The sequence below is a fragment of the Nocardia sp. NPDC059154 genome (assembly GCF_042755705.1).
GTDB lineage: Bacteria > Actinomycetota > Actinomycetes > Mycobacteriales > Mycobacteriaceae > Nocardia.
Genome location: NZ_JBHZCS010000001.1, coordinates 296,511 through 353,430, shown reverse-complemented (window position 1 = coordinate 353,430; position 56,920 = coordinate 296,511). Strand labels below are relative to the sequence as shown.

The 56,920-nt window shown below is 69.3% G+C and carries 55 protein-coding genes (2 of these 55 only partly in view); 27 read left to right on the top strand and 28 right to left on the bottom strand.

The features are described 5' to 3' along the window. The 3 genes from ACFXN1_RS01365 to ACFXN1_RS01355 all read left to right on the top strand — a co-directional run. Positions 1-96 carry the 3' portion of an alpha/beta hydrolase gene (locus ACFXN1_RS01365; protein ID WP_379435635.1) on the top strand. The gene continues 957 nt to the left of window position 1, outside the view, so only the last 96 of its 1,053 coding nucleotides appear in the window; its start codon lies beyond the left edge, outside the window; its stop codon occupies positions 94-96. Between the two features lie 202 nt (positions 97-298). Beyond that, positions 299-1,051, top strand: coding sequence for a hypothetical protein (locus ACFXN1_RS01360; RefSeq protein WP_379394770.1), 753 nt, complete (start codon positions 299-301; stop codon positions 1,049-1,051). 178 nt (positions 1,052-1,229) lie between these two features. Next, entirely contained in the window at positions 1,230-2,867 is a 1,638-nt protein-coding gene (locus tag ACFXN1_RS01355) for a DNA polymerase Y family protein (RefSeq protein ID WP_379463463.1), read from the top strand. A 55-nt stretch (positions 2,868-2,922) separates the two neighbouring features. On the opposite strand, the gene ACFXN1_RS01350 is transcribed toward ACFXN1_RS01355, so the two are convergent. Beyond that, the gene (locus ACFXN1_RS01350) at positions 2,923-4,500 is read right to left on the bottom strand and encodes an ArnT family glycosyltransferase (protein ID WP_379394766.1); all 1,578 of its coding nucleotides are present in this window, start codon (positions 4,498-4,500) and stop codon (positions 2,923-2,925) included. Between the two features lie 242 nt (positions 4,501-4,742). Here ACFXN1_RS01350 and ACFXN1_RS01345 point away from each other — a divergent pair, with 242 nt between their 5' ends. The 4 genes from ACFXN1_RS01345 to ACFXN1_RS01330 all read left to right on the top strand — a co-directional run bounded on the left by ACFXN1_RS01345 (position 4,743) and on the right by ACFXN1_RS01330 (position 8,613). Beyond that, positions 4,743-5,507 carry an alpha/beta fold hydrolase gene (locus tag ACFXN1_RS01345; RefSeq protein WP_379435637.1) on the top strand — a complete coding sequence of 255 codons (765 nt, stop codon included), beginning with the start codon at positions 4,743-4,745 and terminating at the stop codon, positions 5,505-5,507. A gap of 24 nt (positions 5,508-5,531) precedes the next feature. Beyond that, positions 5,532-6,092, top strand: a complete 561-nt coding sequence (locus ACFXN1_RS01340) for a YdeI family protein (protein ID WP_379435639.1) — start codon at positions 5,532-5,534, stop codon at positions 6,090-6,092. Next, the gene (locus tag ACFXN1_RS01335) at positions 6,089-7,087 is read left to right on the top strand and encodes a sucrase ferredoxin (protein ID WP_379394760.1); all 999 of its coding nucleotides are present in this window, start codon (positions 6,089-6,091) and stop codon (positions 7,085-7,087) included. Before ACFXN1_RS01340 ends, ACFXN1_RS01335 begins: the two co-directional genes overlap by 4 nt. Before the next feature lie 395 nt (positions 7,088-7,482). Then, positions 7,483-8,613, top strand: a complete 1,131-nt coding sequence (locus ACFXN1_RS01330) for a serine/threonine-protein kinase (RefSeq protein WP_379435641.1) — start codon at positions 7,483-7,485, stop codon at positions 8,611-8,613. A gap of 141 nt (positions 8,614-8,754) precedes the next feature. On the opposite strand, the gene ACFXN1_RS01325 is transcribed toward ACFXN1_RS01330, so the two are convergent. Together ACFXN1_RS01325 and ACFXN1_RS01320 are read right to left on the bottom strand one after the other, a co-directional pair. Beyond that, complete coding sequence (locus ACFXN1_RS01325) at positions 8,755-9,396, bottom strand: response regulator (protein ID WP_379435642.1); 642 nt, start codon at positions 9,394-9,396, stop codon at positions 8,755-8,757. Positions 9,397-9,457: 61 nt separating this feature from the next. Then, on the bottom strand, positions 9,458-10,756 hold the full coding sequence (locus tag ACFXN1_RS01320) for a PspC domain-containing protein (RefSeq protein ID WP_379394756.1): 1,299 nt from the start codon (positions 10,754-10,756) through the stop codon (positions 9,458-9,460). 351 nt (positions 10,757-11,107) lie between these two features. Between ACFXN1_RS01320 and ACFXN1_RS01315 the strand changes: the two genes are divergently transcribed. From ACFXN1_RS01315 to ACFXN1_RS01300, 4 genes are all read left to right on the top strand, one after another. Continuing rightward, positions 11,108-11,752, top strand: a complete 645-nt coding sequence (locus tag ACFXN1_RS01315) for an MspA family porin (protein WP_379435643.1) — start codon at positions 11,108-11,110, stop codon at positions 11,750-11,752. A gap of 80 nt (positions 11,753-11,832) precedes the next feature. Continuing rightward, the gene (locus ACFXN1_RS01310) at positions 11,833-15,855 is read left to right on the top strand and encodes an NACHT and WD repeat domain-containing protein (protein WP_379435645.1); all 4,023 of its coding nucleotides are present in this window, start codon (positions 11,833-11,835) and stop codon (positions 15,853-15,855) included. A gap of 64 nt (positions 15,856-15,919) precedes the next feature. Next, a complete protein-coding gene (locus ACFXN1_RS01305; RefSeq protein WP_379435646.1) occupies positions 15,920-16,333 on the top strand; it encodes a nitroreductase/quinone reductase family protein in 414 nt (137 codons plus the stop codon). A 120-nt stretch (positions 16,334-16,453) separates the two neighbouring features. Then, positions 16,454-16,837 carry a VOC family protein gene (locus tag ACFXN1_RS01300; RefSeq protein WP_379381825.1) on the top strand — a complete coding sequence of 128 codons (384 nt, stop codon included), beginning with the start codon at positions 16,454-16,456 and terminating at the stop codon, positions 16,835-16,837. Between the two features lie 60 nt (positions 16,838-16,897). Here ACFXN1_RS01300 and ACFXN1_RS01295 read toward each other — a convergent pair whose 3' ends face one another. Continuing rightward, entirely contained in the window at positions 16,898-17,110 is a 213-nt protein-coding gene (locus ACFXN1_RS01295) for a DUF397 domain-containing protein (RefSeq protein ID WP_379435648.1), read from the bottom strand. Beyond that, a complete protein-coding gene (locus tag ACFXN1_RS01290; RefSeq protein WP_379435649.1) occupies positions 17,107-18,000 on the bottom strand; it encodes a helix-turn-helix domain-containing protein in 894 nt (297 codons plus the stop codon). The genes ACFXN1_RS01295 and ACFXN1_RS01290 overlap by 4 nt, the downstream gene beginning before the upstream one ends. A gap of 415 nt (positions 18,001-18,415) precedes the next feature. Here ACFXN1_RS01290 and ACFXN1_RS01285 point away from each other — a divergent pair, with 415 nt between their 5' ends. Further along, positions 18,416-18,610, top strand: coding sequence for a hypothetical protein (locus ACFXN1_RS01285; protein ID WP_379435651.1), 195 nt, complete (start codon positions 18,416-18,418; stop codon positions 18,608-18,610). Between the two features lie 375 nt (positions 18,611-18,985). Here ACFXN1_RS01285 and ACFXN1_RS01280 read toward each other — a convergent pair whose 3' ends face one another. The 4 genes from ACFXN1_RS01280 to ACFXN1_RS01265 are packed head-to-tail and all read right to left on the bottom strand — an operon-like array spanning position 18,986 to position 22,285. Further along, on the bottom strand, positions 18,986-19,729 hold the full coding sequence (locus ACFXN1_RS01280) for an SDR family oxidoreductase (protein ID WP_379435652.1): 744 nt from the start codon (positions 19,727-19,729) through the stop codon (positions 18,986-18,988). Between the two features lie 17 nt (positions 19,730-19,746). After that, a complete protein-coding gene (locus tag ACFXN1_RS01275) occupies positions 19,747-20,157 on the bottom strand; it encodes a DUF3224 domain-containing protein (protein ID WP_379394741.1) in 411 nt (136 codons plus the stop codon). Between the two features lie 31 nt (positions 20,158-20,188). Further along, positions 20,189-21,682: a UbiD family decarboxylase gene (locus ACFXN1_RS01270; protein ID WP_379435654.1), complete on the bottom strand. Its 1,494-nt coding sequence runs from the start codon at positions 21,680-21,682 to the stop codon at positions 20,189-20,191. Positions 21,683-21,703: 21 nt separating this feature from the next. Beyond that, positions 21,704-22,285 carry a UbiX family flavin prenyltransferase gene (locus ACFXN1_RS01265; RefSeq protein WP_379435655.1) on the bottom strand — a complete coding sequence of 194 codons (582 nt, stop codon included), beginning with the start codon at positions 22,283-22,285 and terminating at the stop codon, positions 21,704-21,706. A 168-nt stretch (positions 22,286-22,453) separates the two neighbouring features. On the opposite strand from ACFXN1_RS01265, the gene ACFXN1_RS01260 reads away from it, so the two are divergent. The 4 genes from ACFXN1_RS01260 (at position 22,454) to ACFXN1_RS01245 (ending at position 26,459) form a co-directional block, all read left to right on the top strand. Then, a complete protein-coding gene (locus ACFXN1_RS01260; protein ID WP_379463462.1) occupies positions 22,454-23,461 on the top strand; it encodes an AraC family transcriptional regulator ligand-binding domain-containing protein in 1,008 nt (335 codons plus the stop codon). 211 nt (positions 23,462-23,672) lie between these two features. Beyond that, on the top strand, positions 23,673-24,266 hold the full coding sequence (locus tag ACFXN1_RS01255) for an MspA family porin (RefSeq protein WP_379435657.1): 594 nt from the start codon (positions 23,673-23,675) through the stop codon (positions 24,264-24,266). A gap of 116 nt (positions 24,267-24,382) precedes the next feature. Continuing rightward, positions 24,383-26,260, top strand: coding sequence for a PspC domain-containing protein (locus tag ACFXN1_RS01250; RefSeq protein WP_379435658.1), 1,878 nt, complete (start codon positions 24,383-24,385; stop codon positions 26,258-26,260). Continuing rightward, positions 26,253-26,459, top strand: coding sequence for a hypothetical protein (locus ACFXN1_RS01245; protein ID WP_379394729.1), 207 nt, complete (start codon positions 26,253-26,255; stop codon positions 26,457-26,459). The genes ACFXN1_RS01250 and ACFXN1_RS01245 overlap by 8 nt, the downstream gene beginning before the upstream one ends. A 123-nt stretch (positions 26,460-26,582) precedes the next feature. On the opposite strand, the gene guaA is transcribed toward ACFXN1_RS01245, so the two are convergent. Further along, the gene (gene guaA / locus ACFXN1_RS01240) at positions 26,583-28,148 is read right to left on the bottom strand and encodes a glutamine-hydrolyzing GMP synthase (RefSeq protein ID WP_354830306.1); all 1,566 of its coding nucleotides are present in this window, start codon (positions 28,146-28,148) and stop codon (positions 26,583-26,585) included. A 449-nt stretch (positions 28,149-28,597) separates the two neighbouring features. Between guaA and ACFXN1_RS01235 the strand changes: the two genes are divergently transcribed. Then, on the top strand, positions 28,598-29,416 hold the full coding sequence (locus tag ACFXN1_RS01235) for an alpha/beta fold hydrolase (protein ID WP_379394727.1): 819 nt from the start codon (positions 28,598-28,600) through the stop codon (positions 29,414-29,416). Between the two features lie 188 nt (positions 29,417-29,604). Here ACFXN1_RS01235 and ACFXN1_RS01230 read toward each other — a convergent pair whose 3' ends face one another. Both ACFXN1_RS01230 and guaB read right to left on the bottom strand, forming a co-directional pair. Continuing rightward, a complete protein-coding gene (locus ACFXN1_RS01230; protein WP_379394725.1) occupies positions 29,605-30,738 on the bottom strand; it encodes a GuaB3 family IMP dehydrogenase-related protein in 1,134 nt (377 codons plus the stop codon). Between the two features lie 172 nt (positions 30,739-30,910). After that, a complete protein-coding gene (gene guaB / locus ACFXN1_RS01225) occupies positions 30,911-32,455 on the bottom strand; it encodes an IMP dehydrogenase (protein WP_379381801.1) in 1,545 nt (514 codons plus the stop codon). A gap of 389 nt (positions 32,456-32,844) precedes the next feature. On the opposite strand from guaB, the gene ACFXN1_RS01220 reads away from it, so the two are divergent. Next, a complete protein-coding gene (locus ACFXN1_RS01220; protein WP_029923780.1) occupies positions 32,845-33,258 on the top strand; it encodes a DUF5319 domain-containing protein in 414 nt (137 codons plus the stop codon). Between the two features lie 121 nt (positions 33,259-33,379). Here ACFXN1_RS01220 and ACFXN1_RS01215 read toward each other — a convergent pair whose 3' ends face one another. From ACFXN1_RS01215 to ACFXN1_RS01205, 3 genes are all read right to left on the bottom strand, one after another. Further along, the gene (locus ACFXN1_RS01215; protein WP_379435659.1) at positions 33,380-34,561 is read right to left on the bottom strand and encodes an anti-sigma-D factor RsdA; all 1,182 of its coding nucleotides are present in this window, start codon (positions 34,559-34,561) and stop codon (positions 33,380-33,382) included. Then, positions 34,554-35,135 (bottom strand): sigma-70 family RNA polymerase sigma factor, encoded by a 582-nt coding sequence (locus ACFXN1_RS01210; RefSeq protein WP_213557917.1) that lies wholly within the window; start codon positions 35,133-35,135, stop codon positions 34,554-34,556. Before ACFXN1_RS01210 ends, ACFXN1_RS01215 begins: the two co-directional genes overlap by 8 nt. A 161-nt stretch (positions 35,136-35,296) precedes the next feature. Then, on the bottom strand, positions 35,297-36,241 hold the full coding sequence (locus tag ACFXN1_RS01205; RefSeq protein WP_379435661.1) for a hypothetical protein: 945 nt from the start codon (positions 36,239-36,241) through the stop codon (positions 35,297-35,299). 610 nt (positions 36,242-36,851) lie between these two features. Between ACFXN1_RS01205 and ACFXN1_RS01200 the strand changes: the two genes are divergently transcribed. From ACFXN1_RS01200 to ACFXN1_RS01180, 5 genes are all read left to right on the top strand, one after another. After that, entirely contained in the window at positions 36,852-37,145 is a 294-nt protein-coding gene (locus ACFXN1_RS01200) for a WhiB family transcriptional regulator (protein WP_040855647.1), read from the top strand. A 399-nt stretch (positions 37,146-37,544) separates the two neighbouring features. Then, positions 37,545-38,108, top strand: a complete 564-nt coding sequence (locus ACFXN1_RS01195; RefSeq protein ID WP_379394719.1) for a sigma-70 family RNA polymerase sigma factor — start codon at positions 37,545-37,547, stop codon at positions 38,106-38,108. A 1-nt stretch (position 38,109) separates the two neighbouring features. Beyond that, positions 38,110-38,424, top strand: coding sequence for a hypothetical protein (locus tag ACFXN1_RS01190; protein ID WP_379394717.1), 315 nt, complete (start codon positions 38,110-38,112; stop codon positions 38,422-38,424). A gap of 123 nt (positions 38,425-38,547) precedes the next feature. Beyond that, entirely contained in the window at positions 38,548-38,787 is a 240-nt protein-coding gene (locus ACFXN1_RS01185; RefSeq protein WP_379435662.1) for a hypothetical protein, read from the top strand. Positions 38,788-38,935: 148 nt separating this feature from the next. Continuing rightward, a complete protein-coding gene (locus ACFXN1_RS01180; RefSeq protein WP_379435664.1) occupies positions 38,936-39,139 on the top strand; it encodes a hypothetical protein in 204 nt (67 codons plus the stop codon). Positions 39,140-39,154: 15 nt separating this feature from the next. Here ACFXN1_RS01180 and groL read toward each other — a convergent pair whose 3' ends face one another. Together groL and groES are read right to left on the bottom strand one after the other, a co-directional pair. Beyond that, positions 39,155-40,762: a chaperonin GroEL gene (groL, locus tag ACFXN1_RS01175; RefSeq protein ID WP_379394712.1), complete on the bottom strand. Its 1,608-nt coding sequence runs from the start codon at positions 40,760-40,762 to the stop codon at positions 39,155-39,157. A gap of 141 nt (positions 40,763-40,903) precedes the next feature. Then, positions 40,904-41,206 (bottom strand): co-chaperone GroES, encoded by a 303-nt coding sequence (gene groES, locus ACFXN1_RS01170; RefSeq protein ID WP_040855536.1) that lies wholly within the window; start codon positions 41,204-41,206, stop codon positions 40,904-40,906. Positions 41,207-41,842: 636 nt separating this feature from the next. Here groES and ACFXN1_RS01165 point away from each other — a divergent pair. Beyond that, the gene (locus tag ACFXN1_RS01165) at positions 41,843-43,303 is read left to right on the top strand and encodes an Hsp70 family protein (RefSeq protein ID WP_379435665.1); all 1,461 of its coding nucleotides are present in this window, start codon (positions 41,843-41,845) and stop codon (positions 43,301-43,303) included. Between the two features lie 142 nt (positions 43,304-43,445). Here the strand turns inward: ACFXN1_RS01165 and tsaD are convergent, their stop codons facing one another. The 6 genes from tsaD to dapA all read right to left on the bottom strand — a co-directional run bounded on the left by tsaD (position 43,446) and on the right by dapA (position 48,295). Beyond that, positions 43,446-44,477, bottom strand: coding sequence for a tRNA (adenosine(37)-N6)-threonylcarbamoyltransferase complex transferase subunit TsaD (gene tsaD, locus ACFXN1_RS01160; RefSeq protein WP_379435667.1), 1,032 nt, complete (start codon positions 44,475-44,477; stop codon positions 43,446-43,448). Beyond that, on the bottom strand, positions 44,474-44,983 hold the full coding sequence (rimI, locus tag ACFXN1_RS01155; protein WP_379394706.1) for a ribosomal protein S18-alanine N-acetyltransferase: 510 nt from the start codon (positions 44,981-44,983) through the stop codon (positions 44,474-44,476). Before rimI ends, tsaD begins: the two co-directional genes overlap by 4 nt. Further along, the gene (gene tsaB, locus ACFXN1_RS01150) at positions 44,980-45,690 is read right to left on the bottom strand and encodes a tRNA (adenosine(37)-N6)-threonylcarbamoyltransferase complex dimerization subunit type 1 TsaB (protein ID WP_379394704.1); all 711 of its coding nucleotides are present in this window, start codon (positions 45,688-45,690) and stop codon (positions 44,980-44,982) included. The genes rimI and tsaB overlap by 4 nt, the downstream gene beginning before the upstream one ends. Before the next feature lie 94 nt (positions 45,691-45,784). Beyond that, positions 45,785-46,216 (bottom strand): tRNA (adenosine(37)-N6)-threonylcarbamoyltransferase complex ATPase subunit type 1 TsaE, encoded by a 432-nt coding sequence (gene tsaE, locus ACFXN1_RS01145; protein WP_354831590.1) that lies wholly within the window; start codon positions 46,214-46,216, stop codon positions 45,785-45,787. An 11-nt stretch (positions 46,217-46,227) separates the two neighbouring features. Next, positions 46,228-47,364, bottom strand: a complete 1,137-nt coding sequence (gene alr, locus ACFXN1_RS01140; RefSeq protein WP_379435668.1) for an alanine racemase — start codon at positions 47,362-47,364, stop codon at positions 46,228-46,230. Between the two features lie 37 nt (positions 47,365-47,401). After that, on the bottom strand, positions 47,402-48,295 hold the full coding sequence (gene dapA, locus ACFXN1_RS01135; RefSeq protein WP_379435670.1) for a 4-hydroxy-tetrahydrodipicolinate synthase: 894 nt from the start codon (positions 48,293-48,295) through the stop codon (positions 47,402-47,404). 70 nt (positions 48,296-48,365) lie between these two features. On the opposite strand from dapA, the gene ACFXN1_RS01130 reads away from it, so the two are divergent. Next, a complete protein-coding gene (locus tag ACFXN1_RS01130) occupies positions 48,366-49,241 on the top strand; it encodes a LysR substrate-binding domain-containing protein (protein ID WP_379435671.1) in 876 nt (291 codons plus the stop codon). A gap of 64 nt (positions 49,242-49,305) precedes the next feature. Here the strand turns inward: ACFXN1_RS01130 and ACFXN1_RS01125 are convergent, their stop codons facing one another. Continuing rightward, positions 49,306-50,853 carry an NAD(P)H-hydrate dehydratase gene (locus ACFXN1_RS01125; RefSeq protein ID WP_379435673.1) on the bottom strand — a complete coding sequence of 516 codons (1,548 nt, stop codon included), beginning with the start codon at positions 50,851-50,853 and terminating at the stop codon, positions 49,306-49,308. Between the two features lie 117 nt (positions 50,854-50,970). Between ACFXN1_RS01125 and ACFXN1_RS01120 the strand changes: the two genes are divergently transcribed. Beyond that, positions 50,971-51,396, top strand: coding sequence for a plastocyanin/azurin family copper-binding protein (locus tag ACFXN1_RS01120; protein ID WP_379435674.1), 426 nt, complete (start codon positions 50,971-50,973; stop codon positions 51,394-51,396). 4 nt (positions 51,397-51,400) lie between these two features. Here the strand turns inward: ACFXN1_RS01120 and glmS are convergent, their stop codons facing one another. Then, positions 51,401-53,269 carry a glutamine--fructose-6-phosphate transaminase (isomerizing) gene (glmS, locus tag ACFXN1_RS01115; RefSeq protein ID WP_379394694.1) on the bottom strand — a complete coding sequence of 623 codons (1,869 nt, stop codon included), beginning with the start codon at positions 53,267-53,269 and terminating at the stop codon, positions 51,401-51,403. Positions 53,270-53,370: 101 nt separating this feature from the next. Between glmS and ACFXN1_RS01110 the strand changes: the two genes are divergently transcribed. Beyond that, complete coding sequence (locus ACFXN1_RS01110) at positions 53,371-54,234, top strand: dienelactone hydrolase family protein (protein ID WP_364605397.1); 864 nt, start codon at positions 53,371-53,373, stop codon at positions 54,232-54,234. Between the two features lie 255 nt (positions 54,235-54,489). Here the strand turns inward: ACFXN1_RS01110 and ACFXN1_RS01105 are convergent, their stop codons facing one another. The 3 genes in view from ACFXN1_RS01105 to ACFXN1_RS01095 are tightly spaced (at most 46 nt apart) and all read right to left on the bottom strand, a layout consistent with a single transcriptional unit that may run on beyond the window. Then, on the bottom strand, positions 54,490-56,406 hold the full coding sequence (locus ACFXN1_RS01105; protein WP_379435676.1) for a hypothetical protein: 1,917 nt from the start codon (positions 56,404-56,406) through the stop codon (positions 54,490-54,492). Next, positions 56,403-56,723 carry a hypothetical protein gene (locus ACFXN1_RS01100; RefSeq protein WP_379435677.1) on the bottom strand — a complete coding sequence of 107 codons (321 nt, stop codon included), beginning with the start codon at positions 56,721-56,723 and terminating at the stop codon, positions 56,403-56,405. The genes ACFXN1_RS01105 and ACFXN1_RS01100 overlap by 4 nt, the downstream gene beginning before the upstream one ends. Before the next feature lie 46 nt (positions 56,724-56,769). Further along, positions 56,770-56,920, bottom strand: partial view of a DUF6802 family protein gene (locus tag ACFXN1_RS01095; RefSeq protein WP_364605403.1) — the 3' end only. Its footprint extends 161 nt past the window's final position; 151 of the gene's 312 nt are visible here — the last part of the coding sequence; the start codon falls outside the window, past its right edge — the gene reads right to left on this strand; its stop codon occupies positions 56,770-56,772.

Genomic DNA, 56,920 nt, shown 5'->3' with positions numbered 1-56,920 from the left:
GTTCATCTCATTCCCGGCACCGGCCACGTCGCCGCCTCCAAGCTTCCCGAGGTCCTCCCCCTCATAACCACCTGGCTCCGCAACCACCTCGTGTGAAGCCAGCCGTCGCGGCAGCACTCCCGGCGCTCGGGAAGCGTGACGGATACGGCGCTTGATCGCACGCCTCTTGACGCGTCCTGGGATTCGAGTTCTACTGTGCATTGATCGAACAAACTTTCGATTATGTTAGGTAGCTAGCTCGGTGCTGGCTTGCGTTGCCGAGGGCTGGGTCCCGTCGACTGGGAGAGGTGGTCAATAGATGGGTGCGGCTGCGGAGGCCAGGCGGGCGCAGTTGGCCGAGTTGCGGCGGCGGATGGCCGCCGTGCCCGCGCGCGGGGCCGAGGTGGCGGCCCATGTGCCCGTGTCCGAGGAGCCGCGGCGGGAGTCCTTGCCGGTGCCGGGGGCGCTCGAAAACCTTTTACCCGATGGCGGATTGGCCAAGGGGTCGGTGGTCGTCTACAACGGCGCAGGGTCGCTGATCTCGGGGCTGCTGGCCGCGGTGACGGGCTCCGGGGGGCATGCCGCGGTGGTCGGGTTGCCGCGGCTGGGGTTGCTGGCCGCCGCGGAGATGGGGGCCCGGCTCGACCGGCTGGCGGTGGTCTCCGATCCCGGACCGGACCCGCTCGAAGTTGCCTCCGTATTGCTGGATGGCCTGGACCTGGTGGTGCTCGGGCTGAACGGTCTCGCCGTCCCCATGTCCCGCGCCCGCATCCTCGCCGCCCGCGCCCGCAGCAAGAACTCCACCCTGATGGTGACCAACGGCTCCTGGTCCGGTTCCGCCCTGCACATCGACACCCGGGTCGCCGGATACAGCGGCCTGGGCCGCGGCTGCGGCCGCCTGCGCACCGTCCGCCTCGACGTCTCCGTCCGCGGCCGCTCCGCCCAACCCCGCTCCGGCCACCTGGCCCTCAGCCCCGCCGACGGTCGCGTCGAATGGGTCGCCACCCCCGGCCCCGCCCGGCCCGCCGCCGCTCCCGAACCACTGCGCCCGGCGCGTCATGCCGCGTCCTGACCGATCGCCGACCGCCGCCCCGACCGCCTCCGGCCAGGCGATAGCGCCTGCGGCGCAGCGGATTTCCTGTGCCCTCCGGGTGCACCCGCGTGTGGGCGGGCGTCATGTCGCGGCCTGACCGCCGCGATTGTCGTCCGGCTGCCGACCGCTACGGTAGCGCCGCGAGAGCAGGCCGGTCGTGAAGGCGCGGCGGGTGCTCGTGGTGTGGTGCCCGGATTGGCCCGCGGTGGCGGCGGCTGCCGAGGCGGGCGCGGAGGCCACTCGCGCGGTGGCGGTGTTCGCGGCCAATCGGGTGGCGGCCTGTACGGCGGTGGCACGGGCGGAAGGGATCCGCCGGGGCCTGCGGAAGCGGGAGGCTCAGGGTCGCTGCCCGGATCTGCTGGTGGCACAGGATGATCCGGATCGCGACGCCCGTCTGTTCGAACCCGTGGTGGCGGCCGTGGACGCGACCGTGCCGGGCGTCGAGGTGCTGCGCCCGGGCATGCTGGCGCTCTCGGCGCGCGGCGCGGCGCGGTTCTTCGGCTCCGAGCAGGCCGCCGCCGAGCGCCTGGTGGACGCCGTGGCGGCGGTCGGCGTGGAATGCCAGATCGGCACTGCCGGCGAGCTGTCCACCGCGGTCTTCGCCGCCCGCAGCGCCACCCTGCTCCCGCCCGGCCGGGGCGCGGAATTCCTTGCGCCCATGCCGGTTTCGGAGCTGGCGGTGGAACCGGTGCTGGCCGCGCCGCAGCGCGTCGAACTGGTGGATCTGCTGCACCGGCTGGGCCTGCGCCGCATCGGCGACTTCGCGGCCCTCACCCCCGCCGAGGTGGCGTCGCGGTTCGGCGCGGACGCGATCATCGCGCACCGCTGCGCCCGCGCGGTCCCGGAGCGCCCGCCCGCCGCCCGCCTGCCCGCCGCCGACCTGACCGTGGAGCACCGCTGCGATCCCCCGATCGAACGCGTCGACATGGCCGCCTTCGCGGGCCGCCTGCTCGCCACCGAGCTGCACACCAAGCTCTCCGCCGCCGCCGTGGCCTGCACCCGTCTGGTCATCCACGCCGAAACCGAAGCGGGCGAGGAGTTCTCCCGCATCTGGCGCTGTGCCGAACCGCTCACCCCGGACAGCACCGCCGACCGCATCCGCTGGCAGCTCGACGGCTGGCTCACCCGCCGTGCCCTCGATCGCGGCCGGACCCGCGCCGCGGCTCCCGGTTCGCCGGAGGCACACGACGACCGGGATGCCGGCCCGAACGCGGCCGTCACCCTCCTGCGCCTGGAACCCGTCGAGGTGGTGTCGGCCGGCGCCCTGCAACTCGGCCTGTGGGGTGGGGTCGGCGAGGACGAGGAGCGGGCGCGCCGCGCGCTGATCCGGGTGCAGAGTCTGCTGGGCGGTGACGCCGTGCGCATGGGTGTGCTCAGCGGCGGCCGCGGCCCGGGGGAGCGCATCACCATGGTCACCCTCGGTGACGAGCCGGTGCCCGCGACCGATCCGGCCCAGCCCTGGCCCGGCCGGCTTCCCGAGCCCGCTCCGGCGCTGGTGCTCACCCATCATCCGGAGGTGCGCCTGGAGGCTGCCGACGGTTCCCCGATCTGGGTCACCGAGCGCGGCCTGTTCACCGCCGATCCCGCCCACCTGCACTGGGGCAGCAGCTCCTGGCGGCTGACCGGCTGGGCCGGACCCTGGCCGGTCGACGATCGCTGGTGGACACACCGTTTCGAGCACGGCTTCGCCGCCCGCGCCCAGGTGCAGCTGGACGCCGAGGACGCCACCCGCCTGCGCGCGCTGCTCCTGCTCGGCTACAACAGCGCCTGGCATGTGGAGGGGCTCTACGAGTAGGCGCCGCTCAAATGCCCAGCGGCGGTGCCGCTCAAATGCCCTGCGGCGGTGCCGCTCAAATGCCCAGCGGCAGGCGCAGATCCATCATGGTGGGCCAGAGCTCGGTCCAGGGATGCACGGGTTCGCGGCAGACCGCGATGGTGATATCCGTGTTCACGCCGGGGAATCCGTTCGGAATGTTCAGGTGCGCACGAACCGTCACCTCGCCGAACTGCCGCCGCAGGGTGGGTTCGGCGCTGTCGAGGCCGACGTAGAGGATGGCGTCGGTGTCCGACGGCGGCGGGCCGAAGTAGCCGAAGCCGCGGTTGGGGCTGTAGACGGGCGGCAGGTCGTAGTCGCGCCCGAAGTTCTGGATCGCGGCCGCCTGCCAATAGTTCTGGGCGATGATCGCTTTCGGGCGTTCCGCCTCCGGGAGCTGCCGGTAGGCATCGGCGACCTTCGCGGTCAGATCGGACCATCCCGAGGAGCCGAAAATGCTGGTCCGCATGGCGAAGTCGGCCTGGTTCCGGATGGCGCCGTGCATGCGGGAGGGCGGCTGCGGCAGGGTGACCACGAGCGCGGCGATGATGGCCAGCGACAGCACCACGATCGGCGGCGCGACGACTCGCAGCAAGCGGCCGCCGCGATCGTTCACCGAGTAGGGCAGCGAAGCCGCGCCGATGCCGAACAGCACGGGCAGGAATCCCGCTGTGTAGTAAGGCCGTCCGTGCCCGACGAGGACGACGAGCACCAGCAGCGCCGAGGCGACGAGCATGAACAGGTAGGGCCGCAGCCAGCGTTGCCGGGCCAGGCACCAGAAGGCCCAGCCGGCGAGCAGCCCGCCCAGCAAACCGGTCAGTCCGATCATCTGCGGCATGCACGCGAGCGGCCCGCCGCCGGCCGCGTCCTGCTCGGCGCCGATCACCTTGCTCATGGCCAGCGCCGGCCAGCCGTGCGTGTGTTGCCACCACAGGCCGGGCACCGCGGAGACCGCGAAGATCGCCGCGCCCTGCCACAGCGCGGGCCGCCACAGCAGCTGCCGCGGTCCCGCGACGAGCACGCCCGCGCCCAGGCACAGCAAAATCGTGGGAATGAACCATTTGACCTGCAGATCGATGGCGGCGACGAGGCCGAGCGCGACGAGCAGGCGGTCGTCGCGGGTGCGAATCCAGCGGATCAGCAACCAGATGACGGCGGCCTGCAGGGTGGCGTCGAAGGAGAAGGTGCTCAGCTGGACGGCCTGGGTCGCGGCGAGTGGCGAGACCCCGTAGGCGGCGGCCGCGAGCAGTTGCGCGGTGCGCGAGCCGCCCAGTTCGTAGGCGACCGCGGCACTGATCACGACCGCGGCCGCGGTCATCAGGACCGCCGGCAATCGCAACACGGGCGCCGAGCCGGGCGCCACGGCGTCGGCCAGGTGGGCCATCAGCGGTATGAGCACGCCTTGGTCGGCGTAGGTGATGCTGCGGTGCGCGCCCGCGGCGACGAAATACAGCTCGTCGCCGAAGAAGTCGTAGCGCAGCGTGGGGACGGCGAGAAAGGCCCCGCCGAGTGCGGCTAGTAGAAGGACCCACGCCGTAGCGAAGGTGGGCCGCGGCGGGCTCGGTTCCTGGAGATCCTGGAGATCGACCGCGGGGGCGGCAGCATTGAGAACCATATTTCCCCGACAGAAAAAGCATTGGTGAATCGGCGATGACGCTACCGTCACGGTTGACCGAATATCGACAATGTGAAAGTGATCTATTTCACATGCTGTAGCAAGCGGATATCAGGCCAGGATGTGCAGGGTTTCGCCATCATTCGCGATCGGAATGAATAGGCAACCGAATCGGCAATTCGATATGGCGCTGCGCACAAACTGGGGCGCCACCCGGACCCCGATCCGTACTCTGGACCATCATGGAGTCAGCGGTCACCCGGGTCGAGTTCGAAGACGTCCGGATCGCCTACCGGGATTCCGGCGCGACGGGCGGGCATCTCTACAGCGACACACCCGTGGTGCTGGTGCACGGCATGGGCGGGGACGGGCACACCTGGGATCGATTCGCCGCCCAGCTGGTACGGCGCGGACGCCGGGTGATCATTCCCGACCTGCGCGGGCACGGACGCAGCGGCCACACCGCCTCCTACCGATTCCCGGAATTCGGGGCCGACCTGCTGCGGCTGTGCGATCGGCTCGGACTGGAAACGGCGGATCTGGTCGGGCACTCGCTCGGCGGATACGCCATCTCGTGGCTGGCGATGGAACGCCCGGACCTGGTGCGGCGCTTGGTGATCGAGGAACAGCCGCTGCCGCTGCGCTCCGGCGACGAGCAGATGCGGTTCACGCGCAGGCTGCCGTCGATCCCGGAACTGTGGCACGCCACCACCAGCATCATCCGGCATCCGCGTGCGGTGCTGGCCTTCGATCGCTCCATGACCGGGGTGGCGCTCGAGCAGTTCCGCAAGCCGTATCCGGAGTGGTGGGAGGGGCTGTCCGACATCACCGCGCCCACGCTGTTCCTGCGCGGCGGGCCCGGCGGCATGGTGGACCCGGACAAGCTCGAGCAGGTCCGCGCGAGCCTGCCCGATTGCACGGTTCGCACCTTCGGGTGCGGGCACAGTATCCACCGCGACCGCTACCACCGGTTCGAGGCCGAAGTGCTCCCCTTTCTGGGGCACTGAGCTGCCGGAATCTACAGTTGAACGGTGTCCGCATCCGAGCGTCCCACGCTGTGGTTTCCCGACGAGCAGTCGTTCCGGGACTGGCTGTCGGCCAATCACGCAGCGGTGGACGGCATTTGGCTGAAGTTCGCGAAGAAGGGCTCCGGGTACGCCTCGCTGGACTATGACGGCGCGCTGCGGCAGGCCCTGTGCTTCGGCTGGATCGACGGGCAGTCCAAGAAGCTCGACGAGGACTTCTTCGTCATGGGTTTCACGCCGCGCCGCCCGCGCAGCCAGTGGTCGCAGCGCGATGTCGGCCTGGTGGACGAACTGATCGCGACCGGGCTCATGCATCCGGCCGGGCAGGCCGAGGTGGACCGGGCCAGGGCGGACGGCCGCTGGGACAATGCCGTCGGCCGGGATCTGCCGGAGGATTTCCTGGCAGCGCTGGCCCGGCATCCGGAGGCGGCGGCCTTCTTCGAGACGCTGCCCACGCAGTCGCGCATCGCGGTCGGCTACCACCTGGGCAGCGCGGCGCGGCCGGAGGCGCGAGCACGGCGGCTGGCGCAGGTGATCCGGAAGCTGATCGACGGGAAGCCATTGTGACGGGGTTCGAGGGATTGTCGTGTTCGGCTGCGGCGCTGGAGGTTCCGCTACCCGGGAGCGCGACCCGCATCACCGGCTGGCTGTGTGTCGAGCAGCCCGGGGCGTGGGGTCGCGATGTGATCGGCGACGAGGTACTCGGGCCCGACATCACGCCCGAACTGGCGGCGCGCACCAAGGCGGCGCACGTCCGGCCGACCCTGATCCGGCGGCCCGGGCGCCAGGAATTCACGGGTGTGCGAACGGTTCTGCTCGCCAGTTCGCGGCCGGAGGGATCCTGGTGCGAGCGCCTCGAGATCAGTGACCTGCGTGAGCTGCTGGATCTGGACCTGCACCTGCTCAACGGCCCGGCCCCGGGAATCGGTGCGGCCGTGACGGATCCGCTGGTCCTGGTCTGCGCGCACGGCAAACGCGATCAGTGCTGCGCGCTGCTGGGCCGCCCCATCGCCGCGAGCCTGTCGGCCGCCCACCCCGACCGGGTGTGGGAGTGTTCGCACACCGGCGGCCACCGCTTCGCCCCCGCCGTCATCGTCCTCCCCACCGGGCTCACTTACGGCCGTCTGGACGAGGATTCGGCCCACGCCATGCTCGCCGCCGCCGACAAGGGCGAGGTCTCGCTCACCGGATTACGCGGCCGCAGCTGCTACACCCCGGTCGAGCAGGTCGCGGAAGTCGCGGTCCGCCAGCGCATCGCGGACGCCTCCTACACCCTGACCACCCCGCTCCTCGACGACAGCGGGCTGGCGACCACCGTCCCCGGGGACGCCGATCCGACCGCGGGCATCGACGACCTCACCGTCGAACCGGCCCCGGACGACACCGAATACGCCACCGACCCGGCCACTTTCGCGGGCGCGGCCCGGGTCACCCATCGCGATGGGCGCAGCTGGCTGGTCACCACCCGCACCCTCGCCTACTCACCTCGCCAGGCCAGCTGCGGCGCCGCCCCGAAACCCGCCACCGCAGTGGAGGTCGACCGTATTAGGCAATTCACGTGACGGCCGGCACGCGAATTACACGTTCGGAATTCGAGTTCGCTCGGTAGCGTGCGACGCGTTCACGAATATGGCGAGTCATCGAGTCCGAAGCCACAAAAAGAAACCCCCGAAAAATAGGGGCGCGCCGCTTCACTACACATTGTGATATGAGGCGGGTCCGCGCGAACCTCCGAGGACTGCCGCGGCGGCGGTGACGGTAGCCGTTTGGTCAGTTTCGCCCGGAAAGCCAGAAGCCCCGCAAGATTCTCTCCAGGCCGGGCGCGCGGGCGCCGAGAAGCGAAACGCACTGTGTCCGTATGGGTCTGGAAGAAATGCCCAGGTCTGCACCCGGATGCCCAGCAAACCTCGGGTTTCGAAGCAGGCCAGTCAGGATGGTTTTCCGCTACCCTGCACCCGTGACCGAACGCGCCCGTCCCATTGTCGGCCCCGACTATCTGGTGGCCGGCCGCTACCGCCTGCAGTCGAAGCTGGGTGGTGGTGGCATGGGTGCCGTGTGGCTGGCGACCGATCGGCTGCTGCACCGCGATGTCGCCATCAAGCAGGTCCTCACCACGCAGGGGCTCAGCGACGAGGAGGCACAGGAGGTCCGCAGCCGGATCATGCACGAGGGCCGGGTGGCGGCCAAGCTGTCGCACGAGCACGCCATCGCCGTGTACGACGTGGTGCTGGAGGCCGGTGAGCCCTGGCTGGTGATGGAGTATCTGCCCTCGCGCAGTGTGGCCAAAGCCCTTGCGCTGGTGGATCAGCTGTCCCCGATCGAAGTGGCGCAGATCGGCGCGCAGGTGGCGGACGCGCTGGCGACCGCGCACGCCGCCGGCATCGTGCACCGCGACATCAAGCCGGGCAATATCCTGGTCGCCGATCGCGGCGACGAGGTCGGCAAGGTCAAGCTCAGCGACTTCGGCATCTCCAGCGGCGCCAACGACACCACCGAGGAGATCGGTGACGTCATCACCGGCACCCCGGCCTACCTGCCGCCGGAGGTCGCGCGCGGCGCCCGCCCCACCACCGCCAGCGACGTATTCTCCCTCGGCGCAACGCTGTACACCGCCATCGAGGGGCGGCCGCCCTACGGCTTCGACGAGGACAGCGATGTCATCGTGGAACGCGCCGCCATGGCCCAGATCACCCCGCCCGCCCGCAGCGGCCCGCTCACCGAGGTGCTGCTGCACATGATGGAGCCGGCCCCGCAGCGCCGCCCCACCATGACCGAGGCGCGCAACGAAATCCTCACCGCCGCCTTCGGTCCCGGCACCGCGCCCTACATCCTGGGCGCGCCGGTCCGCACCGAGGACGGGACCATCCCGGCCTGGGCGGCCCGCAATTCCGCCGCCGGGCTGCGCAGCCCGCACTCCAGCCCGCTCCCCCGCCCGCAGCGGCAGGCGGCCGCGGCTCCGGCTGCCACGCAACCCAAGTCGAAGGGTTTCGACCTGAACGCCCTGGGCCCGAACGCGGGCCCGCTCGCGGTGGCGATCGGCCTGCTCATCGGCCTGCTGATCATCATCGTCGTTCTGGTTGTGCTGTAGCCGCCTCCCCGCGACTTCAGCGCACGGCTCAGGTGCCGTCAACAGTCGTGCACGCGTGCCGGCGGTCGAGTGCCGAACCGATTTCGGGCGTACCCGACGAGTTACCCTCGACGCACGAAATCAGTTGTTGCCTTGGGTAATTCAATCGATACGGCGCCGGTGCGCCCAGCGGGTGAGGGCGTTCCGGTTCGACTGCTGGGTCTTGCGCAGCACGTTCGACGCGTGCGTCTCGACCGTCTTCACCGAGATGAACAGGGTCTCGGCGATCTCGCGGTAGGTGTAGCCGCGCGCCAGCAGGCGCAGCACCTCGAGCTCGCGCGGGGTCAGTGAGTCCAGTTCCGGGTCCAGCGGGGGCTCGGGCACCGGTGACTTGCCGGTGAAGGAGTCCAGCACGAAGCCGGCCAGCCGCGGCGAGAACACCGCGTCGCCACCGGAGACCCGGCGGATCCCGTCGGCCAGTTCCGACCCCGAGATGGTCTTGGTGACGTACCCGCGCGCGCCCGCCCGGATCACCGCGATCACGTCCTCGGCCGCGTCGGAGACGCTGAGCGCCAGGCACACCGGTCCCGGGTCGATGCCCTGCAGCACGGCGACCCCGCCCCCGTCGGGCATGTGCACGTCCAGCAGCACCACGTCCGGCGCGGTCGTCTTGATCCCGGCGATGGCCTCGGCCACCCCGCCCGCCTCGCCGACGACCTCCATATCGGATTCGCGGCTCAGTTCCGCCCGCACCCCGGACCGGAACACGGCATGATCGTCGACCAGAAAGACCCGGACGCTCACCTAAGACTCCTCACCTGACGCCGAACCGAACCCTGACCCCATCGGTACCACACTCCGCGGCTCACAGCTGGGTGGCGTCTTCCGGGGTGTCGGTCTGCACCACCAGCCGCTCGTCGCCACCGTCCTTGCGCGGCATGAAGATTCGCACCTCGGTGCCGTTGCCGGGCGCGGACTTGATCTCCACGTGCCCGCCGCGGCGTTCGATGCGGGCGTGGATGGATTTGGCCACACCCTGCCGGTCCTTCGACACCGTGTCCGGGTCGAAGCCCTTGCCGCGGTCGCGCACGAAGACGCTCACCTGATGCGGCTCCACCTCGGCGTACAGGTCGATGGTCGGCACCCCGGCGTGCTTGGCGGCATTGACCAGCGCCTCCCGGGCGGCCCCGAGCAGCGCGGTGAAATGTTCCTTGGGCAGCCCGATTCCGCTGTCGTCGAGGTCCATGGACACGTCGCCCACGGTGACCGGGGTGACCTTCACCCCGTGCTGGTCCTCCACCTCGCCGGCGATGGTGCGCAGCGCGGCGGCCAGGCTGGACTGCGCGGGCCCGGTGTCCTCGAACAGCCACTTGCGCAGCTCGCGTTCCTGACTGCGGGCCAGCCGCACCACTTCCTGCGGGTCGCCGGCCTGCCGCTGGATCAGGGCCAGCGTCTGCAGTACGGAATCATGCAGGTGCGAGGCGATCTCCTCGCGTTCGTCATTGCGGATCCGCGCCGAGCGCTCGGCATTCAGCGCGCGCATCATGCGCAGCCACAGCGGCACGGTCAGCAGCCCGGCCCCGACCAGGGTCACCGCCACCGCCAGCAGCGCCGACCCGAGCGAACTGAGGTTGATGCGCCCCAGCACCACCACGCCCAGCCCGACCACGATGAGGGTGGCCCCGCCGACGATGCGCGCCCAGGTGACCACCGAGGGTTTGGCGGGCAGCCCGATGACGGATCTCGGCCCGTCCGCGTCGAATTCGCGCCACACCAGCGCCGCGCCGACCGCCACCACGATGATCGGCCCCACCACATGCGCGGCCGTCCCGTTGAACACCCACGCGGTGGCGACCGCCAGAGCCATACCGAGCAGCGCCAATCCGATGGCCTGCCGCCGCTCCGACCCGGTCGGCGGAGCCGCGTCACCCCCGGCGGGCGTGAAGATCCACAGCATCCCGTAGGCCACGATCCCGGCCCCGGCCAGCGCGGACAGCAGCACGAAACCGATCCGCACCTTGAACACGTCGATCCCGAGGTGATCGGCGAGCCCGCCCGCGACCCCGCCGACGATGCGCCCGCCGGTACGCCGCACCAGCCTGGGCTGGGTCACGGGAGTGACCGCCCCGCGGGCAGGGTCGTACAGGGGCGCGGACGGATACATGCCTTCGATACTGGCACGGGCCGCTGACACCCGGCATCGGGAAACACCCCGATTCGACCCCTGAGGCGCCGTTTTGTCCGGACCGGACAGGAAAGCGCCACTGACCTCGACGGCAATCGAATGCGGCACGGGATCGTCCGGTCTCGCAGCCGATGATGCCCCGACCGGACCGGATGGCCGGCCCGAGCTCGGGCCGGACTGCCCCGGCCGGACCGGACAATTGCTCCCGGGCCCCCGATCAGGGCGTTTCCGGCCGTCGCGGCCGAAGGTCGTCGCCGGGCGGGGGCTGTCTTCCTACCTTCATTTCAGCGGGGCAAACGAGCTCCGCTTCGAGAGTCGGGGAGGACTCACATGACCATCAAGACCGCTATCACGGGTGCCATCGCCGCCGCGTCGCTGTTCTGCGGGACGGCGGGCATCGCCCACGCGGACGGGGGGCTCGCGCCGCACGAGCGGATCACCAGCGCACCGAACGGCATGACCGTCACGGTCGGTCAATCCGACAGCGCGGCCCGGCCGGTGCCGCCGATGAACGGGTGGCCGACCAGCCGGGAGGTGTACCTGGACAACACCTTCTACGGCAGGGTCGAGGGCGGGACCGGCAAGATCCGCTACGGCTACTTCGCCGGCTGCGCGGTCGACCTGGACGTGAAATTCGATGTGGAGGCGAAGGTCGGCATCGACGCCGATGCCTCGGTGGGGGCCAGCGCGAGCCTCACCGAGGTGACGCCGACCGCGAGTGTCGCCATCACGCCGGAGATCTCGGGCAGCGTCGGCGTCGACCTGAGCATCAAGCCCGGCACCATAAAGGACATCAAACTCGGTGAGAAGCAGCTCTCGGGCGCCGGCACCGGCTACGCCCTCAACCGCGACTACCGGCTCACCGTCGACGGCTGCGCCGGCCCGCTGACCATCAAGGCCTACACCATCATCGAGGCCACCTCACCCGGCGCGGACGCGACCGACGAGATCATGGGAGACCCGATCGTCCTGTGAATCGTTTCGCCACTCTCGTTCTCCGGCCGCTACATTGGCGTGGTGCGCACGGGGGACGAGGGAACGCGGGACAGCACGTGGTGACCGGTGACATCGACGAAGATCAGATCCGGTCACCCCGTGCACTTTTCGCCCAGCGCTTCACCGAACTCTATGAGGCAGCAGGGAATCCGACCCTCCGCCGTGTCGCCACCGCCGCCGAGCACCGCATGCGCGCCGCCCAGGGCACCCGCCCGGGCGGCGCGTCCGCACAACGCATCAGCGACTGGAAAGCGGGCCGCAATGTCCCGGCTCGCTTCGAATCACTACTCCCGGTCGTCCTCACCCTGACCGACCTGGCCCGCAAGACGGGCCAGCGGTTGCCTCGCCACCTGATGGAACCCAAAGAGTGGCAACGCCTCTGGCAGGCCGCTACCACCTGGAACCCACAGGAGGAGGCCGAGGCCGCCTGCCCCTACCCCGGTCTGACCCCCTACGGCCACGAGAACCGTGACCTTTTCTTCGGCCGCACCCGTGCCACCGCGCAACTCACCGACCTCGTGCGTGCGGCCACCGGTCTCGTCGTAGTCATCGGAGCTTCCGGTGCAGGCAAGTCGTCACTGCTGGCGGCGGGCCTGATCCCAGCGCTCACCGGCTGGGAGACAACGCTTCTCACGCCCGGCGCGCAACCGGTCGAGGCATTGTGCGACGCGCTCGCGCAACCAACAGCCCAGGCTGTCCCGAAAGCGACGGAACATGATTCGCCGCCGACGCCAGAGCCGGCCACCCCCGCACCGGATTCGCATCTCCAGGCCGCGCTGGCACCGCGCGCCGACGGCCCGCGCCGCCTGCTAGTCATCGACCAGGCCGAGGAACTCTTCACCACCTGCGACAGCGACCACGACCGCGAGGCCTTCCTCACCCTCCTGGACACCTGCGCCACCCGCACCGACGACCCCATCGCCGTCGTCCTGGCTCTGCGCGCCGACTTCTACGCCCACTGCCTCAACCACCTCATCCTCCAGAACGCCCTGGAACACCGCAGCTTCCTGCTGGGCCCGATGCGCACCGACGAACTGGCCCAGGCCATTTCCGGCCCCGCCCGCACCATCGGCCTGGAACTCGAGCCCGGCCTCGAAGAGCTGGTCATCACCGAACTCTGCGGCGCCGGAGATCATCACGACCGCCGCACCTACGACCCGGGCGCGCTCCCCCTGCTCTCCCACGTCATGGCCGCCACCTGGCAGCACCGGGAAGGCCGCCGCCTCACCGTCTCCGGCTACCGCAAAGCCGGCGGGGTGGTCGGCTCGGTCGCCGAGACTGCCGAATACGCCTGGAACGAACTGTCTCCCGGCCAGCAGGCCGCCGCCCGCGAAATCCTGCTCGGCCTGGTCACGGTGGCCCGCGATACCCGCGACACCCGCCGCCCCGGCCATCGCGCCGACCTGCTCGGCCGAACCGCCGACAGCGAATCCGCTGCCGCCGCACTGGAACTCCTCTCCCGTACCCGCCTGGTCACCCTCGACGCCGACAACGTCACCCTCACCCACGAAATCGTCCTCACCGCCTGGCCCCGCCTGCGCGCCTGGATCGACGAGGACCGCGTCGGCTACCTCGTCCGCCAGCGCCTGGAGACCGACGCCGCCGAATGGGCGGCCCAGGAACGCGATTCGGCCCTCCTGTACCGGGGCACCCTGCTCCGCAACGCGCTCGACCACGTCGACCCGCCACCGGTCGGGCCTCTCGCGCACGAATTCCTCACCGCCGCGGCTGGTGCGCGCCGCAGATCGCGGCTGCGCTCGCGCCGCACCACGGCGGTGCTGGCGCTGCTCGGCGTCGGCCTGCTGATCGTGGCCTTCGGCGCCTACTCACAGACCCGCCTGGTCCAGCAACAGCGCGACGACAAGACCTTCGCCGCGGTCCTCGCCCAGGCGGACCGTCTGAAGAGCGTGGATCCGTCACTGGCCGCCCAGCTGTATCTGGTTGCGCGCCGACTTCGCCCGAGCGACGACGAGGTGCGGTCACGGCTGCTGCAAACCCAGACCATGCCTCTGGTCACCAGCACCCCGGGCCACCGGAACGGCATCTGGCAGGTGACCTACCGGCCCGGCGGCGCCCAGCTGGCCTCCACCGACTACGACGGCACGCTGCACCTCTGGGACGCCGCGGACGCACAGCATCCGCGGCTGCTGGCCGGCACGGTGGATGATGCCCGCGAGGTCGCGTTCAGCGCCGACGGCAAGCTCATGGCCACGGTCGATCCCTCCGGAAAGACCGCGCTCCGGTTGTGGGACACCAGCACACCCGACGCACCACGGCAGATCGGGCAGCTGCCCGGAACCGCGGACAAGCTCAACCGCGCCGCCTTCACTGGTGACGGTCGCACCCTGCTGACGCTGGTCCCGGGCCGGCTCACGGTCTGGGATGTCAGTAATCCGGCGGCACCGGTCTCCGGCAGCCCACAACAACTCTTCCCCACCGGCCGCGACCCTTATCTCGGCCGTATGGAGCTCGCACCGGACGGCCACACCCTCGCTGTCGAACACGTCATCGACTACCGGACCGGTTCGATACAACTCTGGGATATCAACGGCCCCAGATTGTCCGCCACACTGCTGAGCGAAGCCGTCACCGGAGTCCAGGATCTCGCGGCCCTCGTATTCCGCCCCGACAGCAAGATCCTGGCGGTCGGCTCCGGGGTCGGCATCATGCGGAAGGTCGGTTCCAACGACGCCACAGTCACGCTCTGGGACGTGTCCGACGCGACCCGTCCGCGCCCGGTCGGCACACCCGTCGATACCGGCGAAAGCAGTATCCCCGCACTGGCTTTCGCGCCGGACGGCCGCACACTGGCCGCGGCGGGCGGCCACGCGGTGACCCTGTGGAACGTGAGCGAACCCGCCTACCCGACCGCGCTCACCGCGCAGCTCTCCCTGCCCGGAATCACCTGCAAATTCACCGATGTCAGCATGCCGTGCTCCGGCGGGGCGAACGCCCTGGCCTTCGCTCCCGATGGCCGCACCCTCGCGGCGGGCGGTCGCGACGGCGCGCTGCTGACCTGGTCGCTGCCGCCGGCAGTGCTGGTCGGCGGCACCGGATGGGTGCGCACGCCCCTGCTCGATGCCTCCGGCGAGCGCATGGTCACCTACTCCACCGATGGACGGGTGACGGTCTGGGATATCCGAGATCGGCGGTCACCCCGGCGGATCGGCGAATATCGCACCGATCCGGACTACACCGGGGCCGGCCTGTCACCCGACGGCCGCACGCTCATACTGACCGTTTCGACCGCCGTCCACGTGCTGGATCTCACCGATCCAGCCCATATCAAGGCGCTGCCCGACTGGCCGCTGTCACCCGATTCCCTGGGCGCGACGGGCATGTCGCACGACTGGCGCACCATGGCCTCCGCCAGGTACGGCGGCCCGGTCCAGCTCTGGGACCTCTCGGATCATACGCGGCCGGTAATGCTGGGCGATCCCATCGCGCTGGACGTGCGCTATGCCTGGGTTGGTTTCAGCGCGGACGACAAGACCCTGTTGGTGTCCGAACATGGCAAAGCCAACAACGAATTCGCGGTCACCCGGTGGGACATCGCGGATCCCAGGCATCCGCGACCACTCGGTGAATTGCTCCGGCAAACCGATACCGGGGACACCCAGGCGAGATTCACCCCCGACGGAAACACCATGGTCGTCACCGCTCACGAACTCCTCCAGAGCTGGGACATCACCGACCCCGCGAACCCGGTCCAGCTCGGCGAACCGGTCGCCGCGCACACATTGAACATCACCTCCGTCGGCTTCAGCGCCGACGCGCACACCATGGTGACCGCCAGTGAAGACGGCACTGTCCAACTGTGGGACTTCAGCCATCCCTCCGATCCCAGACGCCTGGGCGGCCCGCTGTCCGAATCCGCGAAGGCCGGCTGGTCCACAACGCTGGACAGCAAGGCCACGCTGGTTGCGGCGGGCGGTCAGGACGGCGGAATCCGCCTGTGGGACCTGGACGAACGCCACGCCGTCGATCGCATCTGCGCGGTCACCGCCACCCGCTGGACCGACTCCCTCTGGCACCGCTACCTCCCCCAGCTCCCGTACCAGCCGCCCTGTCCCGCCCACTGACGAAGCGGAATTTCTCCCCGGCCTGCTCGGTTGGCAGCAGCAGATCTGGAACAGGACAGGGGTTATGAACGCATTCAACGAATCTGTGATCGAGGAGTTTCGGGCCAACGGCGGGAAGGTCGGCGGGACGTTCGAGGGCCGCACCAACTTGGTGCTGATCACCACGACCGGGGCGAAATCCGGCCGGGCGATCACCAATCCGCTCGTCTACGTCCCCGACAGCGAGCGCATCGTTCTCATCGCGTCCAACGGCGGCGCGGACAAGCATCCCGCCTGGTACCACAACCTGCGTGCCAATCCCCGGCTCACGGTGGAGGTCGGTGATGAAACGTACACGGGCAAGGCGGAATTCGTCACCGGGCCGGAAGCCGATGAGCTCTATGACCGCATGGTCGAGCTCATGCCGGTGTTCGCCGAATACCGGGTCAAGACGACCCGGAGGATTCCCGTGATCGCGGTGTACCGCGAAACCGCCTGAAGCCGCCCGCCGTTCCCACCCGAATTCCGTCGATGTGATCCACGCCACTGTCTGTCACATACTGCCGACGCGGCCGGTCGAGAGAGTGAACCCGCAAACAACGGCAGGAAAGAGAAGACAATGGCTCTGCAGGTCACCACCATCATGCTGGCAGTGGACGACATGGAGCGTTCCAAGAAGTTCTACGTCGCCCTCGGCGCGAAGCTCGGCCAGGATTTCCCGAACTTCGCCTCGTTCGAACTCGACGGCGGTTCCGCCCTCGGCATCTACCCGGTGGCCCACGCCGCCGGCGACGCCGGAGTCTCCCCGGAGGGTAGCGGCTTCCGCGGCGTCTCCTTCCACCACATCGTCGACACCACCGAAGAAGTCGACGCGGTGATCGACACCGCCATCTCCTCCGGCGGCGCAATCGTCAAGCCCGCCACCGCCGCCAAATGGGGTGGCTACTTCGGCTACATCGCCGACCCCGACGGCCACCTCTGGAAGATCGCCACCTCCGCATGACCGCGGCCTCGACGGTCAACGGCCCGAAATCGAACGGGCCGTTGACCTTTCGATCGTCGGTCAGCTCCTCGGGCAGTCGAACCCGCCGCTGCCCAAGCCACGGGTGAACACATCCCATTCGCCAGGCGTGAACACCAGCGCCGGACCATCGGCGTGCTTCGAATCACGAACGCCGACCTTCCCCCCATCCAGGAACGCGACCTCGACACACTCCCCGCCGGCCTGGCTGTAGCTGCTCTTGAACCACTGTGCATTGGGCAGGTGGACGTTCACGGTGCGTACTCCCTTGCGATCCGTCTCAACAGGTTTCGAGAGGCTGTCTCGTCCAAGGCGGCCTGACGGAGGGTCTCGTGGGCGGAATAGTAGATCCTCACATCGTCCTGATCTTCAAGGTACATACTGCCGACCATCCCCTCCAGGTACACGACCGGAGGCTCCGTCGGCTCACCGGGAGGCGGGGTACCGAAGTCCAGAATCACGAATGGCAGCATCGACACGCCGCCCGGAAAACCAGCCCGAAGCGGGAGTACGCGGATCGAAACATTGTCGCGCGTCGAGGTATCCGCGAGATGCCGTAGCTGCCTTGCCATCACCATGGGGCCACCGACCGGGCGCCCCAGCGCCGCCTCGCCGATCACGACGTCGACGTCCAGGGGGCGGTTCTTGCGAGTGATCGCCACCTGTCGATGCTGCTTGATCTGCGTGCGCCGATCTCGTTCCTCCGCCGGCTCGTTCGGCCACCGCGCACAGAGTAGAGCGCGATCATATTCTTCGGTCTGCAGCAGTCCAGGAATCAATTCCGGTTGGTACGTGACGCATCCGGCGGCTGCCGCTTCCAGCCCGACGTACACATCGAGGTGCTTGGGCATGAGGTCCCGGTAGGAGTGCCACCAGTTCTTCACCTTGGCCTGCTGCGCAAGCCGCACCATGCCTTCCGCGATGTCCTCGGGCACTCCGTAGATACCGCAAGCTTCCTTGATGACGCCGGTCCGCACCCGCGTGATCTCGGCTTTCTCGAGTCGCGCGAGACTGGTTGCCCCCATTTCGAGTAGCTCCGCGGCTCGCGCCTGACTCAGACCGGAACGGTTTCTCCACTCGAGCATCAGTCGCCCGAGTTGGCGCAGTGGCACTGTCGAGCCGACTCCGAGATCAGACAACGTCACGTCCTCCGCTTCGAGTGGTCGCGTTCACCCACTTCGGACAGTTCTCATCACCGCTTCGGTGCAAGAGTCCCACCGCATCCGGAGGCCGCGCAGGCGTTTCACCGAAACCGGTCCGGAGTCACCGATTTGGCGTCACCGCCACAGCGCCGAGAGGTTCGCTTGGAATGCGCCCGGTTGGGGTTGCACTCCACTCCGACAGCCCCACCGGGCGCGTCCGACTCGCGACGAATGGGAGAGTTGCGATGAATCTGCTTGATTGCGAGGCCGATCCGGGGCCGCTGACCCGGGAGCACGCTCAGCTGGCGTGGCGGGTGCATCGATATTGCGACCGGGATGTCTGCCGGGTTCGGCGGCGGGCGCGGGTCGTGTTGGAGGAGTTCGCCGGCAGTGCTACGGCTATCGAGACGAACAGGCGATGAGCAGGCCGGGAACCCCGGAGTGGGTGGATGACCATTGCGGCGACGGCCGCATCGTGCCGATCACGCGGGAGCGGGCCGGGGGCATTCTCGCCCTGCACGCCGAATGCGATCCGCACTGCCCGAGGTGGATCACCGCCCGAGCCTTCCTCGACACCCTGCCGAGGGAACGATCACCGGAACGACGCCGGTAGCCCTTCATCCTTCGCCGAAAGGCCGACGATGTACCTCGAAATCTGGCTCTTCACAGCCATATTGGCTGGCAGTGCCCTGTTCGCTCTCCGGCCGCGCCGGACGTCTCGCACCGGGGCGGCCCGGCACAGCCGGGACCGCTACTCGGTCGCGGCGATCTGCGCCCGGGTAGAACACGAGAATCGTGCGCTGATGCACCAGCGGGCAGCCTGATCGGCTGGGCGGAGGGTTCCGACTCGGCTGATATCGCAACTGCACTCGCGATTTATCGCCCCCGGCCTGGCCGGAGGCCACGAAAACCCTTGCTGGAAAGGTGGCCTCGCCGCCGGCGAAGACCGACGCCGAGGCCACCCGCTCACCTGAATGCAGCCGCGGTACTAGACGGTGCCGCCGTTGACGCGGATGTTCTGGGCGGTCACCCAGCCGCCCGCGTCGGAGGCGAGAAACGCGACCACGGCGGCGATTTCGTCGGGCCGGCCGAGCCTGCCGAAGGCGCTCAACGCTTCCAGGCCGGCGAGGAACTGTTCGCTCTTGCCGATCCGGTAGGTCTCGGTCTCCGTGGCGCCGGGGCTGACGGTATTGATGCTGATGCCGCGCTTGCCGAAATCCTTGGACAGGATGTGGGTGAACTGTTCGACCGCGCCCTTGGTGGCGTCGTAGACCGCGTAGCCGGGCAACATCAATCCGGTCGTCGAACTCGAGATCGTGATGATGCGCCCGCCGTCGGCCAGGTGATCCCAGGCCAGCTGCAGACCGTGGAACACGCCCTTGACGTTCACCGCGAAGCTGCGATCGAACTCTTCGGAGGTGACCTGGTCGAACGGCTTGGTGACGGCCACCGCCGCATTGTTCACCAGGATGTCCCACCGACCGAAGGCGGAAAGCAACTGCTCCACCATCGCCCGGTACTCGTCCGGGTTCGTCACATCCGCCGCGATCTCGATCGCGCTGCCGCCGGCCGATTCGATCTCGGCGACAGCGGCTTTGGCGAGATCGGGGGTGTGCGGGTGATTGATCACCACCTGCGCGCCCGCGGCCGCCAGGGCGCGGGCGATGGCCGTGCCGATACCGGTGGCCGCCCCGGTCACGAGGGCCGTTCTGCCGGCCAGTGATTCAGACATGCGGTGTCCCCTACCTTCTACTCGAACCAGTAGTCGAGCCAGATCTCGGCGTTCTCACCGAGGTTGGCCTTGAAGCCGCCGGTGCCCCGCAAGCCGGCCAGCTTGCCGGTACCCGACTCGGGTACCACGAACCACTCACCGCTGACGATATTGTCGGCGACGCTGCCCTGGTCCTGCAGCAGGAAGGTGCCCGCCCGGCCGGCGATGGTGCCGGTGACCCGCTCGATGCCGACGAAGCTGGCGGTGCCGTCCGCATTGGCGGACTGCAGGAACTCCACCACGCCCTCACCGGAGATATCGCCGCTGAAGCTCTCCTCGACGTGGATCCGGGTCAGCACCGGGCCCTCGGCCGGCTCCTCGTAGGCCGCCGGCTCGTACTTGTGGACGGTGATCCGGCCGGTGGCATGGGTGGTTTCGGGATTGCTCATCAATTTTCTCCTTCGTTTCTCGGAATACGGATCAGCGGTAGCCGTATTTCTGCCAGTTCGACAGCACGCGCTGCTGAATCTCTGCGGGCCAACCGTTTTCGAAGCTGCCCTTCACCGGGCGCTTGCCCTCCGGGTAGAGGTCGGCGAGCAGGCAGTTGTAGACCACCTTGCCCGCCATGAAGGTGTGCTTCTCCTCGTCGTCGAGGTACACCGGCAGGTCGTCGCTGAGCTTGTGCGGGAAATGGAATTCACCGCGCTGCACGTCGGGGTGCGACCGGGTCGCGAACGCCCACACCACCTCGTCGACGTTGGTGATGTCGATATCGTCCTCGACCAGCAGGATCTTGGGTGCGTTGACCGATGCCTTGCCGGTGAACGCCACATCGGCGACCCGCTGTACCAATTCGGCCGAGGAGATCCCGAGAGTCCGGTGCCAGTCCTGGCGCACCGACAGGGTCAGCCAGTGCATGGCGGCCTCGGGGGTGTGCCAGGCCGAGGAGATCGGCAGCCCGGCCTGACGCAGTTGGTAGAGCAGTTCCGCTCCGTGCATGGTGGCGGTGCAGGTGTGATCTTCCTCGACCGGCGGGCCCGCGGCGACCACCGGCAGGATGGCACCGTCGCGATAGGTGATCGCGGTGACATCGAAACGCGCCTTCGGAGAGGCGACAGTGGCGTTGTAGCCCGGGAATTCGTTGAACGGGCCCTCCATGACGGTTTCGTCGATCGACACGAAGCCTTCGATCACGATCTCCGCGGTCGCGGGCACCAGCAGATCGACCGTCTCGGCGGGCACCACCTCGATGCCCTCGCCGAAATAGCCGCCGATGAAGTCGCACTCGGATACGCCCTCCGGCAACGGCATTCCGCCGACGAACGGCAGTCCCGGCTCCACGCCCAGCGCCAGCACGATCGGCATCGGCTTGCCGAGCTCGGCCCACTTCGAGCGGACGATGCCCAGATGCTGCACCGGAGCGATCAGACAGGCCAGGCTCTTGCTGTCGTGGATCATCATGCGGTTGACCGACCAGTTCGTCCACGACCCATCCGGGGTGCGGGCGATATTGATGCCCCAGGTCTCGATGTAGCGACCGCCGTCGTTGCCGTGAATTCGCGGCGTCGGGAAGATCGTCAGGTCGACGTCGTCACCGAGCAGGATGTTCTGCTTGCACGGAGCGCCCTCCCTGGGCACCTCCACCGGCGGAATACCCGGCTTGCTGCGGGCCTCGACCAGCGCCTCCATCAGCTCCTGACCCTTCGCCTCGGCGGGTAGCCCGAGCGCCATCGTGATGCGCGCCAACTGATGTTCGGCGCTGCTGAATGCGCCGGGGGCGCCCAGCACCCGGAACCCGGTATCGCCGTATCCGGTGACGTTGGTGAAAAGCGGTGCGGGAGCCCGCAGATCGTAGGAGCGTCGGGTGACCGCACCGATTTCCAGATCCCAGTCGACCTCGTGATCGATGGTCTGCAGCTCGCCGATCTGCTCCAGCTCCGAGAGAAATTCGCGCAGGCTCTTCAGATGTTTCACGATGATTCCTTCGAGCAGGTGTCACTCGCCCCAGCGGGGCATATCCGGTAGATCGATGCCGAACAGATCCAGCGCCCGGCCGACGGTGTGGTCGACCAGTTCGTCGATGCTGTCGGGGCGCAGATAGAAGGCGGGCACCGGCGGCATCACGATGCCGCCGGATTCGGTGACCGCGGTCATCGCGCGCAGATGGCCCAGTGTCAGCGGGGTTTCGCGCACCATCAGCACCAGGCGGCGCCGTTCCTTGAGAGTTACGTCCGCCGCGCGGGTGAGCAGGTTGTCACCGTTGCTGTAGGCGATGGCCGACAGTGTTCGAATCGAGCACGGCGCCACCAGCATTCCCGCCGTCCGGAACGAGCCCGATGCGATGGCCGCCCCGATGTCGGCGGGACGGTAGACCACGTCGGCCATGGCCGCGAGATCCTTTGCGCTGAACCCGGTTTCGTAGGCCCGGGTCTGCTGCCCGGCTGGAGTCACCACCAGATGGGTCTGCACCCCGGCCTTGCGCGCAAGTTCCAAGGCCCGGATGCCATAGGCGATTCCGGTCGCTCCGCTGATTCCCACCACCAGCCGCCGCGGTTCCCCGGTCGTATTCTCTGACACCGCCTCAGCGTTGCCGACCACGGGCGACTCGCAGAAGGACCGTTCATGTCAGGTAGGGAACCGAACGCGTCATCCTCGACCGGCCGCCGCAGCGAAGGCGATCCACCACCGATTTCGCCGAGAGCGTGACCCGAGCGTCGGATTCCGGTCAGCGCTTACGATGACCATGTGTTCGATTCGGTGCCCGCCTATAGCGCAGTACTGGCCCGATGCGTACTGAACACGGCCGGCGAAGGAGTCGACACACGCATGCTGCTGCGTGACGCCGGCCTGCCGCAGTCGGTGCTGACCACCGAGCACGGCATGGTGTCCAGCGGCGCCTACCTGCGGCTGTGGGAGAACGCCGAATTCCGCCAGGAAGCACCGGAAGTCGGATTGCGGATCGCCACGACGTACCGGATCGGCCGGTTCGGCATCTTCGACTACCTGTTCAGCACGGCCGCCACCGTCGCCGAAGGGCTCGCCGCGGTGCGGCGCAGCAGCGCGCTGATGGCCACCACCAATCACCACTACAGGTCGGCTCCGGACTCGAGCGACAGCGAGCACACCATGGTGCTGGAGATGATCGACGGCGATGGGCGCGGCGCCGATCTGACCATCCAGGCCGCCTACGCCAGCACGCTGGCTCGCATCCGGCACGCCAGCGGGGCATCGATCACGCCGACCCGAATCACCTTGCGACAGAAACCACCTCGGGCCATGGGCGGTTTCGTCGATGCCTTCGGTACTGCGGCCATCGACTTCGACGCCCCGTTCGACAGCGTGACGCTGCGGGCCTGCGACCTGGCGTTGCCGCTGCGCACCGCCGATCCGGTACTCGCGGAAATCGTGCGTGGGCACGCGGAGTCGCTGTCGGCTCCGCTGCTCGACGAGCTCTCCTGGCCGGAGCAGGTGCAGCGGGCGCTGCGGGAGATGCTCGGTGGGGACGACGTCTCACTGAACGCCGTCGCGCGATGCCTGACTGTGAGCCCGCGAACCCTGCAACGCCATCTGGCCGAATCCGGCACCACCTGGCGGCGCGAACTGGACCTCGCCCGGCAGACGGTGGCCCGGCAGGCCGCCGAGACCACCACCAAGTCGTCGCTGGCCCACCGTCTCGGCTATTCCGATGTGCGCGCACTGCGCCGCGCGGCTCGCCGCTGGGACTCCGGCGAGGAGGAGCAGCAGGCGAGCTGACAACCCGGGTTTCCGATCCGCCTCACCTACCGCCCGCCCTGCCGCTGATCCACACAGCCGACTCCCAGGGAACCCGCAGTGATCATGGAGATTCGCCGCTGATCATCGACAACGGCCCGCGCAGCGTGCCGCAGATTTGGGCAGGATCGCGGGGAGAACAATGCAGGGCGCACGGGTACTGACGGCTGTCGCGGCAGCCGTCGGATACGCAATGATCACAGCACACGCGAGCGCGGCCTACGCGCCGCACGAGAAAACCTATTCGACGGCAAGCGGATTCGCGTTCACCGTCGGGCAGCGGGACCTGGACGCCCGGCCGATCGCGCCCTTGAACGGCATGCCGACCAATCGAGAAGTGTTCCTGGACAGCACCTCCTACGGGACCGTGCCCGCCGGAGCCACCGGACATCTGAAGACCGGGTACTACGTGGCCTGCCAGGCGGACATCGACGCCAAGCTGCACATCGACCCGGAACTCGACCTCGATCCCACCGTCACCGCCACCGCCGGGCTCGACACCTCACTCGGCCCGCACGCCGGCGTCGACCTCAGCGTCGGACCCACGGTCACCGGCGGCGTCGGCGTCGACATCTCCATCTCCCCGGGCAAGATCGCCGACGTGGTCGCCGGGGAGAAGGACCTGCCGGGCAACGGCGGCACCGGGACACTGCTGATCCAGGACTTCCACCTCATGGTCGGCGACTGCGGCGGACCACTCACCATCCGGCCCTACACGCTCATCAGCGCCGACTCCGGACCCGACGGCGGCAGCGGCGCGGTGTACGGCGACCCCATCACCCTGTAGGGCCCGGGACCGCACCCATCGCCGCCGGTAGGGCACGGCTCCGGGCCGAAGTTCAGGTACCCATTCAGGGTGATCCCCGATGCGCCCGGACAACGCCGAACAGCACGATGGAAGCCATGACGAGAACGAGCGACTGGTCCAAGAGCGCCGGGCGTACCGGCTTCTCCGATCAGCTTCACGATCTGTGGCAGACCCGGCCGATGCGCTTCCCGAAGGACGGACCGCTCGCGGGCGTGGCCGTCGGCTTCGGCCGCCGCTACAACGTGGACCCCGTCCTGGTGCGGGTGGCGTTCGTGGTGTCGGCGCTGTTCGGCGGCGCGGGCATCGTGCTCTACCTGCTCGGCTGGCTGCTGCTGCCGCAGGCGGGCGACCAGTCCTCGCCGGCGGAATCGCTGTTCGGCCGCGGCCAGTCCTCACAGAACTCGTCCCGGACCATCGTGCTCATGGTGGCGTTGGGGATCGCCGTGAGCACGATGGGACCCGTCGGCGTCGGGCTCGGCGGGTCCGGCGTCATCAGCTTCGCGCTCATGCTGGCCGGCTGGTGGCTGCTCTACCAGCGCCAAACCCAGCCGCCCGCCGCCTATTTCGACCAGACGGCCGCCGACAGCCTCCTCAACACCGGCTACCCCGGCACCACCAACCCGTACTGGACCGGCTACCCGGGCGCCAACGCCGTCACCTTCCAGACCTACGGCCCGTACACCACCCTCCCGGACCACTACGAGCCCGACCCGAACCAGCCGCCTGCGCCGGAATCCGCTGCCGCCCAGCCCATGTCGCAGCCCGGCACGGAACAGCAACCCGCCCCGAGCGGCGATGCCGACACAGCGGTACTCCGCGCCAACCCGCCCGACGCCGACACCGCCGTGCTGCACCCGGAATCACCTACCCCGCAGCACCTTCCGGACGCCGCGGTAACCGAGGTGCTCGATACGCGCTACGCCCCAGCATCCTCAGTGGCCGACACCGTGGTGATACAGAAGTCCGGCTCTCCCTCGGGCCCAGGCACTTCCGGAGAGCCGACCGACGCCGCCCGGACCGGGACCCCGGATCAGAGCGCGGCCGCGGGGAGCCAGGCGGCGGATTCCGGGCAGCCCGGCAGCGCAGCTCCGGCGGCACCGGTCGACATGAGCAAGCCCGGAGCCCCTGCCACGCCTGCCCCGGACAACCCCGCCACACCGACCGACGACGGGAATACCGGCGGAAACGAGACGCCCGCCATCCCCGAGATCGGCGAACCCCGTGTGCTGCACCAGATTCCGTCGGCCGCCGATCGCCCCCGGACCGGATTCGGGCCCGCGCCGATCTCCCCCGACTTCGGGCCCACCCCGCCCGGCTGGGATCCACTCGGCGTGGCCCCGCTGGCCTGGGCGCTCCCCGAGCCGGGCATGCCGCCGCAGCAGACCGCCGTGCAGGCGCCCCCGCGCCGCCCGCGCTCCCGGCTGACCGCGGTCACCATCGGCCTCGCGATCCTGGCCGCCGCCGCAGCGGGTGCCGTGGCCGCCTCGGGCGTGGACTGGATGACCCCGGCCCGGATCGGGTCCGCGGCCCTCGCGGTGATCGCGCTCGGTCTGATCATCGGCGCGTTCCTGCGCCGCGGCCACGGCCTCATGCTGCTCCTCGCCCCGCTGGCCGGATTCGTCATCCTGGCCTCGCTGGTGGGTCCCATCGAATTCGATCAGGGCGCGATGGGCGACCACCGGTGGGCCGCCGCAACAGCTTCCGAGCTCCTGCCCGAGTACCACGTCACCATGGGTTCGGGCACCCTCGACCTGAGCAGGCTGCAGCTGACCGAGGACCGCGACGTCGCGGTGAAGGTACGCATGGGCGATGCCCGCGTGGTGCTGCCGCCCAACCTGCGCGTCAATACGACATGCACTGTCCGCATGGGCGATTCGAATTGCCTGAGCGGAATGTCCGGCCCGGCAACGGGTCCCGTCCTGAACCTGACCGTCGATGTGCAGATGGGAAATGCGGAGGTGAACCGTGGCTGAGAACCAGAACAAGAACCGTCGTCCCTCGTTCGGACTCCTGCTGGCCGGCCTGCTGGGCCTGGGCGTGAGCGTGTGGGCCTTCGTCGGCCCCCACTTCTGGCCCGTCTCCGGCGGCCTGTCCCTGGGCTGGATCGTGGTGATCGCCGCCATTGTCGTCGGCATCGTCCTGGTTCTCACCCCGAGAAAGAACCAGGATTGACCGACCGCGCTGCCCCTTCCCCTCGCCGGGGTAGCGCACACTCCTTCTGGGAACTGCCCTTCCGAGAAGGCCGAAGGCCCCGCACCCATCCGGGTGCGGGGCCTTCGCGTGGTCACCGGGAACTCACTCCCATTCGATGGTCCCCGGCGGCTTGCTCGTCACGTCGAGCACCACGCGGTTGACCTCCGCCACCTCATTGGTGATGCGGGTGGAGATGCGCTCCAGCACCTCGTACGGCAGGCGGGTCCAGTCGGCCGTCATGGCGTCCTCGCTGGAGACCGGGCGCAGCACGATCGGGTGGCCGTAGGTGCGGCCGTCGCCCTGCACGCCGACGCTGCGGACATCGGCCAGCAGCACCACCGGGCACTGCCAGATCGACTTGTCCAGACCGGCGGCCGTAAGCTCCTCGCGCGCAATGGCATCCGCCTGGCGCAGCAGCTCCAGCCGGTCGTGGGTCACCTCGCCGATGATGCGGATGGCCAGACCCGGACCCGGGAACGGCTGGCGCGCAACGATTTCCTCCGGCAGGCCCAGCTCGCGGCCGACGGCGCGCACCTCGTCCTTGAACAGCAGCCGCAGCGGCTCGACGAGCGCGAACTCCAGATCGTCCGGCAGACCGCCGACATTGTGGTGGCTCTTGATGTTCGCGGTGCCCGCACCGCCGCCGGATTCCACGACGTCCGGGTACAGCGTGCCCTGCACCAGGAACTCGACCTTGGTCTCGCCCTGCTCGCCGACCACCTCGGAGACCGCGTCCTCGAACGACCGGATGAACTCCCGGCCGATGATCTTGCGCTTCTCCTCCGGATCGGTGATGCCCTTCAGCTCACCCAGGAACTTCTCCACCGCGTCGACGGTGACCAGCTTGGCCCCGGTCGCGGCGACGAAATCACGCTGCACCTGCTCACGCTCACCCGCGCGCAGCAGACCGTGATCGACGAACACACAGGTGAGGCGATCACCGATGGCCCGCTGCACCAGCGCCGCCGCCACCGCGGAGTCCACGCCGCCGGACAGACCACAGATGGCGTGCCCGTCCCCGACCTGCTCGCGCACCTGGGCGATCAGCGCGTCGGCGATATTGGCGGGCGTCCACGCGCCCGGAATCTCGGCGATCTCGTGCAGGAACCGGCTCAGCACCTGCTGACCGTGCGGCGAGTGCAGCACCTCCGGGTGGTACTGCACACCCGCCAGCTTGCGCGCCCGATCCTCGAACGCGGCGACCGGTGCGCCCGCGGAGGTCGCGGTCACCTCGAACCCGGCGGGGGCATCGGTGACGGCATCGCCGTGGCTCATCCACACCGGCTGCCGGGTCGGCAGGCCACCGTGCAGGATGCCGCCGTCCACGCTCAGCTCGGTGCGCCCGTACTCGCGAGTCCCGGTGTGCGCCACCGTCCCGCCGAGCGCCTGCGCCATGGCCTGGAATCCGTAGCAGATACCGAAGACCGGCAGTTCCAGATCGAACAGCCGCGCGTCCAGCTGCGGCGCGCCCTCGGCGTACACGCTGCTCGGCCCGCCGGAGAGAATCACCGCGAGGGGGTTCTTCTCCGCGATCTCCTCCACGGTGATCGTGTGCGGAACCACCTCGGAATACACACTCGCTTCGCGCACCCGGCGCGCGATCAACTGCGCGTACTGCGCGCCGAAGTCGACGACAAGGACTGGTCGCTGGGTTTCTGCCACGGCCACAGTCTAGTGAGCGATACACATCACATTGACCACGCCTCCCCAGGCTTCGGTATCCGCTGGGCATACCTGCGGATCGGTAGGTGACAACTGATCTTGTGAGGTGCGGGTAACCACCGGGTACGTCCGAATTCGGTTCGGCACCCAACCGGCGGCACGGGTGCGCCGGCAGTCAACGGCACTGAGCCGCCCGCTGAAGTCCCGGGGAGGCGGGATGGACCTCCACCCCGGGCCGAGGTGCGCCGCGGCAGCGGCAGCGGCGGTCCGCCCGGCCCGGAAGTGGTGGCATCGGGACGGTATTCGCGTCGGGTGGGTCACCGATAGGGACTTCCGGCCCATTCCTGACGAATCTCGGCCAGTCGCCTCGGGACACGGCCGGCCCGTCGCATCGAGCGTCGCGGTGAGCAGGAAAGCTCGCCGCATTGTCACCGGTGCTGGCTATCCTCTACCTCGTGCCATTCGCCCGTGCGATCGATGCCGAGATCCACTACGAGGACAGCGGGGGCGGAGGCCCGGTGGTGCTGTTGGGGCACGAATTCCTCATGGACCGAACGATGTTCGCGTCGCAACAGGCGGCGCTGACACCCGAGTTCCGGATCGTGACCTGGGATGCGCGCGGGCACGGCCGCACTCGCGACGAGGGGCTGCCGTTCACGTACTGGACCTCCGCCCGGGACGCGCTGACCGTGCTGGATCAACTCGGCGCGGAACGCGCCGTGGTGGGCGGGATTTCGCAGGGCGGCTTCATCGCCCTGCGCACCGCACTGCTGGCCCCCGGCCGCGTCGCCGCCCTCGTCCTGCTCTCCAGCGAGGCGCACGAACCCACCCCGGCCGAACTCACCAACGCCCGTAGGTTCCTCGACAAATGGTATGAGGACGGGCCCCGCCCCGCCCTCGCCGAATACCTCGCCCGCTGGCTCATCGGCGACGACGACTGGTACCGCGCCGTCTGGGTGAAACGCTGGCTCGCCCGCGACCCCACGGCCACCGAGGTGGCCGCCGGCGCCCTGCTGGGCCGGGACTCGGTCCTGGACCGACTATCCGAAATCACCTGCCCCGCTTTGGTCATCCACCCCACCCGCTCCGGCATCCCCCGTTCCCACGCCCGCGAACTCGCCGACCGCCTCCCCAATGCCCACTACCTCGAAATCGAGGGCGCCCGGCAAACGGTGAACATGACCCATCCCGTGGCCGTCAACACTGCGGTCCGAGAGTTCCTCCGCGGCATACCCGCCGCTCCGCGCCTTCAGCGCGCGGCTTGGGAGCCGTAGAAACGATTGTGGACGTACCCGACGAGATACCCGGATCGGTACGAAATCAGTTGTCACCTTTGCGAACGAAACCGCCGATCCAGGACTTCGACAGCGGCCGAAGTCAACCGGTGACGCGGACGTCGGATACAGTTCGCGCCCTTGCACATTCGGGCGAATGCACAAGGGCGCGAGGACACGGTCTCCGCTCAGGCGCGGACGTTCAAACCGACCTTTTGGAATTCCTTGAGGTCGCTGTAGCCGGTCTTCGCCATCGAACGACGCAGGCCGCCAACCAGATTCAGCGAACCGAACGGGTCGTTGGAGGGGCCGTAGAGGACCTGGTCCAGCGGGACGCGCTCCTCGTCGACGGCGTACGGCAGCACCGCGCCGCGCGGCACCGACGGGTGCGCGGCGGCCGACGGCCAGTACCAGCCGTTGCCCGGGGTCTCCCGGGCCATGGCCAGCGGCACGCCCAGCATGACCGCGTCCGCGCCACAGGCGATCGCCTTGGCGATGTGGCCCGAGGTCAGCGTCTCGCCGTCGGCGATGACGTGCACGTAGCGCCCGCCGGTCTCGTCCAGGTAGTCGCGACGCGCGGCCGCGGCGTCGGCGATGGCGGTGGCCATCGGCACCCCGATGCCGAGCACCTCGCCCGTGGTGGTGGCGCCCTGCATGGATCCGTAGCCGACGATGACGCCCGCCGCGCCGGTGCGCATCAGGTGCAGCGCGGTGCGGTGATCGGACACGCCGCCCGCCACCACCGGCACATCCAGCTCGGCGATGAAGGTCTTCATGTTCAACGGCTCACCGTCGCCCACGTGCTCGGCCGAGATGATGGTGCCGTGCACCACCAGCAGGTCGATGCCCGCCTGCACCAGCGCCGGAGTCAGCGCCCGCGCGTTCTGCGGGCTCACCCGCACCGCGGTGGTGACACCGGCCGCGCGCACCTGCGCGACCGCGGCCGCCAGCAGATCGGGCTGCATCGGCGCGGCATGCAGCTCCTGCAGCAGCGCCACCGCGGCCTCGGTGCCCTCCTTCTCGCCGACCTCGGTCAGCTGCTGGATCTTGGCGGCCACATCGGCGTGCCGAGCCCACAGGCCCTCACCGTTGATGACGCCCAGACCGCCGGCCTTACCCAGCTCGATGGCGAACTCCGGCGACACCAGCGCGTCGGTGGGATGCGCCAGGAACGGGATCTCGAAGCGGTAGGCGTCCAGCTGCCAGGCCAGCGACACCTGCTTGGACGAGCGGGTCCGACGGGACGGAACGATGTCGATATCGTCCAGTTCGTAGGTGCGCCGGGCGGTCCGGCCCATACCGATCTCGACCATATCGCGCATCGTCAGTCCTCCTGTGTCTAATTTGCCCTCCGCTTCGCTCCGGGCGGGTTCGCGGCGCTGGAAGTCTCGTTCTTCCCTCCTCCGCTCCTCCGCTTCGCTCCCCCGCTCCGTCAGTCCAGAACGAGACGCGCCGCGAACCTTGTGGGCGTTGGTATTTGCCGGCTGTGTCCGGCTACGAACGGGTGGTGTAGTTGGGAGCCTCGACGGTCATCGTGATGTCGTGCGGGTGCGACTCCTTCAGGCCCGCCGCCGTGATCTGCACGAACTGCGCCGCCTGCAGATCGGTGATGCTCTGCGAACCGGTGTAGCCCATGGCCGCGCGCAGACCGCCCACCAGCTGGTGGATGACCTGATCCAGCGGGCCGCGGAACGGCACCCGGCCCTCGATGCCCTCGGGCACCAGCTTCTTCTCCGAGAGCACGTCGTCCTGGAAGTAGCGGTCCTTGGAGTACGACTTGGCCTCGCCGCGACCCTGCATGGCGCCCAGCGAACCCATACCGCGGTAGCTCTTGAACTGCTTGCCGCCCACCAGGATCAGATCGCCGGGCGATTCGGCGGTACCGGCCAGCAGCGAACCGAGCATGACGGTCGAGGCGCCGGCCGCGATGGCCTTGGCGATGTCACCGGAGTACTGCACACCACCGTCGGCGATGACCGGCACACCGTGCGGCTTGCACGCCGCCACGGCCTCCAGGATCGCGGTGATCTGCGGCGCGCCGACACCGGCGACCACGCGGGTGGTGCAGATGGAGCCGGGGCCCACACCCACCTTCACCGCGTCCACGCCCGCCTCGACCAGCGCCAGGGCGCCCGCGCGGGTGGCGACATTGCCGCCGACGATCTGCACCCGGTCGCCGACCTCGGCCTTGACCTTGGAGACCATCTGCAGCACGCCCGACTGGTGACCGTGCGCGGTGTCCACCACCAGCACGTCCACGCCGACCTCGGCCAGCGTCATGGCCCGGACCCAGGCGTCCTCGCCGACACCGACCGCGGCGCCGACCAGCAGGCGGCCGTCACGGTCCTTGGTGGCGTTCGGGTACTGCTCGGTCTTGACGAAGTCCTTCACCGTGATCAGGCCGCGCAGCTTGCCGCTGCCGTCCACGATCGGGAGCTTCTCGATCTTGTGGCGGCGCAGCAGGCCCAGCGCGGCCTCGGCGGTGACGCCTTCCTGGGCGGTGATCAGAGGCGCCTTGGTCATCACCTCGGCGACCTTGCGGTCCTGATCGACCTCGAACCGCATATCGCGGTTGGTGATGATGCCGACCAGCATGCCGCGCTCGTCCACCACCGGCAGACCGGAGATGCGGAAGCGGGCGCACATGGCGTCGACCTCGGCCAGCGTGTCATCGGGGCGACAGGTCACCGGATCGGTCACCATGCCCGCCTCGGACCGCTTCACCGTCTCAGCCTGCGCGGCCTGCGCCTCCACCGACAGATTGCGGTGCAGCACACCCATACCGCCCGCGCGCGCCATGGCGATGGCCATGCGCGCCTCGGTGACGGTGTCCATGGCCGAACTCACCAGCGGGGTGCGCAGCGAGATCTCACGCGTCAGCTTGCTCGAGGTGTCGACCGAGCTCGGAATCAGATCCGAGGCCGCGGGCAACAACAGCACGTCGTCGAAGGTGAGACCGAGCATGGCGATCTTGTCGGGATCGTCGCCGCCCGTATGGGGGCGGCCAGCGTTTCGTTCGCCCGTCACGGGACTGCTCATTCGGATCGACCCCTCCTGGACCTCGGCAACATCCACCGGACCGGGCACCGGTGGATGCGTGGATGAATGGCAATGCCGGCGTTTGCTACCCGGCCTCTGGTCAACCATGGTATCGGCTCGACAATTCCATGCCGCACCCCGCCCGACCCCGCGTCAGTGGGCCTGACAGCGCCGTATCGACGGCCACAACCGCTGCGGTTTGTCGGCCGTGCCATTACTGTGTCGGCAGCCACGACATCACTACACCTGCCCAGGACAACCACTGTGCCTGCCCAGGACAACACCGCGCGCCACACCGAGAGCGCACTGTGCGCCGCACCACCAGCGAAGTGAGGGCAAATCCCCTTCAGCGCTGGCGCACATGGGGTGGTTCTGCGTACCGTGGGACTGTGCGTGACCATCTACCACCTGGCTTGCCGCCGGATCCGTTCGCCGGAGACCCCTCCGACCCGTCGGCCGCGCTCGATGCCATCGAGCCGGGGGAGCCGCTGGATCCTCACGAGCGCCTAGCGGTCGAAGAGGATCTCGCCGACCTCGCGGTCTACGAGGCGCTGCTGGCCCACCGCGGCATCCGCGGTCTCGTGGTCAGCTGCGAGGACTGCCGGCAGGATCACTACCACGACTGGGACATGTTGCGCGCCAACCTCCTCCAACTACTGGTGGACGGCACGGTGCGACCGCACGAGCCCGCCTACGACCCGACGCCCGAGGCCTACGTCACCTGGGACTACTGCCGCGGTTACGCGGACGCTTCCATGAACGAGGCACTGCACGGCGACGGATTCGACGGGTTCGACGTCTGATTCACCGAAAAGGGCCTGCATCCCAAGGATGCAGGCCCTTTTCGCATGTCCCGCGAAGGCCGTTCCGCTCCGCTGACGTGAAAACCCGATCGGCGCACGACGATCGGGTGAAGCGGGTGTCCTAGTGCGTCCCCGGCAACGGAACCGGCGGCAGCAGGCCGCCGCCGGTCGGCACGACGATCGTGGACGGAACAGGCGCGACGGGCGAGGGCTTTTCGACCGGCGGCGGCTGCAGGCCACCACCCGTCGTACCACCACCGGTCGTACCGCCACCCGTCGTACCGCCACCCGTCGTACCGCCACCGGTATTGCCTCCGCTCGGAACCACGACCGACGTCGAGTTCCCGCCACCACCGGTCGGCGGCACCACCGGCGGTTCGGATTCCTGCGGCAGGGACGGCAGGGTGGTCACCGGCGGAACGGTCGGCACCGTCGAAACTCCGCCTCCGGTGCCCGGATTCGGGCTCGGCGCGGTTTCGATCGGCCGCGAATCGACGGTCGTCGACGGGCCGCCATCCGTCTTGGTCGGCGGATTCACCGGCGGCACCGGCTGATTCGGCGTGGTCGTCACGACCGGCACCTTGGTGGTGCTGCTGGTCGGGGCGATCGCCGCCAGGGAGCTGGCCACCTCGGGCGCCTTCTGCTGCAGCACCGCGTACAGCTGCTGCCAGCGGTCGGTCAGGTTGTCCTTCTTGCCGGAGTCGTTGACCTGGGAGGCATTGTCGGCGGCACGCTCCATCAGCGGCTTGGCCTCGTCGGCCTTGCCCTGCGCGATGAGCTGTTGCGCCTGCACCAGATCACTGTCCGCCCGCGAGACAACCGTTGATTGGGCCTGTTCGCTGAACACGACCTCCTTGACCCGCCAGAGCGGATCGCCGGGACTCGCGTTGTAGGAGAACGCCGTCAGACCTCCGATGACGAGTGCCATGGCCGCCGCCGCGCCCAGGATGGGCCGGACGAGCCTCAGTCGCCCGCGATTCGACGCGCCGATTCTGGCCTGCCGTGCGCCGATCTCCTGATTGACCGCGGCGACAATGGCATCCAGGTCCGGTCCGGCCGGCAACGGCTCGGCCATGATCTCCGCGCGCCAGTCCGCCAGCAACGCGGCGAGCTGATACTCCTCCGAAGTACCCGTCTGCACGGGGCCATCGCCGGAGATGGCGTCGATCAGTGCATCGTCGCGTCGCACCGCGGCAATGTCCACCGGCCCGGTATCACCGGACGCCTCGGCGTAGGGACCGCTGTTCTGCGATCCAGGTCGCGCCTTCCAGTCGCCCCGACCGCGCTCGCCATCCCTAGCCATACATTTCACCTGCCCTCGCCACTTGAGACTTGAGTTTCGCGAGTGCCCGGTGCTGGGCGACTCGTATAGCACCCGCCGTACTGCCCACGGCGACTGCAGTTTCTTCAGCCGACAGACCCATGACCAGGCGAAGGATCAGGATTTCTCGATGCTTTTCCGGCAAGGTCGCCAGCAGAGCGTTCATCTGCCGGCTCGTTTCGGATTCGAGAGCTCGCTGCTCCGGTCCCTGGTCGGTGGATATGACATCCGGTACTTCGGCCATGGCGTCCGCCTTGTTACGGGCGGAATTTCTGTGGGCGTCTGCGACCTTGTGCGAGGCGATGCCGTAGACGAAAGCCATGAACGGCCGACCCTGATCCTGGTACCTGGGGAGGGCGGTCATGACGGCCAGACAAACCTCCTGCGCGACGTCGTCAGCGGAGAGCTGGCCACGTTCGGCCGATCCGATGCGCGCACGGCAATACCGCACCACGAGGGGGCGGATGCTCACCAGTACCTGGGAAAGGGCCGCCCGGTCGCCCTGCGCTGCGGCAGCGACGACTGCGGGATCCAACTCCTCACCCGTGTTGTTCATCGTCAGAGCTGTTCCTGGCGTTTTCGAGAGTGGCACGGCGGCGGGAGAGCCGGTGCTTCCGCCGATGGGGGCGGAACGGTCCAACAATAGCGGCTGGCGCATTCATGCCAGCCGTTACGGGGTCCTTCTCCGGGACGACTCAGGGAAGTCCCGGGGGCCAATCAGGGATGGCCGAGAAGACCGCTGGCCGAACGCAATCGCCCGCCGCGAGCGTCCAGCAACCGCGCGCACTCGGCGGCCACGATCGCACCGTCACCTCCGGGTTCGACGCCGGAGCGCAGCATGGCGCAGGCCCAGCGCAGCGGCAGCAGCTCATGTTCGGCGCAGGCGCGATCGACTTCGGTTGCGAGAGCCCGGGATCGGTCGAGGTCACCCGCGGCGGCACTGGCGGCGGCCAGAAGTAGCCGGGATTTCACTCGATGCCGCAGCGAGGGCGAGTTTTCCGCGAGGGCGAGGGCGGCCTCGGCGTGGGCCAGGGCGGGATCGGCCGGAGCCGGGCGACCGCCGGCCGCGAGGTCCGCCGCGGGGGCGGAGATCAAACCGGAGCCGGGGGCCGACAGCGCCGTCTCGGCAGCCACCCAGTGCAGTCGGACACGCGGGCGCCACGCACTCGTGGCATCGGTCAGATGAACGTCGAGGTATTTGCGGCAACGATCCAGCAGCCGGGCGGCAAGCGCCGGGCGGAGGGTGCCGAGAGCATCGGCGGCGAGTCCGGTCAACGCATCGCAAACCGCTTCGGCGCGCCTGATTTCCGCCGGGGTCGCGGCGGGCGCAGCCACGAGAGCAAGATCGCCGGCGACGGCGGGCAGGGCGAGGGCAGCCGCGCGGCCGTCGGCGACGGAGGCGTCGCCGTGCCAGCCGAGCTGGCGCAGCAACGAGGCCTCGGTGCTGTGGGTGAGCGACAGCAGCGCGGGGTCGGTGGTGGCGCGGCGGGCGCGGCCGAGCTCGGCGCGCGCGGCGGCGTAGTGTCCGATTCCACTGAGCGAGACTGCTCGCAACCAGGATCCGGCGGCATCGGCGGCCGCGGGCAACCCGGTAGCAGCGCGTTCTGGCGTGGCACCGAAAGCGGCGTCGGCGAGTTCGGAGTTCACTTCGAGCACAGGCACAGCCGCACTGTAACCAGTGCCGGGACAAGTGAGGGCAGCCGCCATACCACAGGACCCCAGCTATCGATCAGCATTCACAAGCGCCTTTGTGTTTCCACTCCGTAAATCTGTTCTCGCTATCGTCCAGCACGCCCGTAAGGAATTCGTATAGCGTTTCGCGCTATTAACCTGACGGCCGCGAATCGGCCATCTCTACCCTACTCAGCGCGAGATGTCCAATGGCTGAGATCACTCTGATCGAGACTCTTGCATAGATCGAGTGACAGGTATCGACCCTCGAAAAGCTGCTGCTACCAGGCGTTTCGACCAGTCCGATGGGCTATCACAGGTTGGTCACGGTACTGGGCAACCGATCAGTATCACCGCAGGGAGGCGGTTTTGTAAATAGCGAGGATGTTAATTCTCTTGTATGCACGTATTCGGCTCGAGTCGAATGAAGCTATTGACTCGAATTCATTGTCCGACCTAACGTACGTCATCGCCGTCGTTGGCGTCGTGTCGAATTGCGGAGCCGACGAAGTGCGATCGCCGGGCCACGGCGATGCGGCCACCTGTTTGCCACCAGCACCGCTCGACAATGCCGACGAGCTCGCACCTTGAGGAGTTCACCATGCCTATGCCGACCCACCTCCCAGGTCCGAACGCCGATGTCTGGGATTGGCAGATGCGCGGATCCTGCCGCGGCCAGGACTCCGCGGTGTTCTTCCACCCGGACGGCGAACGCGGCCGCGCCCGTGCCCAGCGCGAGCTACGCGCCAAGGAGATCTGCAAGTCCTGCCCGGTGCTGCTGCAGTGCCGGTCGCACGCGCTGAAGGTCAGCGAGCCCTACGGCATCTGGGGCGGCATGTCCGAGACCGAGCGCGAGCTACACGCCCGCCGCAACCGCCGGCGCATCGTCGCCTGACCCACCCGCTCCGGGCTCCAGGCAAACTCGCGTGACTGGTGTTCACCAGCGGTATCGCTGAGGCCGGCGACCGAGTGGGCTCGAGATTCCTCCCATCCGACAGCGATGGCGTGCCGAATGTCTAGCAAATACCCGGCACCGCTCGAGAGGGTCGGCGACGACCGGCGTCACGTCATGTCTCGAATGTCATGTATGCGACGTTCGGTGCAACTGGAAAGCCACTCTGCCACAGTCTCTTTGCCGATACCCCCACGCGACAGGAGGTTATAGCGGCACGCTACCCTCGTGGCCGATGACACAGAACGGAGCGTTGTGACAGCGCGGCCGCCTGCCGCGGAGGGCAACTCGTTCCAGAGCTCGAGGGACGGAGGGGCGGAAACGCCCAGCGTTGACTCTGCGGTGACGGCGCGCGCAGCCGAAAGTCTGGAACTAGCCGCACTCCTCGAGCGTTGCGGGCAGTCGGATCAGCAGGCGTTCGCCGAGCTGTACGACCGCACCAGCGCGAGAGTGTTCGGGCTGGTCCTACGCGTGCTACATGATCCGGGCTATGCGGAGGAGACCACGCAGGAGGTCTATCTCCAGATCTGGCGCACGGCAGCCAACTTCGACCCGTCCAAGGGTTCGGCCGTCACCTGGTTGATGACGCTGGCCCATCGGCGCGCGGTCGACCGGGTTCGGGCCGAGCAGGCGCACGCCCTGCGCGAGGTCGCGTACGGCACCAGCACCCTCGGCAACGAATTCGACGAAGTCACCGAGGAGGTCGGGCGCCGGCTGGAACAGCAGGCGGTGCTCGCCGGCCTGGCGACGTTGACGGAGACGCAGCGGGAAGCCATCTCCCTCGCGTACTTCGGCGGACGCACGTACGCCGAGGTCGCAGCCCATCTGGGCGTGGGGTTGCCGACCGTTAAGTCCCGTATACGGGATGGATTGACACGACTCAAGAAAAGTTTGGGAGTGACGTGAGATGAAAGAAAGCCAGATCGATCTCGCGCACACTGTCGCGCTCGGATCGATCGGCGACGAAGATCAGCGCGCAGTGGCGGACCTTTTGGATACCGACGATGCTGTACTGCGCGCCGCCTTCACCCAGGAAGTGCAGCAGACCCGAGAAGCCATCATGCTGGCCGCGTCCGCGGTGGCCGTACCGCCACCGCCCGCGCTCCGCGATCGCCTTCTCGCCGCGATAGCCACAGACCAGGCACCGCCGAACACGATCCACCGCTCCCACCACGGTCTCCACCACGGAAACGGCCGCTCCCCCAGTCCGATCCACGACTGAGAGCTCATTTCCCGAAGTACGAGGTCCAGAACCCGTCACGCCCGCGAGGCCAGTTTGCATGCCGCCGATTCAGGTCGCCTGACCGGTTTCGGCTGCATGCTTTGCCGGTAAAGACCGATTCGTATGCGACTCCTCAGCATCTTCATTCGCTCCTACCGCCGCGGCCTCGCGGGACTGGCCGCTGTCACCCTGGTCATCGGGGGCCTCTACGCCTTCACCGACTCCCATTCGGGCGATCTCCGGGACCCATCCCCCGCCATCCCGCTCCCGCCCGTCTCCGGGCCACTGGGCCCGAATTGGCTGACGCCGTCACCGACCGACTCGTACCCCGGGCCCACGCCGACGATCTCCCCGGCGCGCTGACTCCCGCGCGGATTCGAAAACCGCTGCGGGCCCGTATACCCGGACCGATACCTCGCGGCGATCGGATTCGGTTCGGGCATTGGAACTTTCATGGAACGAGGCCGGCACCGTGGACAGGGCGCGGCGGCCCGAAAATGACAGTGGCGCAATGCAGTCCAGGCGGGACCACAGCAACCCGGGCATCACCATGGCAGTGGGCGGGACCATGGCGGTGCGGGCGTCACCATGGCGGTGCGGGGCGTGGCGCAGTCGCGCCGACGGCCGGATCGCGCCGGAGGAAGTCGGGTCGCGCGGTTGGGGTTCGGAGACGGCGAGGCCCCCGGACAGCGGGCTGTCCGGGGGCCTGAGCTGACGTCAGCGGGCTGGGTCAGTGGGCGTGGCCGTGGTGCGCGTCGGCCGGTTCGTCGACCGGCTTCTCGACGATCGCGGCCTCCGTGGTGAGCACCATGCGGGCCACCGAGGTGGCGTTCTCCACCGCGGAACGGGTGACCTTCACCGGGTCGATGACGCCCTCGGCGACCAGGTCGCCGTAGGTGAGGGTGGCGGCGTTGAAGCCGTCCTTGCCATCGGTCACCTTGGACACGACAACCGCGCCGTCGACTCCGGCATTGCTGGCGATCCAGAACAGCGGCGACAGCAGGGCCTGACGCACGACCTCGACGCCGGCCGCCTCGTCACCGGACAGCGAGTCGCGCAGGGCGTTCAGCGTAGACGCGGCCTGCACCAGGGCGGTGCCACCACCGGGGACGATGCCCTCGGCGACCGCGGCCTTGGCGGACGCGACGGCGTCCTCGACGCGGTACTTGCGCTCCTTGAGCTCGGTCTCGGTGGCCGCGCCGACCTTGATGACGGCGACGCCGCCGGCCAGCTTGGCCAGGCGCTCTTCCAGCTTCTCGCGGTCCCAGTCGGAGTCGGTGTTCTCGATCTCCTTGCGCAACTGGGCAACTCGCCCGTCGATGTCGGCCTGCGAGCCGGCGCCCTCGACGATGGTGGTCTCGTCCTTGGTGACCACGACGCGGCGGGCCTTGCCCAGCACGTCCAGGCCGGCCTCACGCAGGGTGATGCCCAGGTCGGGGTTGACCACGGTGCCGCCGGTGACGATGGCCAGGTCGTCCAGGAACGCCTTGCGGCGGTCACCGAAGAACGGGGCCTTCACGGCGACGACCTTGAGGGTCTTGCGAATCGCGTTGACCACCAGGGTGGACAGCGCCTCGCCGTCGACGTCCTCGGCGACGATGACGACCGGCTTGCCCGACTCCGCGATCTTCTCCAGCAGCGGCAGCAGGTCCGGCAGGGAGCTGATCTTCTCGCGGTTCAGCAGGATCCACACGTCCTCGTAGACCGCCTGCATGGTCTCCGGGTCGGTGACGAAGTACGGGGACAGGTAGCCCTTGTCGAACTGCACGCCCTCGGTGATGGCGACCTCGGTCTGCAGACCCGAGGACTCCTCGATGGTGACGACGCCGTCCTTGCCGACCTTGGTCAGCGCCTCGGCGACCAGCGCGCCGATCTCCTCGTCCCGCGAGGACACGGTGGCGACCTGCGCGATGGCCTTCTCGCCGTTGACCGGGGTGGCGGCGGCCTGCAGGGCGGCGGTCACCGCGTCGGCGGCCTTGCTCATGCCCTTGCCCAGGGTCATCGGGTTGGCGCCTGCGGCAATGTTCTTCAGGCCGCCCTTGATGAGGGCCTGCGCCAGCACGGTGGCGGTGGTGGTGCCGTCGCCGGCGACATCGTTGGTCTTGGTGGCGACGCTCTTGACCAGCTGCGCGCCCAGGTTCTCGAACGGGTCCTCGAGGTCGATGTCGCGGGCGATGGTCACGCCGTCGTTGGTGACCGTCGGGCCGCCGAACGCCTTGGCGAGCACCACGTGCCGGCCGCGCGGGCCCAGGGTGACCTTGACGGCGTCGGCGAGCTTGTCGACGCCGCGCTCCATCGCCCGACGAGCCTGCTCGTCGAACTCGATCTGCTTTGCCATGTACCTACTCCTGAAATGAGTTGGGTCGGAACGCACTCCGCCCCGGGCCGGTTGCTGTATTGGCAGCTGCGACTCCGGGGCGGTGTCTCTCGATGGGGTTTCAGGGGGAAGCCCCTGAGAGCCCCGAGAGTTGGAGCGTTCTTACTTGGTGACGACGGCCAGCAGGTCGCGAGCCGACAGGATCAGGTACTCCGCACCGTTGTACTTGATCTCGGTGCCGCCGTACTTGCTGTAGATGACGACGTCGCCTTCCTTGACGTCCAGCGGAATCCGCTTCTCGCCGTCCTCGTCCCAGCGACCCGGGCCCACGGCGATGACGGTGCCCTCCTGGGGCTTCTCCTTCGCCGTGTCGGGGATGACCAGGCCGGAGGCGGTCGTCGTCTCGGCCTCGTTGGCCTGGACGAGGATCTTGTCCTCGAGCGGCTTGATGTTCACGCTCGCCACGTTGAGCCCTCCACTTTCAGGGGATTCGTCGCGTCCGGGGCTGTTCCCCGGACTCACGGTTTCGGTCATGTGTGACCCCTGCGCAATCAGCCCCGTCGTCGCGGGTGCCGGGACCCCTGCTCAGTAGTCATCAGCTGGCACCTCAGCACTAACCCAGTGCCAACTAGCACTCTATACACGGGAGTGCCAGCGCTCAAGGCCGGGCACTGCTACTCGGTGCCCGGGGTTACCTGTAACCCCGCTGGACAGCACGGCAACACCGCTGGACAGCGCGACTCGCCGACACGACGGCCCGGGAATCTGAGGTCTTCCAAAGAAATCCGAAAATCTGTAACGTTCGGATAACGGATTGTGACACCATTGACGTCGGCCACGCGACGAGACCGAATCGGTCCCGCCACGTGCACCGTCGAGAGTTTCACAACTGCTTCACCCCGCTAACCGCGCGGCAACCCCTGCGCGCGGGCTCGAGAAGAGAGCTAGACCGCAAGTGATCAGTGGCAGGTCCGGATGCCCCATCGGACAAGGGCCCGCTGCGATCCGAAGCTCGGCGACGTCCGCTACCCATTGGGCGCGTCCGGAGTCCGTTCGAGATGGTCGTCTCCACCCGGACCATCCGCTCGAAGGGAGGTGAACATGCGAACATCCCTCGGCATCTCCGCCGGGAGCGAGGTGGTGTGCTCGGCGACGGTCGCCACCGCGCCCAACGGCGCCCAGAACTTCGACTACCGCGTCGTGACGGCCGATACCGCCCACTCCGACCTCGGTGATCTGGTGGCCTCCTCGATCGAATTGATGACCACCCAGATTCCGCGCGACAGCGTCTATCCGGTCGGCGCCCATCCGGTCGCCCGCGGCAACGGCCACCGCGAGCCCGACTCGGCCCCGCCCGGTGACATCGCGGTCGCCTACCGGGACCGGGAGCAGGCCCAGATCATCCGCTCGGCGATCGGCCGGCAGCGGCACGGTGTCCAGCTCATCCCGGAGAGCACCGCGGCCCTGGCCTATCTGCGGCACACCGGTCTGCTGGACCGCTGGAACACGGTGGCACTCATCGACATCGGGGCCACCGGCACCACGGTCACCGTGGCCGACCACGCCGACGACACCGTGCTGCGCACCGAGCGCACCAACGCCATCAGCGGCAACGCCATCGACGAGCTGATCCTGCAGCATCTGCTGGACTGCCACCTGTCCCGCCGCGGCATCCGCCCCAACCGGGGCATCCTGCTCAACCGCAGCCGCGCCGCCAAGGAGCACCTGTCGGTGGTTCCCGCGGTCACCATCGACCACGTGGCCGGGCAGCCGCTCAAGCTGACCCGGGTGGACTTCGAGGAGATCGTCGCCGACCTGCTACGCGAGCTGGCGGTGTTCTCCCGTGCCGTGTTCGCGCGCGCCCCGAAGTTTCCGGAGGCGGTCGCCGTGATCGGCGGCGGCGCCAATGTGCCGATCATGGTGGTGGGGCTGGAGCGCGAGCTCGACGTGCCGGTCGTCACCGTGCCGGAGCCGGAGGCCGCGATCGCGAAAGGCGCGGCGCTGGTGGCGGATTCGACCACGCCGAGCAGCACCTTCCCGGTGATCGGCCTGGGCTCGGACGCGCCGATCGGCACCTTCACCAAGCTCGCGGGCACGCTGGCGGGCGCGATCGTGGTGGTCGGACTGATCGTCGGGTACGGGGTCAAGGAATTCGTGGTGCCCGAGCCGCAGAACACCCACTACTCGCCGTCCACGACCGGCCCGCAGCAGCCGGTCCCGCAGACCACGCCGACGGGTCCTTCGGGCGGCTCCACCAGCACCACGACCACTCAGCGCCGCACCACGGCCGCGGCTCCGACGCCCCTGACCGGTTCGGCCGGCGGCGCGCCTATCGCGCCCAGTAGCACCGCCCAGCCGCCGCTGCGCCCGGATCCCGACCTACCCCAGATCCCGTTCCCCGCGGATCTCCCCCGCCTGCTCGGGCCGCTGCTGGGCACCTCGCTGCCGCCGGCCGAGCCAGAGTCGCATATCTCGGTCACGGCCGGCACGCCCACTGATTCGGACTCCGCGAACGGCGGTGGCACGCTCCCCCGCCTCCCCGAGACTTCAGCGGCCGGCTGAGAGCCGTCGACGGTCGTGTACCCGTGCCGGCGGTTGGGTGCCGAACTGAGTTCGGACGTACCCGATGAGTTACCCCGAACGTCACGAAATCAGTTGTCGCCTTGACATTCGCCAACCACCCGCGATTTTTTGCAGGTGGCGTTTACAGGTGGCTGGTGGAGACGGGGAGGCCGGGGTCGGTGGCGACGGTGAGTTCGGAAGGCTCTGCGCCGCCGGCGATCACGTGGGCGCCGAGGGTGGCGATCATGACGCCGTTGTCGGTGCACAGGCGCGGCTTGGGGACGCGCAGGGTGATACCGGCTGCGGTGCAGCGTTCTTCGGCCATCGAGCGGATGCGGGAGTTGGCGGTCGCACCGCCGCCCAGCACCAGGGTGTCGACGCCGGTGTCCTGGACTGCGCGCACCGCCTTCATGGTGAGCACATCCGCCACGGCCTCCTGGAAGGACGCCGCGATATCCGGGATGGGCAGCTCGCGGCCTTCCCGTTGCGCCGCTTCGACATAGCGCGCGACGGCGGTCTTCAGTCCGGAGAAGGAGAAGTCGTAGCGCGGGTCGCGGGCGCCGGTCATGCCGCGCGGGAAGGCGATGGCGCTCGGATCGCCCTCGGTGGCAATGGAATCCAGCACCGGCCCGCCCGGGTAGCCGAGGCCGAGCAGACGGGCCACCTTGTCGAAGGCCTCGCCCGCGGCGTCGTCGACCGTGCTGCCCAATTCGGTGATGGGGTGGGCGAGATCGGTGACCTGCAGCAGGTGGGTGTGCCCGCCGGACACCAGCAGCGCGACCGCCGGAGGCATGGGACCGTGTTCGAGGGTGTCCACGGCCACGTGCCCGCCCAGGTGGTTGAGCGCGTAGAACGGGATATCCCAGGCCGCCGCATAGGCTTTCGCCGCCGCGACGCCCACCAGCAGCGCGCCCGCGAGTCCGGGGCCGATGGTGACGGCGAGGGCGTCGGGCTTGCTGATGCCGGCCGTGGCCAGCGCCCGGCGCATGGCGGGCACGATGGCCTCGAGGTGTGCGCGGGAGGCGATCTCGGGCACCACGCCGCCGAAGCGGGCGTGCTGGTCCACGCTGGAAGCGACCTCGTCGGCGAGCAGTTCGCAGCTGCCGTCGGGCAGTCGGCGCACGATGCCGACTCCCGTTTCGTCGCAGGAGCTTTCGATACCCATGACGATCATGACGAGACCTCGGCGTCGGTGGTGAATCCGTCCTGCGGGAAGCCGGCCATGGCGGGTCGCCGCATGGTGTACGCGTCGGCCCCGCTGGGCTGGTAGTAGTTCTTGCGCAATCCGATGATGTGGAAGCCGTGCTTCTCGTAGAGCGTGATGGCGGGCGCGTTGTCGGTGCGGACCTCGAGGAACACCGGCCCGCCGCGGCGCCCGGCCTCCACCAGCAGCGCCTCCAGCAGCAGGGTGCCGATGCCGCGCCGGTGCTCGGCGGGATCGACGCCGATGGTGTGGACCTCGGCCTCGGGATGTTCGGCGGTGCCGAGCAGCGCGATGCCCGCGTAGCCGATCATGCGGCCGTCGGCGTCGCGCGCGGTGATGTAGCGGTTGTGCGGTCCGGCCAGCTCCGACAGGAACGAAACCTCGTGCCAGGGATCGTCCTCCGGGAACAGCACCTGCTCGAGTTCGGCACAGCGGGTGACGTCGGCAGGCCGCATCGGTTCGATGCGGATGGTCATCGGCCCACCTGCGCGTAACTCTTCTCGACGGCATCGGGGCGGCGCAGGTACAGCGGCACCAGCGGCGCGGGCACGACGCCGGCCAGGATCTCGGCGGCGGCGCAGCGCACCAGACCCGCCGGGGACGGCGTCTCGACCGGCAGCACCGGCAGATCGAAATAGTCGACGTGCGAAGCGGATCCGGCGATCACGGTGGCGGCGGCCTGATCCAGATCGGCGGGCTTGCTCACCTCGGGCCCCTCGGACCGCGTCAGGATGCGGCCCCCGGCCGCGGTGCGGTAGCGCGCCCAGTACACCTCGCGGCGGCGGGCGTCGGTGACGACCAGCAGCTCGATCGGGTCGGCGCTCTCACGCAGATAGCTCTCGGTGTCGGCGGCGATGGCGTCCAGGCTGCACACCCCGTGCACCGGAACGCCCAGTGCGTCACCGAAGGCGGCCGCGGTGGCCATGCCGACGCGCAGTCCGGTGAACGGCCCGGGCCCGACACCGGCCACGACCGCGGCGATATCGGCACGGGAGCGGCCGGATTCGGCGAGGCAGGCCAGGATCTGCGGGGTCAGCACCTCGTTGTGCGCGCGAGCGTCCACGGTCACCTTGGCGGTGATCGTGGTGATCTGCGGTGCGTTCGACCCGGGTTGCGCCGGTTCCAGTTCCACCAGTCCCGCTGTGACGGCGGGGGTCGCGGTGTCGACAGCCAATATCAGCATGATTGTCTTTACGATACCGGGTGGTACAGCCCACTCGGCGTGGTGTCTGCCTGCGGGAACTTACCGGCGTATCCGGGACTTTTCCGGTCCGGTTTCAATTCGCGGCGACCCACTCCCATTCGGCGGTGCGCACATCGGACTCGGGTTCACGGCGCAGCTGCACGCGCAGATGGCGATCGGACAGGTGTTCGGCCACGCCCAGCCCCCATTCGACCACCACCACGGCGTGGTCGAGATCGGTGTCCAGGTCGAGGGCGTCGAGTTCGTCGAGGTCGCCGCCGAGCCGGTAGGCGTCCACGTGTACGAGCGCCACCGCACCCGGGTGGGTTCCGGCGCGGTGCTGGCGGGCGATGATGAAAGTCGGTGAGCTGACCCGTCCTTCGACACCCAGCCCGGCGGCGATGCCGCGGGTGAGCGCCGTCTTGCCCGCGCCCAGCGGGCCGTCGAGGATCACCAGATCCCCGGCATGCAGTTGTTCGGCGAGCTCGCGGCCCAGCGCCTCGGTGTCCTCGACGGTGGCGAGCATGCGGTGATCGGTCACCGGTCACCGCCGACGTGGGTACGGACCACGCGGCCGCGGGGGTAGCAGACGATCTCGTAGTTGATAGTGCCGAGCGTGTCGGCCCACTCCTGGGCGTGCGGGTGACCGGACTCACCACCGAACAGCACCGCGGTGTCACCCGCCCGGACCCCGGCTTCGTTCTCGCCCAGGTCCACCACGATCTGATCCATACAGACCCGGCCGATCTGCGGGTAGCGGACGCCGCCCAGCGCCACCGAGAATCGGCCGCCCAGCAGGCGCGGCACGCCGTCGGCGTAGCCGGCCGGAACGAGGGCGACCGTGGTGTCGCGGTCGGCGGTCCACTCGTGGCCGTAGGACACGCCCTCCCCCGCCGCGACCCGCTTCACCCGGAGCACCCGGGCGCGGAAGGTCATGGCCGGACGCAGGCCGAAATCGGACAGCTCCGGGATCGGTGACAGGCCGTACACGGCGATGCCGGGGCGCACCATGTCGAAGGCGAGGTCCGGACGGGTCAGTGCGGCAGCGGAATTCGCCAGGTGCACCAGTTCCGGCTGCAGGCCGTGCTCCTTGGCGGTGGCGATGAACTCCAGGAACCGTTCGCGCTGCATGTCATTGACCGGATGCTGCGGTTCGTCGGCGAGCGCGAGGTGGGAGAAGATGGCGCGGAAGCGCACCGTCTCCTCGGCCACCAGCCGCCCGAGCAGGTCGAGCACCTCGGGGAATTCGGCGGTGGGGATGCCGTTGCGGTTGAGCCCGGTGTCCACCTTGAGACTCACGGTGGCGGTCCGGCCGAGCTGCCGCGCCGCCTGCGCCACGCCCGCGAGCTGCGTGAGCGCGGAGACGCCGATTTCGATATCGGCGGCGATGGCGCTCGCGTAGTCGGTGTCGGAGGTGTTGAGCCAGCACAGGATCGGTGCGGTGATCCCCGCGGCCCGCAGCCCCACCGCCTCGCCGACCGTGGTGGTGCCGAGTTCCCGCGCGCCCGCCGCCAGAGCCGCCCGCGCCACCTCGGCCGCACCGTGGTTGTACCCGTCCGCCTTGACCACGACCATGACCGCGGCGTCTCCGGCGTGCTCGGCCAGGATTCGCACATTGTGGGCAATGGCATCCAGGTCGACGACGATCTCCACCTGTGGGTCTGGCTTCTTCACGCCCTCGATACTGCCACCCCGACCTCGGCGATTCGGATCACACCCGAATCCCGGCGGGCTGTCCGGGCAGGGCGGCCAGGGCCGTGGCGAGCGCCTCGCGGCTTGCCGGGAGCAGCGGCAGCCGGACGGCCGGGGTGGGGATGCGGCCCTGGGCGGCCAGAACCGCCTTCACGACAACGGGATTGGGTTCGGTGAACAGGGCGGCGGCCAGCGGAGCCAGGCGGTTGCCGAGTTCGCGGCCGGATTCCAGTTCGCCCCGGCGCCAGGCGGCGATCAGGTCGGCGCAGGCGGCGGGGGCGACATTGGCGCAGGCGAGAATCGCGCCCGACGCGCCCAGGGCCAGCAGCGGGGCGGCATACAGATCGTCGCCCGCGAGCACCGAGGTGTGGTCGGGCACCCGGGACATGAAGGCGATCGTGGTGTCGTCGATGCCGCCGGCGGTGTATTTGAAGCCCGCGACATTCGGTAGTTCGGCCAGCCGGAGCAGGGTGTCGGTGCTGAGGGACAGGGCCGTGCGGTACGGGATGTGGTAGATCAGCAGCGGCACGGGGCTGGCGGCAGCGAGGGTCCGGAAATGTTCCACCACACCGGCTTCCGACGGACGCAAGTAGTAGGGGACGACCGCGAGGGCGGCGGTGGCGCGCGGGTCGAGGGCGGCGAGGGCGCGCGCTGAGTCGAGGGTCGTGTTGGAGCCCGCACCGACGATGAGGGCGGCGGCGCGCTCGCGGCAGACGTTCGCGCAGATGTCGATGACCCGGGCCTGCTCGGCCGCGGTCAGGGTGGCGGGTTCGCCGGTGGTGCCGAGCGCGACCAGGCCCGCCGCGCCCGCGTCGAGGACCTCGTGGGCGAGCGCTTCCAGGGCGTCCGCAGCCAGGTCGCCGTCGGCGGTGAAGGGCGTGACCAGGGGCACGTACAGGCCGGTGAATGTCATGTGACCAGCGTGATCGATGCCGGGCTTCAGGTCTATTTCACGTTTCTTCGCCCGAGCATAAGATCAGCTGATGCTGGATGTCCGCCGTCTGCGCCTGCTCCGCGAGCTCGCGCACCGCAAGACCATCGCCGCGGTCGCCGGGGCCCTGACCTACACGCCCTCGGCGGTGTCCCAGCAGCTCACCGCGCTGGAACGGGAGGCCGGGGTGCCGCTGCTGGAACGGACCGGGCGCAGCGTCACCCTCACGCCGGCGGCGCTGCGGCTGGTCGAGCACACCGAGACCATCCTGTCCGTGCTGGAACAGGCCACCGCCGAACTCGCCTCCGCCCGGCACGAACTCACGGGCACCCTGCGCATCGGCGCGTTCCCGACCGCCGTGCACACCATCGTCTCCCCTGCGCTGGTGTCGCTCAGCCGCGACCATCCGCGGCTGGAACTGCTTGTCACCGAACTGGATCCGGCCGCTGCCCCCGCCGCCCTCCGGGCCGAGACCCTGGATATCGCGCTGCTGCAGGAGTACGACTACGTTCCCCTCGCACCCGAACCCGGGCTCGACACCGAGCCGCTGTTCGAGGAAACCATCCACCTGGCTGCCCGCGAGCCCGGACCGCTTGCCGCACAGTCCGATTCGCCGTGGATCGCGGGCACGCCCGGCACCCTCTGCCACGAGATGACGGTCCGCGCCTGTCTCGCCGCGGGATTCACCCCGCGCATCCGCCACCACGCCGATGACTTCGGCACCGTGCTGGCGCTCGTCGCCGCGGGCCAGGGCGTAGCACTCGTCCCCGACCTGGGCGCCCGCTCGACACCCCCGGGCGTCACCCTCACCGCGCTACCGGCCCGCCGCCGCACCCACCTCGCCTACCGCCGCGGCACCGGCGCCCACCCGATCGTCACGGCCGCGCGGACCGCCCTGCGGGCCGCCGCTACCGGTACGGCTGCGTGAAGTCGTCGGGATGGACGTCGCATACGGAATGGACTTCACCGCAAGGTCTTCCATGGCCGGAGGATCAGGCGGCGAGCTCCCGGAGCGTGCCGATGGCCTCGCGGACGTGGGAAAGCAACGGGGAGGCGGAGATCGGGGCTCCCGCGGACGTGGTGGCGTGGGCGGCGAGATTCGCGGCCAGGGAGTGGGCGCGGGCCGCGGCCGCGGCGGCCCAGGACGGGTGGAGGCCGCGGGCCAGGAGAGCGCCGACGATGCCGGACAGGACGTCACCGGAACCGGCGGTGGCGGCCCACGAGCCACCCGCCTCATTGACGAAGACCGGGACGCCCGGGCCCGCGATCAGGGTGGCGCGGCCCTTCAAAAGTACTGTCACCTGCCAGGATTCGGCGAGCTTGCGCACGGCGGCGACACGGTCGGGGCCGGGTTCGGCACCGGTCAGGCGGGCGAATTCGCCGGCGTGCGGCGTGAGGACGGTCGGGGCGGCACGGCCGGTGACCAGACCGGGTTCGGCGGCGAGCAGGGTGAGGCCGTCGGCGTCCACCACGACGGGCAGGTCGGTGGCCAGGATCTCGGCCAGCCGGTCGCGGGCGGCGGCGTCGGTGCCCGCGCCCGGGCCGAAGACCCAGGACTGGACCCGGCCGGTCGCGGAAATGGTCTCGGCGGCAATCACTTCCGGGAAGTGGGCGAGGACCTGTTCCGCGCCGGTGCCCGCGTAGCGCACCATGCCCGAGGTGGCAGCGATCGCGCCACCCGTGCACAGCACGGCGGCGCCCGGATAGGTGCCGCTGCCCGCGCAGACGCCGGTGACACCCTGGGTGTACTTGTCGTCCGAGGGGCCCGGGACCGGCCAGCCCGCGCCGACCGCCCGCGGTTCCAGCGCGATGAGATTCGCCTCGGGCAATCGTAATCCGATGGGCACCAGCTCGATTCGGCCGCAGTGCGGTGCGGCGAGCGCGTGCACCGGCTTGCGGGCGCCGAAGGTGACCGTGACGTCCGCGCGGACGGCCGGACCGGTCACGGCTCCGGTATCGGAATCGACGCCGGAGGGGAGGTCGGCGGCGATGATCGGACAGCGCACGCCCGCAACCAGTTCGGCCGCCACCGGGCGTAGCGGGCCACGACCGGAGATGCCGACGATGCCGTCCACCACCAGATCCGGCGCGCCCAGCAGCTGACCGACCCGATAGGGCACGGAGGTGCCGGTGTCGACGTGTTGGAGCAGCCCGAGCCGGGGCGGATCCGCTTCCCGCAGTTCCTCGGCGGTGGCGGAGACGGCAAGAATCCGCCCGCCCGCCCGGCGCACGGCCGCCAGGCCCGCCGGGTGGGCGCGCTCCGGTACCAGCAGGACCGCCCGCACCGCGACCCCGCGCCGCCGCAGGAACGAGCCCGCCCACAGCGCGTCGCCACCATTGTCGCCCGACCCGACCAGCAGGGTCACCGCGCGACCGGCGACGCCCCCGGTGCGTTCACGCAGCTCCCGCGCCACCACGTCGGCGAGGCCGAAGGCGGCCCGCCGCATGGGCATTCCCTCGGGCACCCTGGTGAACAGCTCGGCCTCCGCGGCCCGGACCTCGTCGGCCGTGTAGTACCCGCGCACCGCCGGTGCGGTCATGATCGCCTCCCGGATGTGATTGCCTGCGCTTCAGGAGACTACGCCTGGGGAGCCGCGGCGCAGGTCAGCGCGGTGCCCGCGAATGGCGCGCTATCGCCGGGTACTAACCTGGCTGGCATGTCGATCCGTCGCCAGTCGTCTTCGCATGTCCTGCTTCTCGTCGCCGTCGTGGCCGGAGCGCTGGTGGCCGGGGGCTGCGCGTCGGAAAGCTCGAAGACCGCGGCCACCTCGACCACGGCCGCTCCGGCCGCCTCCGCGACGGCCACCTCCACCGGTCCGGCGGTTGCCGCCGCGGTGACCGTCGAGGTGAAGGACATGAAGTTCTCCCCGGCCGACATCACCGTCAAGGCCGGGGACACCGTGACCTGGAAGTTCGACGACCGCGCCCCGCACGCCGTGCAGGGAATCGGCGATGTCGCGCTCGGGATCAACAGCCCGATCATCCACAAGGGCGAGTGGAGCCACACCTTCACCACGCCCGGCACCTACCGCTACCTATGCCCGCTGCACCCGGACATGAAGGGCACGGTCACCGTCCAGTAGCCGGCTATTCGACCGTGACGGACTTGGCCAGGTTGCGCGGCTTGTCGACGTCGTAGCCGCGGGCCTGCGCCACCTCGGCGGCGAAGATCTGCAGTGGAACCGTGGACAGCAGCGGCTGGTACAGCGTTGGGGCCGACGGGATTTCGATCAGGTGGTCGGCGAACGGGCGCACGGTGTCGTCGCCCTCCTCGGCGATGACGATGGTGCGCGCGCCGCGCGCCTGGATCTCCCGGATATTGCTGAGCAGCTTGGAGTGCAGCACCGCGCGGCCCTTCGGGGAGGGCATGACCACGAAGACCGGCAGCCCGTCCTCGATGAGGGCGATCGGGCCGTGCTTGAGCTCGCCTGCCGCGAAACCCTCGGCGTGCATGTAGGCCAGTTCCTTGAGCTTCAGCGCGCCCTCCAGGGCGACCGGGTAGCCGACATGGCGGCCCAGGAACAGCACGGTCGGGACGTGCGCGAACTGGCGGGCGATCTCCCGCACCCGGTCGGCCGACTCCAGCACCTGGGCAACGAGTTTCGGCATGGACTCCAGTTCGGCGAACTCGCGCGCCACCTCGTCCGGATACTTGGTGCCCCGCGCCTGCGCCAACGCCAGGCCGACCAGATAGTTGGCGGTGATCTGGGCCAGGAACGCCTTGGTCGAGGCCACGCCGATCTCCGGGCCGGTGCGGGTGTAGAGCACGGCGTCGGACTCGCGCGGGATCTGCGCGCCATTGGTATTGCAGATGGCCAGGACTCGCGCCTTCTGCTCCTTGGCGTGACGCACGGCCTCCAGCGTGTCGGCGGTCTCGCCAGACTGCGAGATGGCGACCACCAGGGTGGAGCGGTCCAGAACCGGGTCGCGGTAACGGAATTCGCTGGCCAGCTCGACCTCCACGGGCAGCCGGGTCCAGTGCTCGATGGCGTACTTGGCCAGCAGGCCCGCGTGATACGAACTGCCGCAGGCGACCACGAAGACCTTGTCGAACTCGCGCAGCTCCTGATCGGCCAGCCGCTGCTCGTCCAGAATGATCCGGCCGCCCGCGTAGTGGCCGATGAGAGTGTCGGCGACGCCGGCGGGCTGCTCCTGGATCTCCTTGAGCATGAAGTAGTCGTGGCCGCCCTTCTCGGCGGCGGCCAGATCCCAGTCGATGGTGAACGGACGGAACCGGACACCGTCGGTCGCGCCGGTGAAGTCGGTGACCCGGTAGCCGTCGGCGGTGATGACCACGGCCTGGTCCTGGCCGAGTTCGACTGCCTCCCGGGTGTGTTCGATGAAGGCGGTCACGTCCGACGCGATGAACATCTCGCCCTGGCCTACACCCACCACCAGCGGGGTCGAGCGGCGGGCGGCCACGATGGTGCCCGGGTGGTCGGCGTGCGAGAAGACCAGGGTGAACGCGCCCTCCAGGCGGCGCACCACCGCGAGCGCGGAGGCGACGAAATCACCGGCGGTGTCCCCGGCCGCGTAGGCGCGGGCCACCAGGTGCACCGCCACCTCGGTGTCGGTGTCGCTGCCCAGCTCGACGCCCGCCGCCTCCAGCTCGCGGCGCAGCGGGGCGAAGTTCTCGATGATGCCGTTGTGCACCACCGCGACCCGGCCCGTGCCATCGCGATGCGGGTGGGCATTGCGATCGGTCGGCGCGCCGTGCGTGGCCCAGCGGGTGTGACCCATGCCGGTCGATCCGGCGAATCGGTCCCGGCCGGTCTCGGCGAGCTCCGCCTCCAGATTGGCCAGGCGCCCGGCCTTGCGCTCCACCGCGAGGCCGCCCGCGCCGTTCAGGATCGCCACTCCCGCGGAGTCGTAACCTCGATATTCCATGCGGCGCAACGCATCGACCACCACGCCGAGCGCATCCCGGTACCCCACATACCCCACGATTCCGCACATGGCCCCCTAGCCTAATGGGGTAGCCGCGCCGGACATATCCGAGTCGATGTCCGACCGGGCGAAACGCCCCAAGCCCGCCGCCATCGGATAGGTTCTAGACCGTGTCGGCGTCTGTGAAATCGCTCCTGAGCACTCTGACCCTGCGTGGCCCGCACGAGGTGCTGCGCGGGAATCTCGGCATCGCCGGGCTGCCCGGCGTGGTGTACACGCCCGGGAAGGGACTCAACCTGCCCGCGGTGGCGTTCGGGCACGGGTGGCTGACCGGGGTGGGCAACTACCGCCGGCTGCTGGAGCACCTGGCCTCCTGGGGTTATGTCGCGGCGGCGCCCGACACCGAGCGCGGACCCATCCCCTCGCACCTGAACCTCGCGACGGATCTGCTGACCACCCTCGACATCTGCGCCGGGGTGCGGCTGGGCGCGGGCAATGTCAGCGTGGATCCGAAGCGGCTGACCCTGGCCGGGCACGGCATGGGTGCGGGCGCGGCCGTCATCGCCGCCTCCCAGCGCGACGTCGCCGCCGTCGCGGCCCTGTATCCGTCCCCCACCGCGCCCTCCGCCGAGGCCCTGGCCCCCAAGATCGACGCTCCGGCCCTGATCCTGGCCGGCGCCACCGATATCGACTCGGTCAGCTCCGACGCCATCCCGCTGGCCGCCGCCTGGGGCGAGGGCGCGATCCTGCGCTCGCTCGACAAGGCCGGCCACAACGGCATGATCGAGGGCCGCCGCGCCCTCGCCGCCCTCGGCGCCGGCAAACACGAACCCAAAACCGAACGCCTCACCCGAGCCCTCCTGGTCGGCTACCTCAACTACACCGTCCTCGGCGACAAGAAGTACAAGCCCTTCGCCGACCCCGAAGCCGCCCTCCCCCACACCCAGCTCGTGGACCCCAACGCCATCGAGGAAGAGCCCGAGCAGCCCCAGAAACTCCCGGTCCTCCAACTCATCCAGGCCCTCCGCAAGTAGCCCGGGGCGCTCGGCGCACGCTCGGCTCGAGCGATTCTGCGGGCGGCCTCGAGCGATTCTGGGGGCGGCACAGCCGGTTCCCGCGCTGGGGCGCTCGACGCCTCCCTCGGCACTCTCCGCCAGTCCGTCCGGACTCCCCAGCGCGGGAACCGGATTCACACGGGCGCGCCGAGCGACCGGGTCCCCGCTTACGGCAGCGCAGGGTGCCGGGACCGGTGCTCGCGCGGAGTCCAGACAGCACCGGCAGGACGACGATTACGGCGCGAGAGGTTCGGTGGTCTCGGGTATTTCGGGACCTCCCTCCGGGATCTCCAGCGGCGTGTGCGGCTCCGCTGACCAGGGCGTGGCTTCGGCGAGTGGCGCGTCGGATCCGGGTGGACCCGTAGCTGTTGGCGGCACGGGGTTTTCGAGCGGGTGCGCGCGCCCGGGCGGCTGGTCGGTCGGCACGGGCGGGGTCGGCGGCGCGCAACCGCCCGCAGTCTGGTCCGGAGTGGGATGGGGGGTGGGCGGCTGGGTGCAGCCCGGCGGCGCACCGTCCCCGGCGGCGGGTGGGGGCGGAACCTCTGGCGGCGCAGACTGATTCGGGGTGGGGTCGGGGCAGGGATTCGGTGGAGCGGTCGGCGGGTCGGGAACTGGGCAGGTGCGGGGTACGCAGTCTGGACCGGGCGTTGCGCCGCCATCTGTCGTGGGTGGCGCGTCCGCCTGGGTGGGTGGGGTCGGGTCCGGGTGGGCATCACTGGCGGGTGCGGTGGGGGTGTGGGCCGGGTCGTCGGTGGCGAGGACCGGGGTGCCGTTCTGATCGAAAGACAGTGTGTAGGTGTTGGTTCGGCCCGATTCGTCGGTCACGGCGAGGGTCAGGTCGCCGGTGGGGGTGCGTTCGAGGACGAAATGCTTACCGGACAGGTCGAATTCGAGCCGGCCAGACGGGAGTGCTTGGTTCTCCGAGTGATCCGGCTCGGGCTTGGGATCGGTTGCTGCCTCGGGTTCACCGGGCGATGGTGATGTCTGGCCCGTGAGGGAGTCGAGCTTCTCGATGGCGGCGGAAATGCCCTGCTGGAGGCCCTTTTCGAGTTGGGTGAGAGTGTCTTTCAAGGTCCGGCCGAACTGGTCGGACCGCTGCTCGGCCAGGTCCGGGGCTGCTGCGGTACCAGTGTCCGCCGAGCCCGCGGAACCATCGGGCTCCGCACCGCTGAGGTCCGCAGCGCCGGCCGGTTGTGTCTCGGCGGCCGGTGCAGTGGAACCCGCTCGGCCAGGCAGGGATTCCGGTGGGACGGTAGACGGCTGAGCTCGATCCGGGGACTGCGGCTGGGCCGGGTCGGGTGCGCTTGCCCCACCCGATGACGGCGGGTATCCAGGCGGGACGACCGGTTGCGACGGCTGGGGGTGCAATGTTGGCGGCGTTGTCGCTGGGTACGACTGCGGCGCTGGAAGAGGCTGGGGCGTGGGAATACTCGGGGCCGGGTTCTCCTCGGGCCGGGGCAGCAGGGCTTGGGCAGGTTGCGGATAGGGATGGTCGATGACCTGGGCCAGGGCCGTGACGATGGTGCGGTAGTGGGATTCGAAGGTCTCGTTGGTGGCGGCACAGGCGGCGCTGAAGGCCGCGAGTTTGTGATCGACGTCGGCACGGAACGTTCCGGTGAGCCAGGGGTCGGTGGTGTCGAGGGCTTCGATGTCGTCCGGAGTTCTGCCGTCGATGGCGAGGCGGCCTTCGCCGTCCAGAGTGGGTTCGAGCAGGGCGAGGGTGTGTTCGGCCTTGGTGAGGACCGAGTCGCGGAGGGGGTCCAGGGCTGCGGCAATGGCGGTGGAGGCGGTGCGGATGGTGTCGAGATCGTCGCGGGCCTGGCGCAGTTGGGAATTCACGATGGTGAGTGCCTCGGTGCCGGTGGCGCCGGTCCAGGCGGTCGGCAGGGTTTGCGCGATGGCCCGGTGCGACGACCAACGCGACTCCGCATCCGTGAGCGCTCTGTCCAGTTCGGTTCGGGCGGTGTCGAATTCGATGAGATCCGCGCCTCGCTGCTCGTCGTAGCGGGCATAGAGGTCGGCGAGGCCGAGCCCCTCCGGCGCGCCGAATGCCTTGGTGTACAGGGGCAGAAAGTGTTCCCAGTACTGGAGGCCGGGCGCACCGTAGTCGAGAATCTGGTCGATGCTCTTGCCGGTGGGGTCGAAGCTCATCGGCCCACCCGCGTGAGTGCGGTGGCGTATTCACGGTCCAGGCGCGCGTATTCGGTGGCGGCGCGGTCGAATACCTCGGCGGTGGCGGAGGCCGCCGCGCCCCAGTACCGCAGGCAGGCGGCCGCGCGCTCGAAGCCCTGGTGCACGGCAATGCCCTGCGCGGAATAGTTCCGCCCGGCTTCGTCCCTGCCGATGCCGAAGGCATGTTCGCCGACCGTACGGGCATGCAGCCCCAGGGCCGCCGCATTGTCGCGCAAGGTGGTGGCCCCGTCGCGCAGGGCCGCGATGCGCACGCCGAAATCGCCGGATTCACTCATTGCTCCCCCTCGAATCCCGATACCGTGAAAACCCCCGCCGCCCCGGCTATGTGCCGCCGAGGTGTCCTACGTCCATCCGCACCCACTCGGTGGTGCCGTCCGGATTGTGGTGGAACTCCCAGGCCGAGAAGTCCCCGCCGCTGTCCACCACGGTCACATGATCGGCGTAGCCGTCGTGATCCAGATCCGTCCACACC

Coding starts and splice junctions, on each gene's coding strand:
- ACFXN1_RS01165 (WP_379435665.1), top strand. CDS start 41,843: ATGCGAACATCCCTCGGCATCTCCGCCGGGAGCGAGGTGGTGTGCTCG.
- ACFXN1_RS01315 (WP_379435643.1), top strand. CDS start 11,108: ATGACCATCAAGACCGCTATCACGGGTGCCATCGCCGCCGCGTCGCTG.
- guaB (WP_379381801.1), bottom strand. CDS start 32,455: ATGAGCAGTCCCGTGACGGGCGAACGAAACGCTGGCCGCCCCCATACG.
- tsaB (WP_379394704.1), bottom strand. CDS start 45,690: ATGCTGATATTGGCTGTCGACACCGCGACCCCCGCCGTCACAGCGGGA.
- groL (WP_379394712.1), bottom strand. CDS start 40,762: ATGGCAAAGCAGATCGAGTTCGACGAGCAGGCTCGTCGGGCGATGGAG.
- rimI (WP_379394706.1), bottom strand. CDS start 44,983: ATGACCATCCGCATCGAACCGATGCGGCCTGCCGACGTCACCCGCTGT.
- ACFXN1_RS01105 (WP_379435676.1), bottom strand. CDS start 56,406: ATGAGCTTCGACCCCACCGGCAAGAGCATCGACCAGATTCTCGACTAC.
- ACFXN1_RS01305 (WP_379435646.1), top strand. CDS start 15,920: ATGAACGCATTCAACGAATCTGTGATCGAGGAGTTTCGGGCCAACGGC.
- ACFXN1_RS01185 (WP_379435662.1), top strand. CDS start 38,548: ATGCGACTCCTCAGCATCTTCATTCGCTCCTACCGCCGCGGCCTCGCG.
- ACFXN1_RS01120 (WP_379435674.1), top strand. CDS start 50,971: ATGTCGATCCGTCGCCAGTCGTCTTCGCATGTCCTGCTTCTCGTCGCC.
- ACFXN1_RS01215 (WP_379435659.1), bottom strand. CDS start 34,561: ATGGCTAGGGATGGCGAGCGCGGTCGGGGCGACTGGAAGGCGCGACCT.
- ACFXN1_RS01125 (WP_379435673.1), bottom strand. CDS start 50,853: ATGACCGCACCGGCGGTGCGCGGGTACTACACGGCCGACGAGGTCCGG.
- ACFXN1_RS01130 (WP_379435671.1), top strand. CDS start 48,366: ATGCTGGATGTCCGCCGTCTGCGCCTGCTCCGCGAGCTCGCGCACCGC.
- ACFXN1_RS01180 (WP_379435664.1), top strand. CDS start 38,936: ATGCAGTCCAGGCGGGACCACAGCAACCCGGGCATCACCATGGCAGTG.
- ACFXN1_RS01350 (WP_379394766.1), bottom strand. CDS start 4,500: ATGGTTCTCAATGCTGCCGCCCCCGCGGTCGATCTCCAGGATCTCCAG.
- ACFXN1_RS01275 (WP_379394741.1), bottom strand. CDS start 20,157: ATGAGCAATCCCGAAACCACCCATGCCACCGGCCGGATCACCGTCCAC.
- ACFXN1_RS01100 (WP_379435677.1), bottom strand. CDS start 56,723: ATGAGTGAATCCGGCGATTTCGGCGTGCGCATCGCGGCCCTGCGCGAC.
- ACFXN1_RS01255 (WP_379435657.1), top strand. CDS start 23,673: ATGATCACAGCACACGCGAGCGCGGCCTACGCGCCGCACGAGAAAACC.
- ACFXN1_RS01320 (WP_379394756.1), bottom strand. CDS start 10,756: ATGTATCCGTCCGCGCCCCTGTACGACCCTGCCCGCGGGGCGGTCACT.
- ACFXN1_RS01360 (WP_379394770.1), top strand. CDS start 299: ATGGGTGCGGCTGCGGAGGCCAGGCGGGCGCAGTTGGCCGAGTTGCGG.
- ACFXN1_RS01300 (WP_379381825.1), top strand. CDS start 16,454: ATGGCTCTGCAGGTCACCACCATCATGCTGGCAGTGGACGACATGGAG.
- tsaD (WP_379435667.1), bottom strand. CDS start 44,477: ATGATCGTCATGGGTATCGAAAGCTCCTGCGACGAAACGGGAGTCGGC.
- ACFXN1_RS01210 (WP_213557917.1), bottom strand. CDS start 35,135: ATGAACAACACGGGTGAGGAGTTGGATCCCGCAGTCGTCGCTGCCGCA.
- ACFXN1_RS01190 (WP_379394717.1), top strand. CDS start 38,110: ATGAAAGAAAGCCAGATCGATCTCGCGCACACTGTCGCGCTCGGATCG.
- ACFXN1_RS01345 (WP_379435637.1), top strand. CDS start 4,743: ATGGAGTCAGCGGTCACCCGGGTCGAGTTCGAAGACGTCCGGATCGCC.
- ACFXN1_RS01200 (WP_040855647.1), top strand. CDS start 36,852: ATGCCTATGCCGACCCACCTCCCAGGTCCGAACGCCGATGTCTGGGAT.
- ACFXN1_RS01285 (WP_379435651.1), top strand. CDS start 18,416: ATGAGCAGGCCGGGAACCCCGGAGTGGGTGGATGACCATTGCGGCGAC.
- dapA (WP_379435670.1), bottom strand. CDS start 48,295: ATGACATTCACCGGCCTGTACGTGCCCCTGGTCACGCCCTTCACCGCC.
- ACFXN1_RS01230 (WP_379394725.1), bottom strand. CDS start 30,738: ATGCGCGATATGGTCGAGATCGGTATGGGCCGGACCGCCCGGCGCACC.
- glmS (WP_379394694.1), bottom strand. CDS start 53,269: ATGTGCGGAATCGTGGGGTATGTGGGGTACCGGGATGCGCTCGGCGTG.
- ACFXN1_RS01280 (WP_379435652.1), bottom strand. CDS start 19,729: ATGTCTGAATCACTGGCCGGCAGAACGGCCCTCGTGACCGGGGCGGCC.
- tsaE (WP_354831590.1), bottom strand. CDS start 46,216: ATGCTCGCCACCGTCGAGGACACCGAGGCGCTGGGCCGCGAGCTCGCC.
- ACFXN1_RS01250 (WP_379435658.1), top strand. CDS start 24,383: ATGACGAGAACGAGCGACTGGTCCAAGAGCGCCGGGCGTACCGGCTTC.